This window comes from Lysobacter sp. HA35, assembly GCF_054061195.1.
The window spans coordinates 1,909,677-1,961,105 of the sequence record NZ_JBSSDY010000001.1; the positions used below are offsets into that span (position 1 = coordinate 1,909,677).

General features: G+C 66.2%; 74 protein-coding genes and 1 pseudogene (1 of these 75 cut by a window edge). 18 read left to right on the plus strand and 57 right to left on the minus strand.

Going from position 1 to position 51,429, the window contains the following annotated elements:
- Nucleotides 1-495: 495 nt before the first annotated feature.
- The 5 genes and pseudogenes from ACVWZN_RS09375 to ACVWZN_RS09395 all read right to left on the minus strand — a co-directional run.
- Nucleotides 496-1,401 (minus strand): annotated as a pseudogene (locus ACVWZN_RS09375) (two-partner secretion domain-containing protein); the annotation flags it as partial.
- 11 nt (nucleotides 1,402-1,412) lie between these two features.
- Nucleotides 1,413-3,152, minus strand: a complete 1,740-nt coding sequence (locus ACVWZN_RS09380) for a ShlB/FhaC/HecB family hemolysin secretion/activation protein (protein ID WP_456953574.1) — start codon at nucleotides 3,150-3,152, stop codon at nucleotides 1,413-1,415.
- A 307-nt stretch (nucleotides 3,153-3,459) separates the two neighbouring features.
- Nucleotides 3,460-3,948 carry a GAF domain-containing protein gene (locus ACVWZN_RS09385; protein WP_456953575.1) on the minus strand — a complete coding sequence of 163 codons (489 nt, stop codon included), beginning with the start codon at nucleotides 3,946-3,948 and terminating at the stop codon, nucleotides 3,460-3,462.
- A gap of 331 nt (nucleotides 3,949-4,279) precedes the next feature.
- Entirely contained in the window at nucleotides 4,280-4,528 is a 249-nt protein-coding gene (locus tag ACVWZN_RS09390) for a helix-turn-helix domain-containing protein (RefSeq protein WP_456953576.1), read from the minus strand.
- A complete protein-coding gene (locus ACVWZN_RS09395) occupies nucleotides 4,528-4,983 on the minus strand; it encodes a hypothetical protein (RefSeq protein ID WP_456953577.1) in 456 nt (151 codons plus the stop codon). The genes ACVWZN_RS09390 and ACVWZN_RS09395 overlap by 1 nt, the downstream gene beginning before the upstream one ends.
- Nucleotides 4,984-5,101: 118 nt before the next feature.
- Here ACVWZN_RS09395 and ACVWZN_RS09400 point away from each other — a divergent pair, with 118 nt between their 5' ends.
- Nucleotides 5,102-6,019 (plus strand): ABC transporter ATP-binding protein, encoded by a 918-nt coding sequence (locus tag ACVWZN_RS09400; protein ID WP_456953578.1) that lies wholly within the window; start codon nucleotides 5,102-5,104, stop codon nucleotides 6,017-6,019.
- On the plus strand, nucleotides 6,012-6,755 hold the full coding sequence (locus ACVWZN_RS09405) for an ABC transporter permease (RefSeq protein WP_456953579.1): 744 nt from the start codon (nucleotides 6,012-6,014) through the stop codon (nucleotides 6,753-6,755). The genes ACVWZN_RS09400 and ACVWZN_RS09405 overlap by 8 nt, the downstream gene beginning before the upstream one ends.
- 100 nt (nucleotides 6,756-6,855) lie before the next feature.
- On the opposite strand, the gene ACVWZN_RS09410 is transcribed toward ACVWZN_RS09405, so the two are convergent.
- The 9 genes from ACVWZN_RS09410 to ACVWZN_RS09450 form a co-directional block, all read right to left on the minus strand.
- Nucleotides 6,856-7,260, minus strand: coding sequence for a VOC family protein (locus ACVWZN_RS09410; RefSeq protein ID WP_456953580.1), 405 nt, complete (start codon nucleotides 7,258-7,260; stop codon nucleotides 6,856-6,858).
- Between the two features lie 84 nt (nucleotides 7,261-7,344).
- Nucleotides 7,345-7,677, minus strand: a complete 333-nt coding sequence (locus ACVWZN_RS09415; RefSeq protein ID WP_456953581.1) for a nuclear transport factor 2 family protein — start codon at nucleotides 7,675-7,677, stop codon at nucleotides 7,345-7,347.
- 37 nt (nucleotides 7,678-7,714) lie between these two features.
- The gene (locus ACVWZN_RS09420) at nucleotides 7,715-8,077 is read right to left on the minus strand and encodes a helix-hairpin-helix domain-containing protein (RefSeq protein WP_456953582.1); all 363 of its coding nucleotides are present in this window, start codon (nucleotides 8,075-8,077) and stop codon (nucleotides 7,715-7,717) included.
- Nucleotides 8,078-8,176: 99 nt separating this feature from the next.
- Nucleotides 8,177-8,629, minus strand: coding sequence for a VOC family protein (locus ACVWZN_RS09425; protein WP_456953583.1), 453 nt, complete (start codon nucleotides 8,627-8,629; stop codon nucleotides 8,177-8,179).
- Between the two features lie 69 nt (nucleotides 8,630-8,698).
- Nucleotides 8,699-9,070 (minus strand): DUF6404 family protein, encoded by a 372-nt coding sequence (locus ACVWZN_RS09430; RefSeq protein WP_456953584.1) that lies wholly within the window; start codon nucleotides 9,068-9,070, stop codon nucleotides 8,699-8,701.
- A gap of 55 nt (nucleotides 9,071-9,125) precedes the next feature.
- The gene (locus ACVWZN_RS09435) at nucleotides 9,126-9,473 is read right to left on the minus strand and encodes an MmcQ/YjbR family DNA-binding protein (protein WP_456953585.1); all 348 of its coding nucleotides are present in this window, start codon (nucleotides 9,471-9,473) and stop codon (nucleotides 9,126-9,128) included.
- Between the two features lie 31 nt (nucleotides 9,474-9,504).
- Entirely contained in the window at nucleotides 9,505-9,951 is a 447-nt protein-coding gene (gene fosX, locus ACVWZN_RS09440; protein ID WP_456953586.1) for a FosX/FosE/FosI family fosfomycin resistance hydrolase, read from the minus strand.
- Between the two features lie 17 nt (nucleotides 9,952-9,968).
- Nucleotides 9,969-10,802, minus strand: a complete 834-nt coding sequence (locus tag ACVWZN_RS09445) for a CPBP family intramembrane glutamic endopeptidase (protein WP_456953587.1) — start codon at nucleotides 10,800-10,802, stop codon at nucleotides 9,969-9,971.
- Nucleotides 10,803-11,052: 250 nt separating this feature from the next.
- Nucleotides 11,053-12,774, minus strand: coding sequence for an alpha/beta hydrolase domain-containing protein (locus ACVWZN_RS09450; protein ID WP_456953588.1), 1,722 nt, complete (start codon nucleotides 12,772-12,774; stop codon nucleotides 11,053-11,055).
- Between the two features lie 1,165 nt (nucleotides 12,775-13,939).
- Here ACVWZN_RS09450 and ACVWZN_RS09455 point away from each other — a divergent pair.
- The 3 genes from ACVWZN_RS09455 to ACVWZN_RS09465 are packed head-to-tail and all read left to right on the plus strand — an operon-like array spanning nucleotide 13,940 to nucleotide 16,634.
- Nucleotides 13,940-14,860 carry an alpha/beta fold hydrolase gene (locus tag ACVWZN_RS09455; protein WP_456953589.1) on the plus strand — a complete coding sequence of 307 codons (921 nt, stop codon included), beginning with the start codon at nucleotides 13,940-13,942 and terminating at the stop codon, nucleotides 14,858-14,860.
- Nucleotides 14,861-14,868: 8 nt separating this feature from the next.
- Nucleotides 14,869-15,915, plus strand: coding sequence for a sensor histidine kinase (locus tag ACVWZN_RS09460; RefSeq protein WP_456953590.1), 1,047 nt, complete (start codon nucleotides 14,869-14,871; stop codon nucleotides 15,913-15,915).
- Entirely contained in the window at nucleotides 15,912-16,634 is a 723-nt protein-coding gene (locus ACVWZN_RS09465) for a LytR/AlgR family response regulator transcription factor (protein WP_456953591.1), read from the plus strand. Before ACVWZN_RS09460 ends, ACVWZN_RS09465 begins: the two co-directional genes overlap by 4 nt.
- A 494-nt stretch (nucleotides 16,635-17,128) precedes the next feature.
- Here the strand turns inward: ACVWZN_RS09465 and ACVWZN_RS09470 are convergent, their stop codons facing one another.
- The 43 genes from ACVWZN_RS09470 to ACVWZN_RS09680 form a co-directional block, all read right to left on the minus strand.
- The gene (locus ACVWZN_RS09470) at nucleotides 17,129-17,347 is read right to left on the minus strand and encodes a hypothetical protein (RefSeq protein WP_456953592.1); all 219 of its coding nucleotides are present in this window, start codon (nucleotides 17,345-17,347) and stop codon (nucleotides 17,129-17,131) included.
- Complete coding sequence (locus ACVWZN_RS09475) at nucleotides 17,347-17,625, minus strand: hypothetical protein (RefSeq protein ID WP_456953593.1); 279 nt, start codon at nucleotides 17,623-17,625, stop codon at nucleotides 17,347-17,349. The genes ACVWZN_RS09470 and ACVWZN_RS09475 overlap by 1 nt, the downstream gene beginning before the upstream one ends.
- Before the next feature lie 32 nt (nucleotides 17,626-17,657).
- Nucleotides 17,658-18,191, minus strand: coding sequence for a hypothetical protein (locus ACVWZN_RS09480; RefSeq protein ID WP_456953594.1), 534 nt, complete (start codon nucleotides 18,189-18,191; stop codon nucleotides 17,658-17,660).
- 11 nt (nucleotides 18,192-18,202) lie between these two features.
- Nucleotides 18,203-20,473, minus strand: a complete 2,271-nt coding sequence (locus tag ACVWZN_RS09485) for a hypothetical protein (protein ID WP_456953595.1) — start codon at nucleotides 20,471-20,473, stop codon at nucleotides 18,203-18,205.
- On the minus strand, nucleotides 20,473-23,028 hold the full coding sequence (locus tag ACVWZN_RS09490; protein ID WP_456953596.1) for a host specificity factor TipJ family phage tail protein: 2,556 nt from the start codon (nucleotides 23,026-23,028) through the stop codon (nucleotides 20,473-20,475). The genes ACVWZN_RS09485 and ACVWZN_RS09490 overlap by 1 nt, the downstream gene beginning before the upstream one ends.
- On the minus strand, nucleotides 23,018-23,410 hold the full coding sequence (locus ACVWZN_RS09495) for an NlpC/P60 family protein (RefSeq protein WP_456953597.1): 393 nt from the start codon (nucleotides 23,408-23,410) through the stop codon (nucleotides 23,018-23,020). Before ACVWZN_RS09495 ends, ACVWZN_RS09490 begins: the two co-directional genes overlap by 11 nt.
- Entirely contained in the window at nucleotides 23,407-23,886 is a 480-nt protein-coding gene (locus ACVWZN_RS09500; RefSeq protein WP_456953598.1) for a DUF1833 family protein, read from the minus strand. The genes ACVWZN_RS09495 and ACVWZN_RS09500 overlap by 4 nt, the downstream gene beginning before the upstream one ends.
- On the minus strand, nucleotides 23,883-24,239 hold the full coding sequence (locus ACVWZN_RS09505) for a hypothetical protein (RefSeq protein WP_456953599.1): 357 nt from the start codon (nucleotides 24,237-24,239) through the stop codon (nucleotides 23,883-23,885). The genes ACVWZN_RS09500 and ACVWZN_RS09505 overlap by 4 nt, the downstream gene beginning before the upstream one ends.
- Nucleotides 24,232-26,649: a phage tail length tape measure family protein gene (locus ACVWZN_RS09510; RefSeq protein ID WP_456953600.1), complete on the minus strand. Its 2,418-nt coding sequence runs from the start codon at nucleotides 26,647-26,649 to the stop codon at nucleotides 24,232-24,234. The genes ACVWZN_RS09505 and ACVWZN_RS09510 overlap by 8 nt, the downstream gene beginning before the upstream one ends.
- Before the next feature lie 4 nt (nucleotides 26,650-26,653).
- The gene (locus tag ACVWZN_RS09515) at nucleotides 26,654-26,929 is read right to left on the minus strand and encodes a DUF1799 domain-containing protein (protein ID WP_456953601.1); all 276 of its coding nucleotides are present in this window, start codon (nucleotides 26,927-26,929) and stop codon (nucleotides 26,654-26,656) included.
- A gap of 50 nt (nucleotides 26,930-26,979) precedes the next feature.
- On the minus strand, nucleotides 26,980-27,288 hold the full coding sequence (locus ACVWZN_RS09520; protein WP_456953602.1) for a phage tail assembly chaperone: 309 nt from the start codon (nucleotides 27,286-27,288) through the stop codon (nucleotides 26,980-26,982).
- Between the two features lie 9 nt (nucleotides 27,289-27,297).
- Nucleotides 27,298-27,942 (minus strand): phage tail protein, encoded by a 645-nt coding sequence (locus ACVWZN_RS09525; protein WP_456953603.1) that lies wholly within the window; start codon nucleotides 27,940-27,942, stop codon nucleotides 27,298-27,300.
- 84 nt (nucleotides 27,943-28,026) lie between these two features.
- Nucleotides 28,027-28,437 carry a phage tail terminator-like protein gene (locus ACVWZN_RS09530; protein ID WP_456953604.1) on the minus strand — a complete coding sequence of 137 codons (411 nt, stop codon included), beginning with the start codon at nucleotides 28,435-28,437 and terminating at the stop codon, nucleotides 28,027-28,029.
- Nucleotides 28,434-28,880: a hypothetical protein gene (locus ACVWZN_RS09535; protein ID WP_456953605.1), complete on the minus strand. Its 447-nt coding sequence runs from the start codon at nucleotides 28,878-28,880 to the stop codon at nucleotides 28,434-28,436. The genes ACVWZN_RS09530 and ACVWZN_RS09535 overlap by 4 nt, the downstream gene beginning before the upstream one ends.
- Nucleotides 28,873-29,229, minus strand: a complete 357-nt coding sequence (locus ACVWZN_RS09540; RefSeq protein ID WP_456953606.1) for a hypothetical protein — start codon at nucleotides 29,227-29,229, stop codon at nucleotides 28,873-28,875. Before ACVWZN_RS09540 ends, ACVWZN_RS09535 begins: the two co-directional genes overlap by 8 nt.
- A 22-nt stretch (nucleotides 29,230-29,251) precedes the next feature.
- Nucleotides 29,252-29,728: a DnaT-like ssDNA-binding protein gene (locus ACVWZN_RS09545; RefSeq protein ID WP_456953607.1), complete on the minus strand. Its 477-nt coding sequence runs from the start codon at nucleotides 29,726-29,728 to the stop codon at nucleotides 29,252-29,254.
- A 3-nt stretch (nucleotides 29,729-29,731) separates the two neighbouring features.
- Nucleotides 29,732-29,887 (minus strand): hypothetical protein, encoded by a 156-nt coding sequence (locus ACVWZN_RS09550; RefSeq protein WP_456953608.1) that lies wholly within the window; start codon nucleotides 29,885-29,887, stop codon nucleotides 29,732-29,734.
- Between the two features lie 47 nt (nucleotides 29,888-29,934).
- Entirely contained in the window at nucleotides 29,935-31,083 is a 1,149-nt protein-coding gene (locus ACVWZN_RS09555) for a P22 phage major capsid protein family protein (RefSeq protein ID WP_456953609.1), read from the minus strand.
- A gap of 23 nt (nucleotides 31,084-31,106) precedes the next feature.
- On the minus strand, nucleotides 31,107-31,823 hold the full coding sequence (locus tag ACVWZN_RS09560; protein WP_456953610.1) for a hypothetical protein: 717 nt from the start codon (nucleotides 31,821-31,823) through the stop codon (nucleotides 31,107-31,109).
- 162 nt (nucleotides 31,824-31,985) lie between these two features.
- Complete coding sequence (locus ACVWZN_RS09565) at nucleotides 31,986-32,213, minus strand: hypothetical protein (RefSeq protein ID WP_456953611.1); 228 nt, start codon at nucleotides 32,211-32,213, stop codon at nucleotides 31,986-31,988.
- A gap of 14 nt (nucleotides 32,214-32,227) precedes the next feature.
- On the minus strand, nucleotides 32,228-33,319 hold the full coding sequence (locus tag ACVWZN_RS09570) for a phage minor head protein (protein ID WP_456953612.1): 1,092 nt from the start codon (nucleotides 33,317-33,319) through the stop codon (nucleotides 32,228-32,230).
- Nucleotides 33,316-34,704 (minus strand): DUF4055 domain-containing protein, encoded by a 1,389-nt coding sequence (locus ACVWZN_RS09575; protein ID WP_456953613.1) that lies wholly within the window; start codon nucleotides 34,702-34,704, stop codon nucleotides 33,316-33,318. Before ACVWZN_RS09575 ends, ACVWZN_RS09570 begins: the two co-directional genes overlap by 4 nt.
- 1 nt (nucleotide 34,705) lies before the next feature.
- Entirely contained in the window at nucleotides 34,706-35,950 is a 1,245-nt protein-coding gene (locus tag ACVWZN_RS09580; RefSeq protein WP_456953614.1) for a terminase large subunit domain-containing protein, read from the minus strand.
- Nucleotides 35,947-36,276, minus strand: coding sequence for a hypothetical protein (locus ACVWZN_RS09585; RefSeq protein ID WP_456953615.1), 330 nt, complete (start codon nucleotides 36,274-36,276; stop codon nucleotides 35,947-35,949). Before ACVWZN_RS09585 ends, ACVWZN_RS09580 begins: the two co-directional genes overlap by 4 nt.
- On the minus strand, nucleotides 36,273-36,494 hold the full coding sequence (locus ACVWZN_RS09590; protein WP_456953616.1) for a hypothetical protein: 222 nt from the start codon (nucleotides 36,492-36,494) through the stop codon (nucleotides 36,273-36,275). Before ACVWZN_RS09590 ends, ACVWZN_RS09585 begins: the two co-directional genes overlap by 4 nt.
- Before the next feature lies 1 nt (nucleotide 36,495).
- Nucleotides 36,496-37,122, minus strand: a complete 627-nt coding sequence (locus tag ACVWZN_RS09595) for a lysis system i-spanin subunit Rz (RefSeq protein WP_456953617.1) — start codon at nucleotides 37,120-37,122, stop codon at nucleotides 36,496-36,498.
- Entirely contained in the window at nucleotides 37,119-37,247 is a 129-nt protein-coding gene (locus ACVWZN_RS09600; RefSeq protein ID WP_456953618.1) for a hypothetical protein, read from the minus strand. The genes ACVWZN_RS09595 and ACVWZN_RS09600 overlap by 4 nt, the downstream gene beginning before the upstream one ends.
- Complete coding sequence (locus ACVWZN_RS09605; protein ID WP_456953619.1) at nucleotides 37,244-37,717, minus strand: lysozyme; 474 nt, start codon at nucleotides 37,715-37,717, stop codon at nucleotides 37,244-37,246. The genes ACVWZN_RS09600 and ACVWZN_RS09605 overlap by 4 nt, the downstream gene beginning before the upstream one ends.
- On the minus strand, nucleotides 37,714-37,926 hold the full coding sequence (locus ACVWZN_RS09610; RefSeq protein ID WP_456953620.1) for a hypothetical protein: 213 nt from the start codon (nucleotides 37,924-37,926) through the stop codon (nucleotides 37,714-37,716). The genes ACVWZN_RS09605 and ACVWZN_RS09610 overlap by 4 nt, the downstream gene beginning before the upstream one ends.
- A 10-nt stretch (nucleotides 37,927-37,936) precedes the next feature.
- The gene (locus tag ACVWZN_RS09615; RefSeq protein WP_456953621.1) at nucleotides 37,937-38,158 is read right to left on the minus strand and encodes a hypothetical protein; all 222 of its coding nucleotides are present in this window, start codon (nucleotides 38,156-38,158) and stop codon (nucleotides 37,937-37,939) included.
- A 1-nt stretch (nucleotide 38,159) separates the two neighbouring features.
- Nucleotides 38,160-38,405 (minus strand): hypothetical protein, encoded by a 246-nt coding sequence (locus ACVWZN_RS09620; RefSeq protein WP_456953622.1) that lies wholly within the window; start codon nucleotides 38,403-38,405, stop codon nucleotides 38,160-38,162.
- Nucleotides 38,402-39,541, minus strand: coding sequence for a hypothetical protein (locus ACVWZN_RS09625; RefSeq protein WP_456953623.1), 1,140 nt, complete (start codon nucleotides 39,539-39,541; stop codon nucleotides 38,402-38,404). The genes ACVWZN_RS09620 and ACVWZN_RS09625 overlap by 4 nt, the downstream gene beginning before the upstream one ends.
- On the minus strand, nucleotides 39,538-39,867 hold the full coding sequence (locus ACVWZN_RS09630; RefSeq protein ID WP_456953624.1) for a dATP/dGTP diphosphohydrolase domain-containing protein: 330 nt from the start codon (nucleotides 39,865-39,867) through the stop codon (nucleotides 39,538-39,540). Before ACVWZN_RS09630 ends, ACVWZN_RS09625 begins: the two co-directional genes overlap by 4 nt.
- A 186-nt stretch (nucleotides 39,868-40,053) precedes the next feature.
- Complete coding sequence (locus ACVWZN_RS09635; RefSeq protein WP_456953625.1) at nucleotides 40,054-40,593, minus strand: type II toxin-antitoxin system HicB family antitoxin; 540 nt, start codon at nucleotides 40,591-40,593, stop codon at nucleotides 40,054-40,056.
- Entirely contained in the window at nucleotides 40,590-40,844 is a 255-nt protein-coding gene (locus ACVWZN_RS09640; protein ID WP_456953626.1) for a type II toxin-antitoxin system HicA family toxin, read from the minus strand. Before ACVWZN_RS09640 ends, ACVWZN_RS09635 begins: the two co-directional genes overlap by 4 nt.
- A 57-nt stretch (nucleotides 40,845-40,901) precedes the next feature.
- Complete coding sequence (locus ACVWZN_RS09645; protein ID WP_456953627.1) at nucleotides 40,902-41,405, minus strand: hypothetical protein; 504 nt, start codon at nucleotides 41,403-41,405, stop codon at nucleotides 40,902-40,904.
- 17 nt (nucleotides 41,406-41,422) lie between these two features.
- A complete protein-coding gene (locus tag ACVWZN_RS09650; protein WP_456953628.1) occupies nucleotides 41,423-41,737 on the minus strand; it encodes a hypothetical protein in 315 nt (104 codons plus the stop codon).
- Complete coding sequence (locus ACVWZN_RS09655) at nucleotides 41,734-41,943, minus strand: hypothetical protein (protein ID WP_456953629.1); 210 nt, start codon at nucleotides 41,941-41,943, stop codon at nucleotides 41,734-41,736. The genes ACVWZN_RS09650 and ACVWZN_RS09655 overlap by 4 nt, the downstream gene beginning before the upstream one ends.
- Entirely contained in the window at nucleotides 41,940-42,314 is a 375-nt protein-coding gene (locus ACVWZN_RS09660) for a VRR-NUC domain-containing protein (RefSeq protein ID WP_456953630.1), read from the minus strand. Before ACVWZN_RS09660 ends, ACVWZN_RS09655 begins: the two co-directional genes overlap by 4 nt.
- 190 nt (nucleotides 42,315-42,504) lie before the next feature.
- A complete protein-coding gene (locus tag ACVWZN_RS09665) occupies nucleotides 42,505-44,367 on the minus strand; it encodes an AAA family ATPase (protein ID WP_456953631.1) in 1,863 nt (620 codons plus the stop codon).
- Nucleotides 44,364-44,582, minus strand: coding sequence for a hypothetical protein (locus ACVWZN_RS09670; protein ID WP_456953632.1), 219 nt, complete (start codon nucleotides 44,580-44,582; stop codon nucleotides 44,364-44,366). The genes ACVWZN_RS09665 and ACVWZN_RS09670 overlap by 4 nt, the downstream gene beginning before the upstream one ends.
- Before the next feature lie 88 nt (nucleotides 44,583-44,670).
- Nucleotides 44,671-45,120 carry a phage regulatory CII family protein gene (locus tag ACVWZN_RS09675; RefSeq protein WP_456953633.1) on the minus strand — a complete coding sequence of 150 codons (450 nt, stop codon included), beginning with the start codon at nucleotides 45,118-45,120 and terminating at the stop codon, nucleotides 44,671-44,673.
- Nucleotides 45,121-45,234: 114 nt separating this feature from the next.
- Complete coding sequence (locus ACVWZN_RS09680; RefSeq protein ID WP_456953634.1) at nucleotides 45,235-45,507, minus strand: YdaS family helix-turn-helix protein; 273 nt, start codon at nucleotides 45,505-45,507, stop codon at nucleotides 45,235-45,237.
- Between the two features lie 127 nt (nucleotides 45,508-45,634).
- On the opposite strand from ACVWZN_RS09680, the gene ACVWZN_RS09685 reads away from it, so the two are divergent.
- The 13 genes from ACVWZN_RS09685 to ACVWZN_RS09745 form a co-directional block, all read left to right on the plus strand.
- Nucleotides 45,635-45,886 (plus strand): hypothetical protein, encoded by a 252-nt coding sequence (locus ACVWZN_RS09685; protein WP_456953635.1) that lies wholly within the window; start codon nucleotides 45,635-45,637, stop codon nucleotides 45,884-45,886.
- The gene (locus ACVWZN_RS09690; protein ID WP_456953636.1) at nucleotides 45,873-46,214 is read left to right on the plus strand and encodes a hypothetical protein; all 342 of its coding nucleotides are present in this window, start codon (nucleotides 45,873-45,875) and stop codon (nucleotides 46,212-46,214) included. Before ACVWZN_RS09685 ends, ACVWZN_RS09690 begins: the two co-directional genes overlap by 14 nt.
- Nucleotides 46,183-46,521, plus strand: coding sequence for a hypothetical protein (locus ACVWZN_RS09695; protein ID WP_456953637.1), 339 nt, complete (start codon nucleotides 46,183-46,185; stop codon nucleotides 46,519-46,521). Before ACVWZN_RS09690 ends, ACVWZN_RS09695 begins: the two co-directional genes overlap by 32 nt.
- A gap of 18 nt (nucleotides 46,522-46,539) precedes the next feature.
- Nucleotides 46,540-46,734: a hypothetical protein gene (locus tag ACVWZN_RS09700; protein WP_456953638.1), complete on the plus strand. Its 195-nt coding sequence runs from the start codon at nucleotides 46,540-46,542 to the stop codon at nucleotides 46,732-46,734.
- The gene (locus tag ACVWZN_RS09705; protein ID WP_456953639.1) at nucleotides 46,731-47,129 is read left to right on the plus strand and encodes a hypothetical protein; all 399 of its coding nucleotides are present in this window, start codon (nucleotides 46,731-46,733) and stop codon (nucleotides 47,127-47,129) included. Before ACVWZN_RS09700 ends, ACVWZN_RS09705 begins: the two co-directional genes overlap by 4 nt.
- Before the next feature lie 155 nt (nucleotides 47,130-47,284).
- The gene (locus ACVWZN_RS09710) at nucleotides 47,285-47,605 is read left to right on the plus strand and encodes a hypothetical protein (RefSeq protein ID WP_456953640.1); all 321 of its coding nucleotides are present in this window, start codon (nucleotides 47,285-47,287) and stop codon (nucleotides 47,603-47,605) included.
- On the plus strand, nucleotides 47,602-47,799 hold the full coding sequence (locus ACVWZN_RS09715; RefSeq protein ID WP_456953641.1) for a hypothetical protein: 198 nt from the start codon (nucleotides 47,602-47,604) through the stop codon (nucleotides 47,797-47,799). The genes ACVWZN_RS09710 and ACVWZN_RS09715 overlap by 4 nt, the downstream gene beginning before the upstream one ends.
- A gap of 157 nt (nucleotides 47,800-47,956) precedes the next feature.
- Nucleotides 47,957-48,172, plus strand: coding sequence for a hypothetical protein (locus ACVWZN_RS09720; protein ID WP_456953642.1), 216 nt, complete (start codon nucleotides 47,957-47,959; stop codon nucleotides 48,170-48,172).
- Nucleotides 48,169-48,579: a DUF7173 family protein gene (locus ACVWZN_RS09725; protein ID WP_456953643.1), complete on the plus strand. Its 411-nt coding sequence runs from the start codon at nucleotides 48,169-48,171 to the stop codon at nucleotides 48,577-48,579. The genes ACVWZN_RS09720 and ACVWZN_RS09725 overlap by 4 nt, the downstream gene beginning before the upstream one ends.
- A 23-nt stretch (nucleotides 48,580-48,602) precedes the next feature.
- The gene (locus ACVWZN_RS09730; RefSeq protein WP_456953644.1) at nucleotides 48,603-49,379 is read left to right on the plus strand and encodes an ATP-binding protein; all 777 of its coding nucleotides are present in this window, start codon (nucleotides 48,603-48,605) and stop codon (nucleotides 49,377-49,379) included.
- Between the two features lie 76 nt (nucleotides 49,380-49,455).
- Complete coding sequence (locus ACVWZN_RS09735; RefSeq protein WP_456953645.1) at nucleotides 49,456-49,977, plus strand: DUF669 domain-containing protein; 522 nt, start codon at nucleotides 49,456-49,458, stop codon at nucleotides 49,975-49,977.
- A gap of 136 nt (nucleotides 49,978-50,113) precedes the next feature.
- Complete coding sequence (locus ACVWZN_RS09740; RefSeq protein ID WP_456953646.1) at nucleotides 50,114-51,199, plus strand: hypothetical protein; 1,086 nt, start codon at nucleotides 50,114-50,116, stop codon at nucleotides 51,197-51,199.
- Nucleotides 51,199-51,429, plus strand: partial view of a DEAD/DEAH box helicase gene (locus ACVWZN_RS09745; RefSeq protein ID WP_456953647.1) — the 5' end (the start) only. It continues 1,437 nt past the right edge of the window; 231 of the gene's 1,668 nt are visible here — the first part of the coding sequence; its start codon is at nucleotides 51,199-51,201; its stop codon lies beyond the right edge, outside the window. Before ACVWZN_RS09740 ends, ACVWZN_RS09745 begins: the two co-directional genes overlap by 1 nt.

Here is a 51,429-nt window from a genome sequence, read left to right on the forward strand (position 1 = left end):
CGACGCCGATGTCCAGCTGTTGTTACCGCCCAGCGTGATGCTGTTGTTGCTGGATGCGAACAGGTTGGTTGTCGTGATCACGCCGCCGCTCTGCGTGATCGAATCGCCCGAGTTGAGCTGGACGAAATGACCGGCGGAGGTCGACACATTGCCGCTGAGGTCGATGCCGCCGCTGGCATTCAGGACCACATTGCCGTTGTCGGACGAGAGCGGCACGCCGCCAAAATTCGTCACACTCAACGGGCCACCGTTCGTGGTCGTAATGCTCAGGTCGCCGGGAGCATGTAGAAACGCGCCGGCAACGCTTATCCCGCCTTCGGTGTCAGTGATCGAGAAGCTGTTGGTCGTGCCGACGAAGATCGGCTGGAAAACGCCGCCACTGAAGTCCTTCGCGGTGACCGAGTAATTACCGCCGACTGTCGGCCCACCATTGCCGGAGATCATCTCGCCTGCGCTGATCGTCAGATCGCCTGGCGCGGTGAACACACCTTGTGCAGTGACGTTCGCATTGCGCGACACGAGCTCGACGCTGCCCGCGTTGAAGCGGATGTCGTTCGCGCCGCCCGGATTGGCGAGCAGCACGTTGCCCTGCGCGTTCGTCATGCCGGCCGCAGTGATCAGATTGCGCGCACCGGTGAACGCCGCGCCGTTACCCACCGTCACCGCATTTGCCTGGCTGCTGCCCGCGCCGAGATCCAGTGTGGTGATCGCGCTGAGGTTCGCGTCGAAGGTAACGGTCATGCCGCCCGAACCGATCAATGCATTCGTGCCCGAAGAAACGAAACTGCCGTTCGAGTTGACGATGTTGCCCTGCACGAAGATGCCGCCCGTGTTGGCCTTCAGCTGGGCGCCCTGCGCGATCGAGATTCCCGTGCTGCCACTACCCGAAAGCGCGAACGTCGTGTTCCCGTCGAGGATGTCCGCATCTGTGACGCCCGCCGTCGACAGCAGCAGACTGCCCACGTCGAATCTGCCGGTGCTGCCGACAGCGATGCCGTTCGGGTTTAGCAGCCACACGCTGCCACCCTTTGTCCCGCCGACCGAGCCGACGTAACTCGCGACATTGCCGTCGATCGAACTGAAGGTGCCACCGACCACGCGATTGACCAGGAGATCGCTCGAACCGCCGAAAACCACGTTGACCGTCTGGCCTGTGCCGACGTCGAAGCTGTTCCAGTTGAGGATCGTCCGCGGGCTCCCCATCGTCAGCGTCGTCGTGTTGGCGGACGTGGTAACCGTGGGCCCGGTCCCGGACGGGATCGCACTGCTGCTGATTGTTCCCGCAGGGGTCGCCACCGGCAGCGCGGTCTGCGCAGCGGCCTGCGCCGGCCACAGCACCTGCGCCATGGCAGCGAAAAGGACGGCGACGCGCAGCCCGCTATGCGAATTGGAAGAAGTCATGGTCGTCGTCCTCAGTGGATCGAGAAGGTGTGGTGGAACGTGAACAGCACGCGTGCGTCGGGCTCGGGGCCGCCCGGGAACGCGCCGGTCTGCGGCACCGCCCACATCAGTGCGAACTGCCCGTAACGCGTGTACGCACGTGCGCCGAGCCCGACCGAGCGCAGCGTCGCGGCTTCGGACGCGGTATCGCGGTTCCAAAGGCGCGCCACGTCCGTGAATGCGAAGACGCTCGTCGATGTGGTGGCGCTGCGGAAATCCCAACCCGCTTCGAACTGTCCGCCCACGGCGCTGTCGCCCGACGCCGAACCCGGGTCGAACCCGCGGCCGACGGTGTAGTTGCCGACCTGAAACTCCTCGTACGTCGGCAAGGGGGCATTCGACCACTGGCCTGCGCCATTGAATCCGAGGAACGGTGATGCCGTCGCGCCCGCGTTGACCGACCAGCGCGCCCCGAACCCGACGCGGGCGGATATGAAGTCAGGACGTGCCTCGGCACGCGATAGCAGCGGGTCGCCGGCCTCGGTCGCGCCCCAGATGCCTAGACCCTTGCGCACTTCGAAGCTGGCGGTCGCGCCAAGGCCGCGCACAGGGTTCTGCCAGCGTGCCGCCACATCCAATGCGAGAACGCGGAGTTTCTCGTCCGACAAGGGAATGGCGTCGTAGCCCAGCGCACGGAGGAAACCCAGATCGTTGGTCTGGTTGATCGCTTCCATGCGCACGCCGCTATCGAGCGACAGCGCGCGCGTCTTGATCATGGAATGACGAACACCGAGTCGTGCGACGCGCGAACGGCCTTCGAGTTCGAGCGGCTCGAGTGCCCCGCCGGGTCGCGAACGGCCGTCCGCGTAGTCGCCCACGAGCATCCAACCCGTAGTGCCCAAGCGCACTTCCTCGAGCAACTGCACGACCTTCTGCTCGCCGCCGAGGCTCGAGAACAGCACCAGGCTCGTGCGGTCGCCGAAGCGCGTCAGGCTGTTGGCGTCGAGACGCAACGACAGGCTCTCGCGACCGAGCTCGTCGGACCCCAGATTGTCGGCGCCGACGCCGATGTCGAATGTGCGCCGCGGCATCGCCGTTGCAACGATCTCAAGTCCATCGTTGCTTCCGTCCGCGGCTCGGCGTAGCGCAAAGCGCACGTCCGCGCCGGGAATGTCGCGAACCAGAAGGAACGCACGCTCCACATCGGACCAGTGCGTCGCCGCATTAGTTTTGAGCGCTTCGAGATACGCACGTGCGAGCGCGGCGGACGGACCGAGCGCTTCCTCGTTCTCGAGTACGACGCTGCGAATGCGCCCTTCGATCACCTGCAGTCTGAGCACGCCATCCGTCATGCTCTGTTCCGGGATGTCGACCGCGGCCAGTGCTTCGCCATCTCGTGCATACACCGAAGCGACGCGATCGCGCGCCGCGCACAACACCGCAGTGTCGGCCGGGTGGCCGAGCAGGTCGGCGACCGCACGATCGATCGCCTCGCGCGACACGAGCGTTGCACCGCTCACGTCGATGCGCGTCAGGGTGATCGTGCCCTTGCCGGTGAAGGGGCAAGCACCGGCGACGGCGAACGTACCGGGATCGATGAGCGCAGGCGGCAGGGCGGGCGTGCGCTTGGCCGGGTCCACGTCCTGCGGGGTACGACCGACCGCACCGGGCGGAACAAGCTGCGCCCATGCGGGCGCTGCCAACGCAAGACCCAAGGCCACGGCAATGCCGCGCCCCAGCGGCCCGATGGCCGCTTTCGCCTTCAACTTCATCGATTTCCCCTGTTTTTCGAATCTGGACGACCCGGCCGCTCGCTCATGGAGCGCCGGTCGTGCGGCCGGGCACTGGCCCGCTGAGCGGATTATCGGCCGGGGCCGCCGAATCTGAAACCGGTCACGTGACGGCCGCGGACTTATCCGATTTGCCGCACCAGGAGTTCCGCGGAGGGCGGAACGCATCGCCACTGCGATCGGCGTGGGTTCACCGGCTCGTTAGTACACATCGGTGGGCAGAAGCGGACACGCGCGCGTCGGTTTATATGCGCCGTAACTGCGTCAGCGAGCGGCCACCCGGCAGCGATTACGCGCAACCTGCGGACGCCATCAGCCCGGCCATCGCATCAGGGTTGTCCTGGATGAGACGCGCGAACATCGCGAGTGCGTCGACGGTCTGCGGCGTAATCGGACGGATGTCCGGATCGAAATGGCAGACCGTGCCGATCGCGCGCCCTTCGATGTCGACCAAGGGCGCGCTGCAGTACGAACGCACGACGGGTCGTTTCGGATGCGCCTGCACGCGCTCGTCGACGTACGAATCGTAGATCTCGACGGGCTTGCCCGTGTCGCGAACGAACAGGCAGTACGACGCGAGAATCGGTATATCGGACGGCTCGGTTCCCGCGGGATTGAGCCGGTCGTACAACTCGACCTGTCGGAGCCATTCGCCGTCGAAACGGAACAGCGCCGTGAAGCGGAACTCCGACTGCCAGTTCAGCAACACCAGCGCGTCGCGGCTGTTGCCATTTTCCAGCATGTACGACAGCTGCTGTTCTCTATCCGATGCTTGCACGCGGGTTACCGATTCAATCGTCGTGCATTGTGCGCTCTTGCGGGTAGCGCGAAGTGACGAGGCGTCGCGCTGCGTGCGCGGCGACGGTGAATCGCGCGCTGCATCCGCTCCGAACGAGACGCGTCGCACCTTTGCTGTCCGCGGGACATCGGTGTTTTCGCAACTGGCGTGAAAAAAAAAGGTCGTCGAATCGCTGCGGAGTCGATCGCGCAGCGCAAGCGGCGGTGCAAGATTGCCTGGGTCGGACGCAACACTCGCTTCACCGCGTGCCGCTGCGCGATGCGCGATGCGCGATGCGCAACGGGCGATAGCACTCGAACGGCTTAGGTCACTACGGCTGATCTCCATCATCCGCGGGACCACCAACATCGGACGCATCGAACGTATACGACAGCAACTCGCCGGGCTGGCAGTCGAGAACGGCGCACAGCGCTGCCATGGTCGAAAAACGCATGCCGCGAACCTTTCCGGTCCGCAGCATCGATAACTGCGTCTCGCTCAGCCCGACGCGCCGCGCCAGCTCCTTGGCCGTCATCCGTCGCGCGGCGAGCACGGCATCCAACGTCACACCGACAGGCATCAGACGAACTCCTGCAACTCGTGCTCGAGCGATCGCACGCGTGCTTCGGCTGACGACGCTCGATCCAGGAGACCGCCCAGCAGCACCAGCGCGAGCCCGACGACGCCGATCGCAACGTAGGCCGGGTCGAAGTTCATCAGCGTCCGCGAATGCGTGTCCATCGCTCGCACCAGCATTGGCACGCCGAAGGCGCTCAAGCCCGCGCCGATTGCCAAGGCCCACCCCGCGCGCCGACACGCCACGCCCATTGCCGCACCGACCGCACCGCCGCGGGCGAACACCGCGAAGCCTCGACGGATCGCGAGGATGGCGACCAGATACGGCATCGTCGGCAGCCACTGCATCCAGAGGCCCGGCCCCAGCACTTCATCGAGCGTGAGGTCGTTGCGTTGGACCACCGCCAGGGTCGGCAGGACGACCAGGGCCGCCAGCCCCAGGAACATCAGGCCGGCCACCGCACTGAGCCAGCGGCTGTGTTGTTGGAGCCGCGCGAGGTCTTTGCTGCTCATTGACCTTAAGTCCTACTTAAATATATTTAGCTCTAACTTAAATTCTACGCCCGGTAGGCCTCGCGTGACAGCCGCCATCCACTCCCGAAGCCTCGGCTGCCGTTTTCGCGGCGTCGACGCGGTTCGGGACCTCGATCTCGACGTGCCCGCCGGCGCGGTCTACGGATTCCTCGGCCCCAACGGGGCGGGCAAAACCACGTCCATCCGGATGATCCTCGGGCTGCTTCGCCCCACGGCCGGCACTGTCTCCGTGCTTGGCTACGACGTCCATCGCGAGCGCCTGCAGGCCGCGCGCCTGACGGGCTCGATGGTCGAAACGCCGTGCCATTACGACCACCTGACCGGCCGCGAGAACCTCGCGATCACCGCGCGCTTGCTGGGCGCCCCGCGCAGTGCGATCGACCGCGTGCTCGGCATCGTCTCGCTCTCGGGCGACGCCGGCCGTCGCGTTGGCGCCTACTCCCTCGGGATGCGCCAACGGCTTGGCGTGGCGCGCGCGCTGCTTGGGAGTCCAAGATTGCTCGTTCTGGATGAACCCACCAACGGGCTCGATCCACACGGCGTGCGCGACATGCGCCAGTTGCTTCGCGAGCTGCCCGAGCGCGAAGGCATGACCGTCTTCGTGTCCAGCCATGCGCTCAGCGAGATCGACCAGATCGCGACGCACGTTGGACTGATGGATCGCGGTGCGCTCGTTCTTCAGGGCACCGACGACCTGCGCCGGCGTCATGGCGCGCGCATCGAGATCCAGACCGACCGACCGGACGCCGCCTGTGAACTGCTTCATGACACAGGACTCGATGTACGTGTCGACGGCGGTCGCGTGCTCGTGCGTGGATCCGCTCAGGCGGCCGAACTCGCGACGCTGAATGCGTTGCTGGTCCGTCACGACATTCCCGTGCACGGCCTCAGTGCCAGCACGGCCTGCCTCGAGGACATGTTCCATGAACTCACGCTCGCACCGGTCGCCACCCATGCCTGACCTGTCGCTTCTGAATTGCATCGTCGTCGAGTTCGCCAAACTCCGACGCTCCCTCGCCCTTCTGCTGTGCGCAGCGGCGCCGCTGTTCGTCGCGGTCCTGATGGCCGTCATCTTCAATCGCCAGGGTGGAAAGGACTTGGCGTGGTCGATGTACCTCACCGGCAATGCAGCGACGTGGGGTTTCTTCATGCTGCCCATGTCGGTGACCGCGCTCACCGCGCTGATCGCACAGATGGAGCACGGGCCGCGTTTCTGGAATCACCTGCTCGCCCTGCCCGTGCCGCGGGCGTCGGTGCTGCTCGCCAAGCTCTTCGTCGCGCTGTTGCTGTGTGCGGCGATGACGTTTGCACTGGGTGTGCTTGCACCCATAAGCGGCCTGCTGGCTGACGCGCTCACACCGGGGCGATCACTCGCAGGCTCTCCCGATCTCCGCGCGTTCGCTGGCCTGCTGAGTCGGATGCTTATAAGCGCCTGGTTCCTGATCGCGCTTCAACTCTGGGCGGCGCTGCGCTGGCGCAGTTTCGTGCCGCCCCTGGTGCTCGGCATCGGCGGCACGTTCGTCGCCGTCGCAGCGACGGGTTCGGACCTCGGCCCGTACTTTCCGTGGCTGATCCCGACGAATGCACTGGCGCGATCCGGCGATGCCGCCACCACCGCGCTCACCGTCGGCTTGCTCGGTGGCGCGGTGTGCAGCGTGCTGATGGTGCTGGATACCCAAAGGCGCCTGCTGCGCTGAAGGCGCAGGACAAAGACCACTATCGGTAAATAGCGGGCGTTCCGTGTTCTACCCAAACAGCTGGGTTACACCGCGAAGCGGCGTGCGCTTTGACGTGTCGTTAGGGCTCACCGGCCGGTTGCCGCATATGCACGAGCTCCCAGATATGCCCGTCGGGGTCCTCGAATCCGTGCCCGTACATGAAGCCATGATCTTTTGCCGTGCGGCACGCCCGACCGCCATGCTGCTCGGCAAGCGCTACGAGTTGATCGACGCGCTCGCGGCTCTCGCAGCTCAGGCAGTTCAACACCTCGGTTGTTGCCCGTGCGTCCGCTATCGGTCGATCCGTGAAGCCGGCGAAGAATGGCTTGGCAAGGAGCATTACGAGGATGTTCTCAGCCACCACCACACAAGCGGCCTGGTCATTGCTGAATTGCTCGTTGATTCCAAAGCCGAGCCCAACAAAGAAGTCCCGCGAGCGCGAGGGGTTCTCCACGGGAAGATTGATGAAAATAGATTGAGCCATGCTGATTTCCCTACGAGCTCTAACACCGGAGTTGGGTCGCCATCAATCGGGGCGGACTCGACGAGTTATTAGCTGTGCCTGCCGTCAGGCGAGAACGACAACGTGAACGATCTTGCCGGATTCGACACGGTACGCGACAGCGGCATGCATGGACTCCGGCAGACCCGGCAGGTTCAGCCCCGTAACGCGCTCTTCGTCCACCACGTAGCGGCCGGCCTGGAACCGCACACCCAGCTCGGCCCGGAGATTCGGACTATTCGCAAACAGGGCGGAATACACGGCGCGCATTTGCTCGATACCACTCATCATCGCGACACCATCCGCGCCACCGACCACGACGTCAGTCTCGTAGCACGCCAGGAAACGTTCGAGGTCTCGTGCGTTGTAGGCGTCGAGCTGCTCTTGCACCGGATCCATCAGATCACCTCCGTACATTGGACAGCTCACACCTGAGTCAAACCGCGCCGCGACGCCTCGTCGGCTTGGACGAATTGTTTACTGACAGCGAGGGTTTTCCGCTGACCAACTCCAAATGGCCGTACTGGTGCTTGCGTTGCTCCGTGAAATGCCACCAAGGCTGCGGCTCGCCGCCGCCGAGAAAATGCGTGACGGACATGAAGGTGTCGAGTACGCACGGGTCGTGACGCGACCCGGTTGCGACGCGAAGCGATTCGTACAGTTTGAGAGGATCGACCCCCGCCAGCTGCTGAGGCTGCGTAAACCCGAGCAGCTCGAAGTCCTTGGCCATCGCCGGCCCGATGTTGGGCAGGTCGGTGAAGCGACGGACCTTTTCCCGCACGACCTTTGCTGGATTCATGTCAGCGAATACCTGAGTCAAGCCGCGCCGAGAAGCGGCGTCCACCTGGATAAATTGTCAGACCGCGCGGCCCGCAGCCACGGTAGCTCGCCGAACTTCTTAGACCCGACCCTTCTGTTGGAGCTCTTCGGCGAGGCCGATAAGGATGCCTTCAACGCCTCGGATATAGCAGAGGCGGTAGGCGTTTTCGTAGTTGACGACTTCATCGACGACTGCGGCCCCGAGCTTTGCGAGGCGTTTCAGCGTTTCGTCGACGTTCTCGACAGTAAACATCACCCGCAGATACCCAAGTGCGTTGACGGGTGCTGCGCGGTGATCTGACGCAATGGACGGGTGATCGAAACGGGACAGTTCGATGCGGCTGTGCCCGTCGGGCGTGCACATCATGGCGATCTCGACCCGCTGGCCTCGCAGCCCGGTGACGCGGCCGGACCATTCGCCCTCGATGGGCATGCGGCCTTCGAGCGTGAGGCCGAGCGCCTTGAAGAATTCGATCGCATTGTCGAGGTTCTCGACCACGATTCCAACATTGTCCATACGCTTCACTGCCATGATCTCTCCCTGGCGCCTAACACTCGAGTTAAGTCGCGCCCGGGAAGCGGCGTCGGCTTGGACGAATTGTCAGGGGCGCTGTCGCACACCTACGAACGTTGACCAACGCCCCAGCCCGTATTGCTTGGCCATGCGATGAAAGTAGATGGGCGTGCCGATGACGCCGAACACGCCGATGCCAACGGCGACACACGCGGCATAGGCAAACGGAACACGGTGGTTGGGATAGACAAAGGTGAGCAGCCACAAAAAAAACGCAAGCGCCGGATAGGCGATCGCGGCAAACGCGGCCAAGGCGAGGACGCTCATGAAAGGTGGAGGTGGAATCTCCCAGCCGCGCGCCCATGCCAACTGCCAGAGGTACGGAGCCGCGGCGTCTGGATCGGCGCCGGACGCCACCATGTACCGCTTGTATAGATCCACACGCTGCTGATGGTTCATGAGCGCACCTAACACCCGAGTTGAGCGCCGCAAAGCGGCGGCCGCGAACGAATTGTCAGACCACTGGACCGGACAACGTGGCCGTCGCAGCGAGACGCTTGGGCGCCTTGTTGCGCCAGGCCGACCGTACGAGATGCTCGACGGCTTCGGGCGTGGCACGCGAGAGATTTATCCGGACCCCGAGAACCTTCTGGCCCCAGTGCAATGCCTCCACTGCAGCGGGGTACATCGCAATGGCCAACAGGCGTTCTTGCTCGTCCACGAACACGTGGATGTGTTCCCCGTCCGGCGGCACGGTAACGAAGATCTTTCCTTTGACCCGGAACGAGCCGTAATCGAAGTGCGGTGCCTCGGTGACTTCCGGCAAGGCCAAGGCGATTGCACGAACGGACTGCACGTTCATTGCTGCTCCCAACAGTGGCCCAACACCTGAGTTAACCCGCGCCGCGAAGCGGCGTCAATTGGCACGCATCGCTAGCGCCCAAGCTCATGTAGCGCGCGAGTCGCTGTGCCAGGGTGCCGGTGTGCAGCTCGAACAAGTGGTTGTCGAAATCGTAGAAGTACAACGACTCACCCTCGCCTTCGACTCGTGGGCGCGACGGCCGGATTTCGACACCAACTGCCTCAAGCTGGGCCCTGTACTGCGGCAGGTCTGATGCCGAGACGGCGAATGCGACGTGCTGGTACGAACGGCTCAGCGGCGGCTCGCCTTCCATCGCGGCCAGCCACACGCCACCGAGCAGGAAGAACTTCTCGCGAGACAGCGAGAACTGCTCCGACTGGCTGTCGTAGACCTCACGTGCCCCGAGACCTTCGACTAGAACTCGCGCCATCTGCTCCAGATCACGACAGATAAAAGTGAGGTGGCTGATTCCTTCCATGGGCGCTAGCACCTGAGTTAGGCCGGGTCGCGAAGCGGTGTCGGCTCGGACGAATTGTCAGCTGTTGCATGCAGCACGACGGCTCTTGGCTGTCTGACAAAGAAGAAGCGCCGGTTGAAGAGCGCAAACGCGCAGGCGACCGCAAGGTAGTAAAGCCAGCCCTTGGAGCCGCCCGGCAGTGCACCGCCATCAACGGACGGCATGAGCACGCGAAGGACATCCGGATGAGTGTTGGCTGCCCAATGCAGCATCACGGAAGGCCACACGGAACCGCGCGTCCGCTGCACAAGAAACATGGCGAAGATGGACCACGTTTCCAGGTAAGCGAGGAAGTGAAACGCGGACGCCGGTGCTGCGAACAGCGAGTCACGGTAAAGCGCGAAGTGCCAGATCCACCAGATGAAGCCCACCACCAGCGCCGCCCAGAATGGCGCCAGGCCGCGGAGCAAGGCGGGCTGGACATATCCGCGCCAACCGAACTCTTCCGCTAGCGGACCGGTGACTAACGCGGCGCCCAAGGACAGGCCAAGCACGGCCGCAGGCGAAAGGACGACACTCGAGAACGGCGTGCCGGTGACGAACAGATAGCTAAAGCCAAGCGCTACGGGGATCAGCGCTGCGGCCAACACATACCGGAGCGCGCCGATCGCCCCTAGTACGCGACGCGTAAAGGCTGTAAGTCCCGCAGGTCCGCCTTCGGCAAACGCCGCAGCGAACCCGCCGATGCTTGCAAAGCAAGGGAAGAGCCAAAGGCTAAGCGCCTCGTTGCGCACGAATAGCCAGCCGATCCACGGAATGCCAAATGCAACCAAGGCGAACGTGAGTGCTCCCAGCAGTGCGTTACGAGTCATGAGCTTCCCAGCAGTAAGCAACGGCCAATGCCTGAGTTAAGCCGCGTCGCGAGACGACGTCGGTTGGTACGAACGATTGCAGCGACGCTGTGCGACAGCCGGAACAAGGCCGGTGGTGCTCAGGGCAGACCTGATACGTGCACCGATATACGTATCCAGCCATCTATTGTCCCGCCGCAGCTTGCATGAGACCGAACGGTGCAAAAAACGGCGGCTATCGCGAGCACGCCGTACGAACGATTGGCTGGCTCTACGGTGCGCCCGAAGCATTTCCGCGTGTGCCCAGATACCAATCGAACTTCACGGCGTCGTCCCAAGTGGTACCCATTTTCGCGATGATGGCTTCGCGTTGCATCGGGAGCAGGAACCGCTTGCTGATCGCATTGTCGATTGACGCCGTCGCAGCCTTCATGAAGCCTTGGCGATCTCCATAACGCTCTTCGATCGACAGCCGCGGGTCGTCTGCCGCCAGCCGCTCGGCACGCGTGCGCGCGAACGGGATAAACGCTCCATTGAGTCCCGAGATGAATCCGAACTTTTCGAGCTGTGGGGACTTCCAGTCCCAGGCGGTGAACGTGCCCAGAGGGACCGAGGACATCGCACCGCGCCAGCCGCCGAGCTCGTTGCCGTCGCTGTCGACCGCAGGCACAAGGAGCGGATATCGCCTACCCGCGCGCACCGGCTCGGTAATCACGCCCCGGCTGGCGTACGCGTCGCCCATATCCAGTTGCCACAAGGGCGGCGGTGCCGTGGGAACGCGGATGCCGGGGATCGCTGGAAAGTGCAGATCACTTGCCGCGACCAACGTGCTGCCGACGGTCGGCGCCGTGGTGGGCGGCGGCAGCGTTCCGTCGACAACCCACGCCCGCAAGTTCTCGAGCTGTGCATCCATCCCGTCCGCGAGGTCGACATTCGCGTTGTACGGATACGCGGCTTCCTTGCCGGGCTCGGTAAATCGGCCCGGCGCCCGAAGCGCATGCGGCACGCCTGCAAAGAAATAGAGGCGACTGTCGGGTCCAAGGGCGACCGGATGCTTTCCATCCGCGGTCGTCTGCAATAGCGATGCGTTGCGCGCCCAGTACTCCGAGCTTCCGATGACGTACATGATTTTCGGAACGGTCTTATCGCGAACCGCTCGGTCCAGAAGACCTGCACGACCCTTGCCGTCGATGTCCGGTGTCGACACATCCGCGAATGGGTACAGGTCGACCGCCCTCAAACTGCTCATGACCGAATTGCCGGCTTCTCCGGGCAACGCATACCGGTGATTGAACGAGCCACGTCCGGCGCCCGCCGTGGTGACGAGCATGCCGTCAAAGACGCGTCGACCGCCGGGCCCTGTATTGAAGCCGCGGTAGAGGAAATCCCGAAGAAATCGCCCGCCTTGCGAGTAGCCGTAGGCGAGCACCGCTTTTCCGTCCGCCGCTCGATCGTTGATCGCAGACGGAACCGTTTTGAACTTCAGGTGATCGGCGAAGTCGCGAAAAGCCGCCTCGCCCAGCCCCATGACCGGCGCATCCTCGCCCTCATACACGAGGCTGAAGTACGCGTCCGCCGCAGCTCGCTCGTTCAGCACGATGCCGCAACGCGCGTCGGCATTCTTGTCGGCAGACGCCGGCGCGAACGCCCAAGCGTTTCGCGGCACGACCTTACCCGGATCATCGAAACTCACGTGCAATCGAAGTACTGCGTCGCGCTGCTGCGCATCTCGCGCGCAGTAGAAGCCGTTCTCTGCCAGATCGAATGCCTTGGCATCCGTCATGTCGTCGGCCGCAAAGGTCGCACGCGCGCCACTGTGCGTGTGCGCAACGGGAACCCGCAGGCCGAACTGATCCGCGTCCAGTCGGCCCTGCCAGCCGACCCATGCCAGTGAGTAGCCCAGATGGAAGAAGGTCGGATCGGTGAGCGCCTTGACGCTATCGGGCGCCGAAAGATCGAGCCCACCGTCGGTCTCGAAGAACAGGCCATCCATTTCGGTGCGGCCGCGATTGGCAGCTTCAACCAGCGTCGTGTGATTGCCGCGCGCCGCGTCGACCGGACGAATGATGACGAACGGGCCTGAGTACTCGACCTGGCCACGTGCATTGGTTGGCGCGTAGCGGATGTCCGCTATGTCCTTCGCCGCAGATGCACGCGGATCGATCGCGTAGTGCACCGTCCCACGCAGCACCTCGTACGCACCGACGTTGCCGAAGGTCTTCCCGCCGACCCATGGCTGCCGACTGGCAATGTCCACGGACACCACCTCACTGCGAACGACCGGAGCAACCGCCATACAGGCAAGCAGCGTGAGGTACTTCAGGTTGCTAGACACATGTCGTCCTTGGCGCGCGATTGATTGCGGCACGCTATCCGCACGCAGTCGGTGCGCCCAGTGCAATTGGTAACCGCCGCGCGATGTAGCCGCACGTCGTCCCGGCTGGTGCGGACGCGCGCGTCCATGCCACCCGCTCGTCGAACATCAACACCGACCGACATGGGCGGAGTGCCGAAAGTCAGGATGGCGTATGTGCCTAGTCGCCGCGTCTGCGCCGCGACAATCTCGTCGCGTCGCCTCCCATTCCTATTGCAATGGATGAAGATCTCTTCCGCGGTGTCTCGAATCCGGCAAGGCGACGTCGCCTCCTGTTGCAACACGCGGCGCGTGTCGCCCAGGAAGTCGCCGATGCGGCGACACATCAATCCAACGCAGCTCGCGCGGCAGGATGGGACCTTGATCCCGTCGTACTCAATCGCGCTCGGCAGCTCCGCAAAGTGATTCAGGCGGCTGCAGACATCGAAGACGCTCCGGTCAAACCGCGTGGCGGCGGCCCCCGTCCGACGTCCCGCATTCCGGACTAGTTTTTGAGCCGCGCGTTGCCGGCCTTAAGCGTAGGACGTGGCGATTGAGGCGCCTACAGCGTGCCGCGACCGCGCCTCGCCTCGGCAGTTTCACTGGCGGGCGCCGGCCGCTCCTCGGAACGTCCCTACGTCCGCTTTCGGCCATTAGCGGACATGGCTGAGGGCCGTGAGCGCCTGGCACCTGGTCCGATGCACCCCCTTCCGCCGCTCGCGGACCGCATCGACCGCTTGTCATTTTTTCCGACAGGGGCGTGACCGCAGCCGGGACGATGGCTCCACTTTCCAAGGAGCCCGCCATGAACGTTTCGATCCCGCGCACTCGCACCGCGATGTCCCTGCTCGCCGTCGCCCTTCTGTCCGCCGCCGGCAACGCGTTCGCCGCCACCGAAAACTTCCAGGGCTTGACGGTGGACGTCGTTGGCAAAGGCCGACCGGTGCTGATGATCCCGGGCCTCAACAGCGGCGCCGACACCTGGCGCGACACCTGCGCCGCGCTGCAGAAGGACCACGTGCAATGCCACATGGTGAACCTGCCGGGCTTCGCCGGCGTGGCGCCGGTCAGCGGCGTCGACCAGGCCTTCGTCGATTCGATGCGCGACCGCCTGCTGGCCTACGCGAAGGCGCGCCACCTCAAGCAGCCCGTCGTGGTCGGCCACAGTCTCGGCGGCATGCTCGCGCTCGAGATGGCGATCGCTGCGCCGGACGCCGTCGGCCCGCTGGTGATCGTCGACTCGCTGCCCTTCTTCCCCGCCGCCATGAACCCGGCCGCGACCGTCGACACCGCGCGGCCGATGGCCGACGGCATGCGCACGCAGATGCGTGCGTCCGACGAAGCGACCTACTTCAAGGGCGTGGAGGCGTCGGTCGCGACGATGGCGCATGACCCGGAACGCGTCGAAACACTGAAGACCTGGGGCCACCAGAGCGATCGCACCACCACCACCGAAGCGATGTACGAACTGATGACCACCGACCTTCGCCCGCAACTCTCGAAGATCAAGTCGCCGACGCTCGTGCTGGGCAGTTGGGCCGCGTACAAGCCCTACGGCTCGACGAAGGAATCCACCGCGAACATCTTCCGCACGCAGTACGCGACACTCGGTGGCGTGCGCATCGACATGAGCGAGGCCGGCTACCATTTCCTGATGTGGGACGACCCGACGTGGGTGCAGTCGAACATCCGCGACGTGCTCGCGGCCCATCCGCAGGCCAAGTGAGTCGTCCGATGCCCGATGCATCCTCCCGGTGGTTCTGGTCGCTCAATGCCGTGATCTGGGCGTTGTATGCGGCGATCTCCACCGGGTTGGGTGGCGTGTTTGCCGGGGGCATGTCCTCCGGCATCGTGCTGATCAGCGTGGCGCTCGCCTTCTTCCTGTGGATCGGCAGCGGCGTACTGCGCGCTCAGGCGATACGTCGCAACTGGTTCGCACTCGATGGCGGCGCGCTCGCGCTGCGCCTGCTGATGGCGATCGCGGTTATTGCCGCGGTCGCACAAGCCGGGATCGCTGCCGTGCTGGTGCCGGCCGTAAGACTGCACTGGGTGCGGCTGCCGGGCGGTGACATGACGCCGTACGGCTGGGGCCCGCTGCTCGGCTACTGGATCAACACCTGCATCCTGCTCGGGTTGTGGACGGCCGTGTGGGCGGTGCGTCGCGCCATCCGCCGCGCACGCGAAAGTGAGATCGCGACGCTGCGTGCCGATGCGGATCGTCGCTCGCTCGAACTTGACGCACTGCGCGCACGCCTCAACCCGCATTTCGTCTTCAACGCGCTCAACAACGTACGTGCCCTGATTCTCGAAGACCCGGAACGCGCACGCGAACTGGTGACGCGGCTATCGGCCAGCCTTCGCCACGCGCTGGACCACAGCCAGCGCGAGTGGACGACGCTCAGGGAGGAACTCGCCGTCGTGGACGACTATCTCGCAGTCGAATCGGTGCATTACGAACAACGGCTCCGCGTCGCGATGGACGTCGATCCCGCAGCCCTGGATGCGCGCCTGCCGCCGATGTCACTGCAACTGCTCGTCGAGAACGCGATCAAGCACGGCATCGCACGCACCGCGGGTGGCGGCACGTTGTCGTTGCGAGCAGCGCGGCGGGATGGCGCCCTCGTCATCGACGTGTTCAATCCCGGCCGGCTGGGCGACGCGTCCGACGGTACCGGCGTCGGTCTCGCATTCATGACGCAACGCCTCGAGCGCTGCGCCGGCACGTTCGCACTCGACGACAACAACGGCTGCGTGCAGGCGCACCTGGAGATCCCGCAATGAGCCCGCTACGCATCCTGATCGTCGACGACACGCGGCTGGCGCGACAGGAACTCCGCACGCTGCTCGCGGCCATCGGCGACGTCGAGTGTGTTGGGGAGGCCGACGACGTGCCGGCCGCGCGCGAAGCGATCGCCCGGCTCGCGCCCGACGTGCTGCTACTCGACATCCAGATGCCGTCCGGCACGGGCTTCGACGTGCTCGACGGCCTCGATCCCGCGCCACAAGTCATCTTCACCACCGCGTACGACCACTATGCGGTGCGCGGCTTCGAAGCCAACGCACTCGACTACCTGCTCAAGCCGGTCCAGGCCGATCGCCTTGCGGCCGCCATTACGAAAGCTCGTGCCGCGCAACCGAACGTCGTTCGCGATGCGGGCAAGACGCTACACGCAGAGGACCAAGTGTTCCTGCGCGACGGTGACCGCTGCTGGTTCGTGCAACTCGGACAGATCAGTCGCATCGAGGTCGACGGCAACTACGCCACCGTGTTCTTCCGCAACGAGCACGCGATGCTCGGACGCAGCCTTGCCACGCTCGAATCGCGGCTCGATCCGGCCGTGTTCTTCCGTGCAAACCGCAATACGCTGGTGAACCTGCGGATGGTGCAGGCGATCGACTTGTCGGTCGGCGACGGCTACACGCTCACGATGAAGGATGGCGCTGAAGTCGATGTGTCGCGCCGGCAGGCCCGCGAACTTCGCGAGCGGCTGGCCCTCTGACGCGCGTTGATCAAGTCGTCGCAGGAGCGTCGGCTGACATCGCGCACGGACGCGACGTTAAGAAGCGGGACGCAGAGTACGCTCGCGTGCCTCGTCTGCCGCGGAAACGCGCGGCTACTGGCTCTGCGGCGTCACGGCCGGGCACGTGAGAAGACTGAATGGTGGGTCGTGATGGATTCGAACCATCGACCAGCGGATTAAAAGTCGGTCGCACCTAGCCGGGTACTCAGCGACTTAGGTCGAAACGAATTACGGAGGGGCGTCCGCTAACCCGTTGATCGGCTTGGGGCCGAACGGACGTTTTACGGAGAACCCCGCGCAGTTATCGGGCATCCGAAGCGCCCTGAACCCCGCGCGGGGCAGGCATAGGGTCGCGACGACGCCGATGGGCGGAAATCGGACACCGCCGCCTGCGCGTGTAGGATTTCTCCCATGCGCTTCGTCCACCGACTCGTCTGGTTCGGCTGCCTCTCGATCGCCGCGGTGACGCTCGCCTACTCCGGCCAGTAGCCCGGCGGCCAGGCCCCCAGCGCCTCGCGGTAGGCGGCCGGATCCACGAACCGCACGCGCTCCGCGCGCCAGGCGATCGGCCGGCCATCGCGCTCGAGATCCCGCACGAAGCGGTTCGCGCCGATGGCCGCGCAGAATCGGTCCCAGTTCTCCGGCGTGACCAGCACCAGCCCATCGGGCGGCCGACGCGAGCGCAGCGCCATCAGGACGCCTCCGGCTTCCGGCGGAAGGCGCGGAACACGCCCTCCTCCATCATCCGGTCGTGCTCGGCCGCGAAGTGCTCGAGGTGCTTCTGCGCCCAGGCTTCGCAACCCGCCATGCCGGCCTTGAGGCTGGAGCACTCGCGCGTCTTGTCCAGCCCGTTGAGCCGCAGCGTCGCGCGCCACTGCCCGTCGACGAGCTGCACCCGCGCGACCTCTCCGGCGTGCACGTAGAGCGAGTGCATGTTCGGGACGTTCTGGACGGTCGGATACCAGCGCATGCCGGCAGTATCGCCGGACCGGTCTCAGCGGTTCAGAGCAGCTCGGCCGTCTCGCCGTTGCCCAGCACGTCCTCGAGGCCCGCCTCGAGCTCGCGCGCCGCGGTGATCACGAAGCGTATCGAGCGGTCCGAGGTGTCGCCCAGCTCGATCGCATCGCGCTGCGTCGGGCCGTCGACCGCCGGCGGCACGATCGGCACCTGCGGCTGCGGCTCCCCGAGCGCGACCATCATCAGCGCCTTGCGCGCCGTCGACACGCCCAGGCTGGCCAGCACGTCCGGGAACAGGCCGTGCCAGAAGACGATGGCGACGTACTGCCCGTTGGGCTTCTGCCAGGGTGCGCCGTCGCGCAGCGCGATCGCCACCGTGACGAGGTCAATCTGCAGGGTGTCGGGCTTGTCGTGGACGATGCACGAGACCCATACCTCGTCCGTGGTCTCCAGGCGCAGGCGGGAGCCGGCCGCGACGAGCTCGGCGGCGACCGGCGAGTCGACGCCGAACTGGGCGAGTACTGCCGCGAGCGCCGCCTGCAGGCCCGGCACGGTGCCGGCGATCTTCGTATAGGACATGGGCGTGCCTCCTAGGGCTTCTGCTGCAGGTTGTGGGAGTAGATGCGGCGCGCCGGGTCGCGCCCGGCGGCGAAGCTGAGGCCGCCGAAAGAGAGGTAGACGACGGGCTGCAGGCCGATGTCGCGAACCGCGAGCACCGTGCGCCAGCCACCGTCCGTCCAAACCTCGCGACCGAGCATGTCGGGCGCGAACGCACTGCCGCCATCGCGTAGATCGAACGGCGCGGTCGTAGAGCAGTCGAGCTCGAAGCCGTCGCCGGTATCCAGCAGCACGCAAGGCTTGATGCCTCGCCCCAGCACGCGCACCGCCGCGCGGCGCGGTTCGGTGCCGGTGTTCGGCAGGTCGATGACGTCGAACTCCATGCCGTCGAGTGCCGCGCCGGCACTCGTGGCGGCATCGAGCCACATGGCCTCGGTGACACAGCGATCGTCTCGTCCGCCGGGGCCGCCAGCCGAGCCGGACGTCGGGAACGTAACCGCGCAGTCGCCGATGTAGATCCGACCGGACGAGCCGTAGATGTCGTTGCCGTTCGTCGTGGCCACCAGCGTGCGGGCACCGCCGACGTGGTTCGGATCGTCCATGTAGAGGTAGTACTGGACCGTGCTGCCGCCGGTGCCCGACACGCCGACGCTGCTCGCCGAATAGCTCAGCGTGTAGTCGCCGCCGAGCACGGTGAATGCACCGACGTTGATCGTGCCGACGGCCGGTGTGCCGGCGCTCGCGGCGTAGGTGATGGTCGTCGGCACCTTCGCGCGGCCGTTGCCGACCATGATCTGCGGCAGGCGGCGGTTGTCGAGCAGATGGCCGCTGACTTCCGAAGCCAGATCCGTGGCGAACACGAGGCCGACGTTCGACCAGCGGATGTCCGCCGGGAGGCCGCTCGCGGCGGCAGTTGCTGCGCTTGCCGTGCCGTTGGCCACCACCGCCTGGAGCACGACGCGGTAGGACGCCGCGTTCGCGGGCACCGTCCCGGCCGCAAGCGTCGTGGTGGCCGCGTACGACGTTCCCGAAATGTCGGTGACCGACTGCACGGCCACGCTGCCGCCTGCCGCGTCCATGAACTGAATGTAGAAGCGCGCAACAACGGCGAACCCAGCCGAAAGCGCGACGTTGTTTGCAGCGACCCGCGTCACTGTGAGCGTGTAAGGCGTTCCCGCTGGCGGCGCGCTGACCTGCGGTGCACTCGTCAGATATAGACTTTGACTCGTGCTCGCCGCGATCGAGACCCCAGCGGCTAGCCGCACGAGGACGTCAGCATTCGCTCCGGCCGGCTGTTCGTACACTGCCGCCCAGGCCGGATCAGCACCTAGAATCGCCCACCCGTCGCTAACGCTGGCGCCTGTGGCCGTAACGGTTGTACCAACCGGCGTGCCACCCATATTCGACGCGAAATTGCCGTTCGGAAGCGCGAATTTGCCGCCGCCTGCCCGACCAGATGCCGTGTCGGCCAACTGCTTGGCCTTCGCTGCAATGGCGTTCAACAGCGCCTGGCGCGCGGCATACACGTCCGTGAACTTGGTGCGGAACGTCGTGCCGACGATCGTTGTGTTGCCGCCGGTGTTATTCCACGCGACCGGCGCGGTAAGCGTTGCGAGGTATGCAGCGAGCGCCGTTATGGACGCGTCGTAGGTGGCTTTCGCCGCGGTCAGCCCATACGTCGTCGCCTGCGCATCGATGCCCGATTGCTCAGCGGTAAGCGCCGTGTAATCAGCGATCACCGTCGACTTCTCGACCGGTGTCAGGACGTTGTCGCTTGCGATGTCCGTCAGCGCCTGCAGGATCGCCGAGCTTGCGACGCCGCCTGCGGACGCGACGTTCGAATACGCCGACGGCGTGCCGGCGAACGTCAGTGCACGCACGCGATACCAGAAGACCGTGGCGCTCGCCGTGGGGTCCGTCCACTGGGTCAACCGCGCGCGCGCGATCTCCGCATAGGCGCCGCCACTCGACGTCGCCCGCTCGACCGAATACTCGACGTCAGAGCGCTGGTCGGCGTCGACCGACCACGCGAGCGCAACGCCATCCGCGACGGACGTCGCGGTCAGCCCGGTGGGAGCACGCGGCGCAAGAGTCGCGCCGGCGACGGTGAACGAAACGCCGACCCAGCCCGAGGCAAGTGAGCCTGGGCCGAGCGAGCGCGCCTCGCCTTCGTAGCTGACGGTGCGCGACAACCCGGGGATCGAGATCGTCGTCGAATCCGCAGGGAATTGCCGCGTCGTCCACTGGGCGCCGCTTCCGGCGATGCGATAACGGATCTCGTACGCAAGGATCGGAGCAGCCATCAGAGAGCCCGTGTTCGGAAGTTGAGGTGATCCGGCGGCATGACGTACCCAGACGATCCCTGCACGCCGATGTGAACGGTCGGCTCCGTTGTGCCGCCGTCGCTCGGCTCGCTGTTCGATTGGTTCGAGAGAACGACAACAATGTTTGGCTCAGGCGGAGGATCCATGTACGCCGTGCCAGAAACCTCGCTGGTGATCGTCGTCGGCGGGCTGGCCCAGTAGGGTCCGACGCGACTGTCGTACGGTACGGTGCTGATTCGCGCACTCAAGTCCTGCGCCGGATAGATACCGGTGACGAGCACAGGCGACGTTTCCTTTGTTGTCTCGCCGATCACGACAACGTCGCCGAGGTTGACGCCGCTCGGCGAGCTCGCCAGCGTGAAGCTGTTGGTCTCGCCTGCGACGACGCCAGTGAGCGCGATCACCACGCTGGAGCCGTCCTGCTTACGAATGCGCGCGCTGTAGCTGGTCGCGGCGGCGAGTTCGATGCGCTCGTCGAGCGTCAATGCCGTGCCTGCCAAGGTCGCCACGCGCCCCCAGCCCGTGCCCCACTCCGTCACGTCATGCGCCACGTGGATGAGGTCCCCTCGCGTACACGCGAGGTTCGCGACGTCGGATTCGAAGGTGGCCGTGAACGGCCGAAATTTCGCCTGTGCGAAGTGGTGACGCGCGACCCGCCACGCCTGATGTGCGTCCGCTGCCATGCGCAGCTCGATCGTCTCAAACTCCGTGGGCTCCGGCGCCGCGGACGCAACGCCTCGCGCGTCGACGCCACGGTAGCTGTAACCGTCGTCGACCACGACGATCTCGTCCTGCTGCCAGTCGGCTGCCGGATTGCGGAAGCGGACGCGCAGCGCATGCGGCAGCTTCGTGAAGATGCGCGAAACCGTGAAGTTCTTCGAGTCGAGCGGCGTGAACACCATGACCGGCGTCGTCGTGCCGCTGTCGAAAAGGACACCGTACTTGCCGTCGCGCGTCGTCAGCGCGCCCAGAGAGCAAGCGAGGATGTCGTCGATCAGCGCGCGAGCCGTTACCTTCGCATCGAGGACGCCACGCGTCTCAAAGTTGTTGGTTGTGCAGAAGTCCGCGAAGTCGGCGAACGCCGTGAGGTCGACGCGGCTGGTCGGGACGTGCGTCGAAAAGGCCGGACACGACGTCATGAGCCAATAGAGCACCCATGCCGTGTTGAGGTTGCCGGTCGGGGCCGACCACGTAGCCGTACCGCGGTTGTAGACGGGAATCTTCTGCCGGACGATGCAGGACAGCGTCTGCAGCGGGCCGTTGAGTTGTTCGCTCGCCTTGATGCGCATGCACAGCTTGACGGTGCCCGTCTTGCTCGGCGACGACTTGCGGATCGAGCGTAGGACGGACCAGGTTGCGTCGCCAATACGGCTGTTGACCTCCGACGCGCCCCAGCTCGTCCCGGTGCGCGTAACCCGCACCTCGTACTGTCCGGCCGCGACACCCCATGCATAGCTGGCGACGAAGGGCTTTCGATCGGGCGTCGGCACTTGGAAATTGAGTGCGACCGACGACCAACTGAGGCGCACGGTCCGCGTTCCTGTGCCACCCGCGACGGCGCCAGGCTGCGGCGCCGTGATCCACGTACCGCTGCCGACGAGGCGGTACTCGATATTGATGTTCGCGGTCACGCGAACGAGATTGCCCTTCTTGTCCATCCCGAAGAGGCCTTGCGGGAACACGATGTCGAGGCTGATCTCGTCGACGTTCGGCGCCGTCGTCCGCGTGACGCTGGCGCCGTCGTTCATGGCTGCCGACACGCTTACTTCGTTGACGTCACTCTTGTAGAGCGTCGGCGTCTTGGTGATCTCGTACTCGACGCCCTCATACGACGCGATCGGCGTGTCGCCGATGCGTAGGTCGCTGACGTCTAGGTAGACCGTCGGGTCGAGCGGGCCACCGTAGTCATGGCCCAGATCGAACATCAGGCGCTGGTAGCTCGTCTGGCCGAGCGACTCGCTGTACGGCATGGCGGCGTGCGGCGGGAAAATCCGGCACTCGCCGATGACGAGGGGAATCGGCCCGTACGGCGCCACAGCGTTTTGACTGCCCGTGAGCTGGTTGAGTCGATCGGCGTTGCCGAACCCGCCTCCGCCCATCTTGGGCTGCGGCGGCGGCACGAGCGCATTCACGATCAGTGAGCCGACCATGAAGATGGCCGCTGACGCGACCGCGGTGCTGACACCGAATGCAGCCGCGACGTACGGCGCCGCGTACCACGCGACGATCATGACGACGATCATCAGGATCGTGCGGATCCACTTCGCGCCGTTGCCGCTGCCCGCGGGCATGCGCGTGACGTGGATCGCGGTGCCCGCCTTCGGCCGCACGCGCGACCACAGCGCGCGGGGCACTTCCGTGCCACCGATCTCGACGCGCACGGTCAGCGCGACGGGCTCGCCTTCGGTCGCCTCAAGCAGCATCGCCTCAAGCGTCTGTCCGCCCGAAACGCGGCGCACACCGTGGTCGACGCTGAAGGGATGCGGTCGCAGGACCAGGGCGTTCGTGTCGCGCTCGATCGACTCAGCCTGCATGGCGATAGAACCCCTCGATGCGCTTGTGCCACATGCGGTTGTCGGTCCGTTCGATGCGGCTGGTGCCGTCTTCCGGCCAGTGCAGGAACGACGTCGGGCCGACCATGACGCCGACGTGCCGCGGCTGGCCGGCGATGTTGAAGATGACGAGGTCAAACGCGCGCGGATCCGTCACGCGCACGAAGTCGGCGGCGAGTCCATCTCGGATCGCGCACGCAATGCCACTGTGGTCTGCGCAGTCGCTATAGCCGTCGCCGTAGTCGGGCAACTTCAGGCCGAGGCAGGCGGACAGGACCGCGCGCACCCCGCCCCAGCAGTCGAACCCGTCGGCGCGTCCGTGGTCCGCGAACGGCAGGCCCACGAAGTCCGCGAGCTGCGTCATACGAACAAGCCTGCGCTGGTCGACGGAATGTAGCTCTGCGCCGGCACGGCCTGGTTGAGGAAATCCTCCTCGTACCCGATCTGCGCGGAGATCACCATTGCGTCGTAGTCGACGTTGAGGATCGAGAAGTCGTACGGGCCGACCTCATCGGTGTTCGGACTGCTCGCCAGCACGACGCGCAGCTTGCACTTCGGCACGCCTGCGAGATTGCGCAGCGCACGCGTCACGTCGCGGTCGATGTTGTCGATACGCAGCGCAACCTGCGGCGTGCTCGCGTCGCTGTCTTCCGGGAGCACCGCTTCGAACGGATATGGCAGGTACGTGCCATCCGAGCGCACAACCGACTCGGTGTTGTTCGCGATCCGGATGGTCGTGATGTCGGGGTGCGTGATTTCGAGCAGGCAGAGAAAGACCTCTTCCGTCTCGCGCGCCAGCACGGCCTTCGCGGCCGCGGTGGAGAGGATGCGGCCCGTCACGGCAGGCGTTCCAGCTCGAGCTCCGCGCGCCAGAGCGTCCCGCCGGCCGGCGTGAACTGCGGGGGCGACTTGAAGCGGTAGTCGCACGTGGGATATCCGGCCTTGCGAAAGTGCTTCCACGTGAACGGCAAGACCGTCTTGAGCGTCACTTGGTAGAACGTGTCGAGCGTGTCGCACTGCGTGCGGTCGATGAGGATCGCGAGCCGCACGTCATCACCCACGGCGGTGAAGCGGCGGCGCGTCTTCGGTACGCCGGCGTCCATGTCGGTGCGCACGGCGTTCCGCCATGGCACGTAGCTGACGCCGTCCATGAGCGGCGTCTGCGGCAGCGTCGAGGGCCAGGCACTAGCCACGGCTGGCTCCCGCCGGGCTGACGCCGAACCGCGACTGGATCGCGCGGCCGGTGCTGCCCATCGTGCCGATGCGGCGGTCGACTTCGCTCACAGCCGCGTCGACGATGACCTTGATCATTCGACCTCCATCCGGTCCGGTGCTTTCTTCCGTGCGCGTCTGACCATTGCCGTGGTTCTCGACGACGACCGTCACGCCTGGCGCGTCGCGACCGACCGCGGCGGTCGTGGTTGGCGCCATGTTCGGCGTCACGACGCCACCGTCGGCATAGCCGCGGCGGCCCATGCGCATCGCTTCCACGACGCCGACGCCGCCTGCTCGCGCGATGTCGCGCTGGCTCCAGACGACCTCACCCTTGTGCACGACGCCGGCCGGCTGGTGGACGCCGCCCGAGCCCGTGTAGCCGCCGGATGAGTAGCCGCCAGTGTTGAACGGGTTGTCCGCGGCGGTGAGCGCCCCGCCTGCGCCCGCGCCGGTGAACAGACCGAACACCCACTGCACGGCCTTCTCGGCAAGCAGTTGCGCGGCCATGCGCTGCAGGTCCTTCGCGAACCCTTCGAACGCTTCGCCGGCGGACTTCGAGCCGTCGATGAAGCTTGCGAACATGTCCTGCGCGGACAGGCGCACGTCATCCATCAGCGCCTGCTGCTCGGCCAACTCCTGCTGGTGCTTGACGAGTTCTGCGATGCTTTCGCCGTAGGCGCTGTTCGCCTCGACGCCGGCTTGGCGTAGCGCGATCATCTGCGCCTGCTCGAGGCGCGACTTGCCGATCAGCGCGATCTCGAACTGCAGGTCGTCGATGACCTGCCCCGCCGCCTCAGCTTGCTTCTTCTTGGCCTCGGCTTCGCGCTCGCGCGCTTCACGTGCCTTGTCGGTCTCGATCGCCGCCTTCTCAGCGGCGTCGGCTTCGCGCAACGCGGTTTCAACGCGATCGCGATCGCTGTGGCTGACCTTGCTGCCGAGCTGGTCGAGCTGCTGCATGATCGAGACGCGCAGGCGCTGAATCGCCGTGAGCTTGTCCTCGGCACCGGCCTGCGCCTGCAGCATCGCGGTCTGCTCGCCGATGCGCGCGATGATCGGGCCGATCTCGTCGACGGCCTTCTTTGCCTTTGGCCCCTTCGGGGCGCGCGCCGCGTAGCTCGATTGGATCGCGGCGATGCGCTGCTGGATTTCGAGATCGGACTTGCCCGCCGCGGCACCCTGCTTGCGCGCCTCCGCGATGTCCAATTCCATGCGCTGACGCTGCGACGCGAACCGCACGCCGCTACGCTCGAATTCGTCACGCGCACGCGCGACGCCGGAGTCGACCGGCAGGTCGCTGGCCGACGGCGCAGGTCGATTGAGGAACGCGTACGGATCTGCAGCGGGCTTCGCGGGCGCCGACTTGCCGCTGCCGCTGCCGAGACCCGCGAGCGGCGCGAGCGCCGTGCCGCTGAAGGCGAGGCCGTTACGTAGTCCCGTGAGCAGGCCCGCTTGTGCGTTAGCGGAGTTGCGGAAGCCATCGACAACCGCGTCGAACGCTTCCTGCGCATCGCTTTTGACGTTGCGCCAGTACTGCGCCCACAGCGAAAGATTGCTCGTGATCTCGCCGTGGCGCTCACTGATCGAGTCGGCGTACGCACGCACGGCGACCGCCGAGGCATCGGCCGACTTGCCCTGGTCGTCGAGGGCCTTAATCGTTTCGAGCGTGCCTTCGGTGAGGAAGTGCTGCGTCTCGTTGAGCTTGAGGATGGCCGCGACCGGTTCGTCCTGCAGCGCGACGAACTGCTTGATCGTCGCTTCGATCGACTGACCGGTGCTGTCCTCGAGCTCGATCGCGGCTTGCGCGACGATCTTGAGCTGGTCGGCGGCGAACTTGCCGCTGCCGACAACCGACGTGAGAACGTCGCTCGCCTTGCCGCCGGTGGCGTTCGTCGTGCGATCCAGCTCGGCGGCGATCGCGCGCAGATCCTGCACGGTCGTCGAGGCGGCGGCACCGGTGCTGATCAGCGCCTGGTTGAACGCGTCCGCTTCATCGCTCGCCGACTTCCACGCGACCGCCAAGCCTGCGACCGCTGCCGCGGTGAGCGTGATCGGATTGATCAGCCCGACGAGTTCGCCCGCGACCGCACGCATCGCCGGCGCGACGCCGCCAAACATGTCCTTGAGCTGGCCGCCCTGCTGGAACAGCACCTGCAGCGGACGCTGGCCGGATGCGAGCCCGGTGACGATGTCGGTGATCTGCGCAGGCAGGTTGCGCGTCGCGTTCGCGAGTTCCTTCGCCGACTTCGACGCCTGCTGCATCGCAGGCGCGACTTTCGCGACCTGCTGCTCAGCCTTCGCACCGCTCTTGGCAAGCTGGTCGAGGCTTGTGGCCGCCTGCGGAATACCGTCGCTCGTGACCTTGATGCCAAGGCTGGCGATATCGGTCATGCAACTACTCCCGCGGTTTACGCATGACGGCAAGCGCTTCGGCTTCCATCACACGCAGGCATTCGAACGTGTCGGGCCAGTCGGCCCGAGGGACCGCCTGCAGACGCAGGACGGTGGGGATGGCGCCGTAATCGAGGCCGGTGGGACCGGCCATACCGATGCGCCATTGCGTCGACAGCGAAAGGAACGCGTCGACGGCGGTCAGGTTGTCGGGCTGGATGCCGACTTCCTCATCACCAAGGTCGTCGAGGGTGAGACCCAATGCCGCGGCGGCACGCATGTCGTCCGCAGCGTCGGTCTGCTTTTCGTAGATCGCCCTCGCGACCTGCCTCAGTTTCCCTGGCGGATTCCAGCGAGTTCGCGCACGTAGCGCGTGAGCACTTCACGCGCCGCGCCCGGGTAGGCCTGCACCAGCCGCGCGACGTTGTCCTGGTCGAACGGGTCGTCCAGGTCCCAGCCTTCCGCAACGCTTCGGATCGCCGAGGCGTCGTCCATGTCGCGGCTTTCGTCGGCCCACTGCGTGACTGCGACTCGGTCGCGATAGCGGAAGGTAAAACGCACATCGGCCGTGCCGCCCGGGATCGGGACGGACACGGTCGCGGCGAAGGTCGGATCAGGGATCAGCTTGAGCTTCGCCATGCGTCAGCCTCAGGTCGCGTAGCGGACGGGTTCGTTGAGCATCGACAGCGTCGCCTTGACGGCCATGATCTGGTTGGCGGTCAGGCTCGGCGTCTTGTCGACGGACACGTACGCGTTGTAGAGGATGTTCGAACCGTTCGGCAGCAGGACGCGGATCGCGCGCTGCAGGCGGTCGTCGTTCGCCGCAGCGAGCGCGATGTAACCCGCGAGCGTCGGGTCGTCGGCGATCGTCAGCTCGAGGCCGTACGGCGCCTTCGTCGTCGGGATGCGCTTCTTCGCGTCCGCTTCCAGAAGCTGATACTCGAGGAACTCCTGGTCACCGCCGTTCGAGCCGGTGTCGAGGATCTGCACGATCTGCGTCCAGCCGCTGATCTTGCGGAAGCTGCCGACGCCGGTGCCGGCCGGATACGTCGTCGTCGAGGACGTGTCGTAGCCTTCGAGCGTGAACACGGTGCCCGACGGGGACTTCGCGCGGACGATCTTGTCGGTGAGGCGCGACCAGCCCGACGTCATCTCGACGTAATCGCCGGCGACGAGCGTGTTGGTTGCGGTCGCGACGCCTTCGGTGGCGTTGGTGAGTGCGGTGACGTTGGCGGATGCCGCGTAACCGGACGCGATGAAGATCTGCGCGCCGTTGGGGAGCTTGATGGCCATGGTGGTCTCAGGTGGAAGCGCCCGGCGCGCGGGCATGAAAAAAGCCACCCTTCGGCGGCTTCGGTCGTTGCGCTTGCGCGCGGGTCAGGGTGTGTCGGTGCGATAGGGAATCGACACCGGCACCGTGTAGTCGGATTCGTGTTGCAGCGCGGGCGCAACGCTCGCGGGGCCGATCGTTCGAACGGTCAGGCCGCTCGCGGTCATGGCTTGATTCACGGGGAACAGCGCCGCGATCTCGTCGGCGATGCCTTCGGCGACACCGGGGCCAGCGTCAATGGGCGCCACGATGGACACCTGCAGCAAGCCGCGATACGCGCGGTGCGCGCCGTCGAGCGTGGCGCTCGTCGTCGTGGCGCGCAGCAGGTTCACGCGCAGGTACGGCAGCGCGGGGCCGGCCTTGGCGTTCTCAAATGCAACGGGCAGCGCGGGTGTACGTGCGGCCGCCCACGTCGCGAGTCGGGTTTCGAGCGCGGCGCGGACCAGGGCGTTGCTCACGTCAGGCTCCGGGCTGCGGCGTCGACCATCGTCTGGAACTCCGTGACGGTGATGCGGACCATGCCCGCCGGCGCTTGCCGGCTGTGGCTTTCGTATTCGATCTCGCGCGCGTAGGGCAGCGAGTTCATGAGATAGATCGGTTGCAAGCCGTCGGCCGCGGCGATCGTTCCGGTGCCGCGAGCGATCGTGCTGGAGCCGCCGGCGTCGCGTGCGGTCGTCGTGTCGATGCTGGGCACGCCGATGCTGGCGACCCAGTTGGCGCGCAGACGGCCGCCGACATAGCCCGCAGGCGGCTTGCCCTTCCACAGCGACGGATTGCCGACGGGCGTGCGCATCACGACGCGCGTCAGCGCATCGATCGCAACCTTGCGCACCACTTGCCGCGCCTGTCCCGGCGCCTTCGCGGCGAACGCGGCGAGCGACAGCGCGAACGTGTCAGCCACGAAGTTGTGCCTCGTAAAGCACGGCAACGCCAGCGGGCGCGAGGATGCGCACAGCGATGACCGTTAGATCAGCTCCCTGCCAAGTGAGCGCGTCGTCCTGCCGCGGTGCAACGGCCGCGATGAGGTAGCCGCGGCGGTCGCCCTGGCGAATGAGCGTGCCGTCGATGCTCTTGGCGTCGTAGTCGATCACGACGGCTGTCGTCGCGAGCGGCGTGACCGTCGCGGCGGTCGTGCCTGTCGTCGGGTCGTAGGTGGCATCAGCGCGTCGCTTGAGCGTTGCCGCCGCGCCGAAGCGTTGCAGCAGGCGCGTCGCGGTTGCCGCGGTGCGCGCGTAGTCGAAGGCGGTCATCAGATGTCGCCCGTCGCCTGCCTCACGCCCGCGCGACCTTCAACGCGCCGCCACCGGACATCCAACGTTGCACGAGAGAATCGACGAATGCATAGCGCGTCGACTGGCGCGCACCAGGTGCGTACGTCACCGACACCGGGCCGACCGTCTCGCTCGTGACCTGCGCGCCTTGATCGGCGAGTAGTGAGCCCGTCGCCGCGCGCAGTGCGAGCTCGGCGTTGGCACGTGAGATCTCGGCGGGGATCGGCGCCGGATACAGCACCGACGTACGCGGCCAGTCGAGCGCCTGCGTGAGCTTCAGCTTGCAGCCGACCCACGCACCGCCATAGACGGCCTGCATGTAATCAGCGCCCGCACGCAGCGCCTGCTCTTTCGCTGTCGACGTGAGCGCAGCCCACGCCGTGTTGCCACGGTCCGCGAAGTACGCGTCGGCCGCAGCAACGGAGATGTAAGCCTCGGCCGTCGTGAGGCCGCTGCCATCTTCGACGACCAGGGCCATTGGTTATTCCTTGGTGCGACGCGCGCGAGACGGCTTGTCAGCCGGCGCTTCGTCGAACAACACGTCGTCGGCAGTCATGTCATCGCGATTGATGACCTTGTAGCCGCTTTCGTTCTCGGGGCTCGCGTCGACGACGCGGACCGTTTCGGGGTTCTGCATGAAGCCTCCAAATGAAAGAGGGCGCCCGAAGGCGCCCTCTCAGTTCATCAGCCGAGCAGCGTGGCGATGTGCGCCGCCTTGACGGCACCGGTGCCCCAGGCCGCCGCGATCTCGTAGCGGATCTGGCGGTACTGCTTGTACAGGCGGACTTCGAACGACAGGCCCGACTTCGGGTCCGTGATGATCATGGCGTCTTCGGCCATGTCACCCTCTTCCGGAATCGCCGGCGCGCGCGTGGCGAGCCAGATCGCGTTGCGATCGAACGCCATGTTCGCCGCGTAGCTGTTGCCGACGGTGAGCGCCGTCGCGGACGCCGGGATCGCCTGCAGCAGCCCAGGAGCCGCGAGGGTGATCGCACCCGGTGCAGCCGTGCCCGATGCGACGACGTACTTGTTGGTGTCGCCCGCGAAGGTCACGACGTCACCCGCATTCACGGTGCCCGTGCCGGTGATCAGGGTGATCACGGTGGCGCCGACGGCATAGCCAGCGGTGTTCGTGGTGTACGACGCGCCGGTGCCCTTTGTCACGTTCGCGGCCTGAGCCGACTCACGCACCGAGAAGCCGTGGATGTCGAGCAGCACGCCCTGGCGCAGGATCGCGTCGGTGCCTTCGAGGTTGGCACCGCGGCCGCCCTGCTTACCGCGCACGTTTGCGCCGGCCGCGGTGTTCAGCACGAGCTGCATGTCGCCGGTCGGCGCGCCGTTGTCGACGAGGATTTTCCGGGCGAACGATGCATCGGTGTAGTCACCCGGCGTGGCGAACGGCGTGGTGCCGGCCGTGCCGTACGCACGCGAAGCCGCCTTGTAGGCCACCTGCGCGACGTCGACTTCGATCTCGTTCACCAGCGTACGCATGCCCTGCGCGAACTGGTTGACGCGGATGCTGTTGTAGCCGGCGCCGCTGTTGACGCCCTTCTGCTCTTCGCCGTTCCAGCGGATCGGCACATAGCGCGCCTTGGTGATCGACAGCGCGACGTTGCCGACGGTCTGGTCGCCGTCATTCGGCGCGGTGACGCCCGGCGTGACGTTCGACGCGGTCGACGGCGGAGCGACGTGGCTGTAAACCGTCTGGCCGACAGCGGCACGATCGGCGCCCGAATCGCGGTTGACGGCCGGGATGAAGCCGACCAGCTCGCGCGACACGACGTCGAGCGCTTCGTACAGGGTCGGGATGAGATTGGTGAGCGTGTTCGCCATGATGATTTCTCAGGTGTTGGCGGTCAGTCGGTGACCGTGCCGCCGGCTTTGGAGTGCGCCATCTGGTCCGCGGGGCTCATGCCTTCGAAGGCAGTCCGCGAAACCGACTTGGCTGTGGAGTTCGCGCGGCTCGATCCCTGGGATCCGCCGCCGCTGGTGTGGGTTGCCGCGACGAAGTGCTTCCCCTCGTCGCCGCCGGCCCATTCCGTGATGTAGTCGGCCAGTGCCTTGTCGCCCGCCTTGACCACGCGCGCGCCGTTCTCGTCGACCACGGCCACGCTGCTTGCGAGCAGCGCCTTGGCGGCCTTGAGGTGCACGGGGTTGGTCACGCCAGCCTTCGCGAGGCTCTCGGTGAGAGCCGCGTCGCGCAGGCTGTTGCTGTAGGCGCCGTCGATCTCGGTCGCGCGCTTGGTAGCGGCTTCCGCGTCGGTGATCGCCTTCTTGGCGGCCTTCTCGGCAACCTGCAGCTTGCCCTTCAGGTCATCGCGTTCGGCCTCGAGAGCGGCATGCTCTTCGGGGTCGATCGCGCTGTCCTTCTGCGCCTTCTTCAGCTTGCCGAGCAGTTCGGTGTTCTTCGCGCGGAGACCCTCGGTCTCTTCGGCGACGGCAGCACGAACGGCGTCCTTGAACTCTTGCGAGTTCGGGTCGAATTCACTCACGGATGTGCCCCTTGGGCTGGTGGTGCGCTTTGCGCGAGAGGCGTCCGCATCGCGGAGGCCGGAAACGAAAAAGCCCCGCACTTGGCGGGGCTTAGGAAATGGTCGGAGCCGCGGAGTTACCCCGCTCCGTACTACCCGGTGTTGGCCCGGCAGCAGGCGACGCTCGGATGGAGGGGTCGCCCTTGATCAATGCCGGATTACCCGCCGGCCTCCACCACTTCGGGGTTCGATCGCGCTCGCGCGCTAATCCATGACGCGCCGGTGCCCTTGCGTGAGGCACCCGACGCACAACTTGTTCGATACGTTGCCGATCTTCGCGGTGATGTACTCGCGACCTGCGCAGTGACTGCACTGCGGCATGTTCGGCTGACGGCGCTTGCGCTGCTTGGCGCGCACGCGTTCCGCCGGGCTATCCGGCTTCTTGCTGCCTTCGATAACCCGAAGATTCGCCATCGTGGGAAAGCGTGACACGCCACCGCGCCGAGTCAAGGCCCGATCCTTTCGCGGAGCTGCGCCAGCGACAACCAGCGGCCGCGATCGTCGTGGAAGCGGTCGACCGACACCTTGCCGGCGCGCAACAGCTTCCCGCGCTCCGGCCCGAGAATCTCATCCTGGCGTGCCGCGGACTGGCGTGCGAGCCATTGCCCGTAGCTCAGCTCCGCAGGCACCTGCCCGTCCATGCTGGCGCGCGTGCCTGCTGGTAGGTCGTCGACTTCGAAGCCGAGCTCGCGCCAGCTCTTGAGCACCGGCACCGATACGGAGCGGCAATTGAAGTGCAGCCGGCCGGGGCCGCCGAGCCACGGGATCTTGTGGCCGATCGGCTTGTGGTCATCGGGTGTGTACTGCAAGCCGTCGCGCACACGACACATCGGGCTCGTCCGCGAGTCGAGCGTGGCGGTCCACTTGACTGCCTTCACCAGGTCAGCGTTCGCGTCGACCATCGCCTGCCGCGCGGTTTGCGCGGTGTGGCCGAGTGCGGTTTGCACGACGGTCGCGACGTCACGGCGGCTGCGCTCCAGCACACCGTCGGCAAACCGCAGCGCCTTCGTGCCGCGGATGCGCTGCACGATCTGGCTGGTGGTCTGCCCCTCGACGTAGCCCGCACGCACGGCGTTACGCACCGCGTCGAGACGCCCCGCCTCCAACCCCTTCGTCCAGTCACGCAGCAGGCGGCCTTGGAACGGGCGACTCAGCGCGGCCGCGTAGACCTGTTCGGCGGACACGCCGGCGACCGGAAATCGAAGCTGGATGGCAGACGGGATCGCACGCCGCAGCGCGATGCGCTGGTAGTCGGCCTCGTAGCCGGCGTAGCTGCGCAGCTCGTCCTGCAGCGCCGCCTCCAGCGCGTCGTATGCCTGCAGGTTCAGTGCACGCACGCTGTCGAGCAACGCATCGAGGCGCTCGACGGTGAAGCTCTCGCGGTCGAGCCGCAGGAGTGCTTCGGAGAGTTGCACGACGAGCGCGGCGTCGGTGCGGTTGAGCACCGCCACCATGCGCTGCACGACGTGCGTGCTGTAGCGGTGCAAGTCGACGGCGTGGTCGACCGTTTCGTCGAGCAGCGCCGCGTTCACGCTCATGCCGCGTTGGCCATCGGGTCAGGCACGGTCGCGAGCGCAGGGCCATCGGCCGCGGCGGCTTCGAGCTCGTCGGCCGGATCGATGTCGGCCGACAGCACACCGCGCCGCTGGAGTTCCTTGATCGCCGTCTCCTTCGAGATCAGGCCTGCCATCTGCAGATCCTTGACGAGCTGTGCGCTCGCGTCCGACAGCGTGGCGGCGCCGTAGTCGTCGAAGAGCTGGACGTTGCCGGCCTTGTCGCCGAGGCGCGCGTACTGCGCGGTGAGCCACAGCGCCTGGTCGAGCGCGTCGGCGAAGTTCTCGGCCAGCCGCTGCAGGTCGCTCTTGTTCGCCTCGGCGTCGTTCGACGACTCGGTCGCCGTGCGCGCGCCGGGCTTCTTGACCATCAGCTCGGCGCCGGTCTGGATCATCTGCTGTTCGAGCGCTTCAAGGCTCGACTGGCCGGCGGCGATCGCGGCGCCGGAGTGCTCGACGAACTTCATATCGCCTTGCGGCGGCAGCTTGACGGCCGTCGATGCACCGACGGTGAGCTGCCACGTCTCGTCCTCGACGCCGATCACCGCGAGGATCGGCACGCGCGCGACGTGCAGGATCGTGTCCTGGTCGCTCTGCGACTGCCAATGCTTCACGTTGAGGTATGCGAGATCCGCGAGCGGCGGCTCGCCCACCATGAAGCCGCGACGGAAGCCGTACACCGGTACGAACGGCACGACGTCGAGCGTCGTGATTCCGCTCTCGTTCTCGACCCAGTTGCCGTCCTTGTCCTTGCGGAACGTGCGCCACATGCGCGGCTCGAGCACGCGCACCTGGTCGACGGGCTTGGTGCCCCAGTCGCCGTCCGGTTCGTCGACCGTTTCCTTCAGGCGGAGCTGCGTCAGCCGCAGGCCGACCGCTGTCATCGTCGCGCGCCAGCCGAGGATCTGGCCGTGCTTCACGCGCACCCAGTACGGGCGAAGCCCCGCGGCCTCTGCGTCTGCGACGGTCGCCGGTGCGTTCTCGCCGACGCGCGGGTACTCGACGAGGATACCGGCCAGGCCGTGGAAGCTCTCCTCGAACATCTCGGCCGCAAACGTGTGCAGGCTGACGCCCTGCCGGTCGATGTCCTCGGCCCACGCTTCGATCTGCGGAGGCGCATCCTTGAGCGTGAGCGTCTTGCTGAAGGGCTTGCCCGCCATCACGCCCACGGTGCGGCGATACGCCGGGAACAGCGTGGCCGTCGCGAGCCGCGCGTTGTAGGCCGCCTGCTCTTCGTTCGGCCACTTCGGCAGGAGGTGGCAACCGCCCTCGCGCATGGCGGGCGTGCCGCCCAGGAGCGCGTCGAGCACGGACCACTGCTTGCGCAGCGCCTTGATCTCGTCGTTCGGTTCGTTGACGGCAATCGGCATTTCAGAGTCTCAGCGATTGGACCACCGCGACGCGGTGCTTGATGGGGTAGCGGTAGGCGACGAAGTAGCCCGCGGCGTCGACGACGTGGTCGAGGCCACCGGCTTTGTCCGGTTCGCCATGCTTGTCGTAGGCCTGCTTTTCCAGGCTCTCGACGAGTTCGGGGCACCCCTCAGGCGACACCCGGTAGCGACGCGCGCCGTCCTTATGGATCAGCGCGTTCATGGAGAGCACGCGATCCTTGACCCGCGGGTTCGCAGGATTCACGCGCACGCTGAAACCCGCCTTGCGCAGGACCGCGAGGTCCGATTCGCTGGCGTTGTTGCTCTTTCTCGATGCGCCAGAGGCGTCCGGATACACGTAGATCGGGCTGTCGGGGAAATCGCGCCGCAGCAGCGCTGCCATCGCGGGCGTATCGAGCACGCCTGTGCGCTCCTCCACGGCGTGCGGATCGTCGCCGCGCAGCACGTGGATGACCGCCGACATGCGGCCGACGTTGAAGTCCATGCCGACGTGCAGCGCCTCGACGCCTTGCACGCGCTCGCCCGACGCATTCGCGCGTCGATCGAACTCGGGATACACCGAGCCCGCGACCAGGTTCACGAACTCGCCGTCGAGATACGCCGCCAGCAGGTTCGACGGGTAGCTGTCGCGCAGCGACTGGATATAGCCGTCGGGCAGGTTTGCCGCGTTGCTCAGCGTGCTCGCCTTGATGATTCGGTAGCCGGGCGCGGGGTTGCGCCGCCAGCGGTCGTACACAAAGCGGAACCCTTCCGGCGTCGTCGCCACGCCCACTGTGTTCAAACTGCCGTCCGGCTTCTTCTGCCTGTTACGGCTGATGATCTTGGTCCACGCCGCGCGCGCGTCCTCCTCCTTCAGCGTGTCGAGCTCGTCGGCGATCGAGTCCGCCACCTCGTAGCCGATGATCCGCTCCGGCGTGTCGAGCGTGCGGAAGATCACCGACCCCGCGTCGGCAACCTCGATGACGTTGTCGGCCTTGTTCGTCTTGAACCGTAGGCGCATCTCCTCGAGCTGCTCGGAGAAGCGCGGGAAGCCGATGCGACGCACCAGGTCGTACGTCGGCAGGTAGTACGCGACGTCCTGTCGCGGATAGCTCAACTTCATCGCCAGCGTGCGCGCGATCGCCGCGTGCGTCTTGCCAGAACCGAAGCCGGCCACGAACGCCGGGAACTGATCGGGCGCCGTGACGAAGTCGTACTGCGGCCCCGTCAGGCTGAGCTGGATCACGACTGGTCGGGGTCGGGCTGCCGTACGAACTGGATGATCGGGATCGCGGCGCCTTCCACGCGCGCGTCGAGGTCGACGCTCTCCTTGGGCTTGCCCCAGCCGCGGTCGAGCAGGCCGAAGATCGCGGTCAATGCGTCCTTGTGCTCGGCCATGGGATCGAGCGCGATCGCGGCCGCACGTTCGATTAGCGCGTTCGTCTTGGCACGGCACAGCTGCACGATCGTCTCGCCATTCGGCCCCACGCGCGGCGAGCGGCCGCCCGGGTTGCCCGACTTGCCGGGCTTGAAGCGTGAGCTTCCGGGGTTTTGTTTCTTCGGGGTGGTCATGGGTCGGGCCTTACCCGGGTGGTCGCCACGCCTTGCGCGGCGGGATCTTCCTGGTCAACGGTGGCGTCGGCCACCTGGTACAGCAGCGTTGCGGCTTGCTCGGCAGTGACACCGACCCATCGGACGGCCCAATTGCCGTCACGCGTGGGGTAGATGACGACAGCGCGCTCGGTGCCACGCGGCATGTCCGCCAGCATGTCGAGCACGTTGTTGTTCACTTCATTTCACGGCGCGGTCGGCGCGGGCGACGCCTTGCCAGTACCGGATGTCGGCGTCGGCGGAGTCGAGGAGTCGAACAAGATCTGCCGCCCCTTGGCGCCGTAGCTCGGCGGCGTCCACCGCTCCGCTGGAATCTCCTGCAGGCGCGGTGGCGGTGTTGGCCGCACAGCTCCACTCGGGGCGCAGGCGCAGAGCACCGCGGCGCAGGTCAGCGATAGTGCGATCGCGCGAAGTCGTGGCATCTCGGATTTCCTTCTCGTGCTGGGCGTCGAGCTGCGCCAGTTCGGCGGCGTGCTTGCGTTCTTCGTCGCGTGCGGCCGCGGTGAGTGCGAGCTCGCGTTGCGCCGACTTCAGGGCGGCGTCTTGGGCTCGCGTGGCTTGCGCGGTGCGCTCAACGGCACGGCCATCGGCAAAGGCAGAAGCGGCGCGAAACTGGCACACCACAATGGCCGCGGTGATCAGCAGCACAGCGCGGCCGAGCTCCGTTGAGCACGCCAGACGCACGAAGCGCCCCACAGCAGCCAACGCAGTCGGAAACACTGCGACCACCGCGACCGCAGCGACGACACCCAGCTTGATCCACACCGGCCACGCCAGAAGCGTCTGCCACAGGTGCAGCCAGTTCATGGCGCGACGCCGGCGATGAGGTGCGCAACGAACGTCGACCATTGGTCAAACGTCGCGTAGCCGGTGAACAAGGCAACGGACGCGATGACGATCACGCCGACAGCCACTTTGGTTCGGCTGGTCATCGAGCACCTCGTTCGCACACCGCGCGCTCATGGCCGCGGCGCAACGTGAGGCCGCGGTACTCGCGTCCACCGGCCTTGTTGTAGAGATCGATCGCGGCGCACGCGCCCGGCCAATCGTTGGCGAGTGCCTTGCGGCGGATCGTCGACTGCTCACCGCACACCGCGACGGGACCGACGTTGAACGTCAGCGAGTCCAATGCCGCCTCGACCTGCACCAGCTTCGGCATCGGCAGGCAGCGATTCACCGCAGCGCGTGCAATCGCCATGTCCGCCTGCAGCAGCGCGTCGCACTGCTCAGGCGTGTACGTCGTGCCCTCTCGCACGTCCGGGCCCGTGTGCCCGTAGCAGACAGTGAGCACGCCAACGCTGTCGCGATAGGGCGCGTACTTCACGCCTTCCCACTGCGCGACGATGGCGCCCGCGAGTGCGAGGACGCTCAGCGCCGCGCCGGCGTAGACGGGCCGGCTCATTCCGGCGCCTTCTGCCGCATGTCGCGGCGCCACTTCCACACCAGGTACGCAGCCTGCAGGCCGATCAGCAATGCGGTGAGCGCGTACACGAGCAGTTGCGCGGGTCCAAGAAAGTCGGTCAGCCCGACAGCCGATGCCGCGGACATGGTGACGGCCGGCGCAGCGCGGAGACTCTCCGCACCGAGGTCGGCAACAATCTGATCTTTCACGGATGCAGTCCTAATGGCGTGAGTCATCGGGACGCTCCACGCGGCCACGGATGTAGATGGTTTCGGTGCCGATCTGCACGAGCAGGTCGTCGAGGTCGAACGTCCAGAATGCCGAGCCGTACTCGCCGGTCTTCTCGCGGTACACGACGAACACGTCGGTTACCGTTCCGCGCTCAGCCGCATCGAGCAGGTCGCGCAGGATCGCGACGACTTCCTCGACCGGACGCGGCATGTCACTTCTTCCCGAGGCGGACGCTGGTGTACGTGCCGAGCCAACCACCGAGGATCGCGGCGACCAACAGGCGTTTGTCGTCCAGGTAACTGATCGTCGCGAATGCGCCGCAGAGCATGATCAGCGCGGACCACGTAGCCGCTGGCAGCGCTTTGCCCTCGCCGACCTTGGCGATGTACCGCGCCCAGCAGACATCGACGAGGAACATCGCGCACGTCACGAGCAGGAACTGCAGCGCGAAGCTCATGCGGCTTTCAACATCGCCGGGTTAACGGTGTGCCGCGCGACTTCACCGTGCTCTTCGTGCAGCACGATGCACTTCATGTTTCGCGCCGCACGCCAGCCGCCCGCGGTTGCGTAGGCGTCCTTCGCGGCGAGCGTGCCGAACGTCTCAACCGAGACGCCCGGGTATTCCTTGACCGACTGGTGATGCACGTGGCCGAGCCACCAGTAACGGTGCTCGGTCGCGCCCCAGTCCTGCGGACGATCCGCCGCCATGACGCCCGGCAGCTTGTCGGCCTTGCAGCTATGACCGTGATGGCACCCGACCAGCGTGCGACCGTGGCGGAAGTAGGTGAACGGCGCCGGGCTCTGCTCGACAGTGACGCGCGGCTCGCGCTCGTAGATGTGCGCGAGCGCCGCAGCCAGCCAGAGCGCGCCGGTGTCGTCGTGGTTGCCAACGACGTTGATTACGTGCACCTCGCGGTGCTTCATCAGCGCCGACTCGATGCACTGGCGGATGACCTTGATGCCGACGCCGATCATCTTGGCGTAGCGCCCATCGGAGTCGAGCACGTGGCCGCTGCGCGACGTGACCGGCTCCATGCTGTCGTAGTGGAACCAATCGCCGAGGTTGATGATCACGGCCTTCGCCGTCGGCGGCGCACCTTCGACCAGCGCGCGCATGGCGCCGCACTGGATGCGCTCTGCAATCGCGAGATCCCAGTCCTCACCCGTCTCGGCCGCCCAGCTCAGCATGCCGATGTGCGCGTCGCCGATTGGGTACGCCGCGAGGAGATGCTTGAGCCAGCGGTCGCCCTCAGGCTTGCGCGGCTCGGCTTGCGGAAGGTCGGTGCAGAACGCTTCTCGTGCGGCCTGCAGGATCGCTTCCTGCTGGTCGGGATCGATCGCCGACTTCACCCACTGCGCGCGGACGTTGCCGTCGCCGTCGTACATGGTCGAAACACCCTTGACCAGGTAGCCGGCAGGCACCGTGTGGTGCATGTCGTGGTCAGGCGCGTGGCCCTGCTTTGCGAGTGCGGCCTCCTCGAGCAATGCATTGCGACGTTCGCTGTCGACGTAGAAGCTGCGCCGGCACTCAAGGCAACGTGCGCGACCGGCGCCGTTCTTCTTGGCGCGGCCCTCGCAGTGCGGGCAGTTCATGCGGGCAGCCTCGCGCCGCGCGCTAGCGGTGCGCCTGCGGCTTCGAGTTCCTTCTGCAGCAGCGCGAGCGCACGCCACGCGACCTTTGCCGAGTGGCGGATGCCGTCGGTGTCGACCGTGCCGTGCTCGAGCAGGTGACGCACCAGCGCATCTGCCTCGTCGCCTGACTTGCTGCGCGCCCAGTACAACGGTTCGCCTGGGTTGTGCTGATCGTTGCCCTTCGCCGACAGCTCCGCGACAGCGGCGAGCGCATCAGGGAAGTAGGCGAGCACGCCGGAGAACAGCGGGAGCGCCTTGCGCTCGGCCGCGTCGGTCGGAAGGGTCATGCGCACCTCAGAGGTGCCGGCGTGCCCAGGGGCAGCTTCAGCGGGGTTCAAGGCCGCGGCCGGCGTAGTCGTTGCCGGCGCGATGCGCTCGGCCTCAAACGAAAAACGCCCCGCACAAAGGCGGGGCGTAGTGATCCAGTCTGGGGTCACGCTACACGGCGTAATGGCCGAGTCAAGGACTGGCGCTCAAGCCATGTGAACCTTTCTCGCAGGCGGCGCGCGCTTCTCGTCTTCCAGGCGTCCCTTCACCTTCGTCTTGCGAAACGAAGCCACCTTCTTGGTGCGGGGGGCGACTTTCTTCGTCGCGGTCTTCTTGACCTTCGCTGTCCTACCCGAGCCGACAACAATCGTTGCGCCACCCGCAGCCGATCGCATCATCTCGGCTAAGCCGGAAAGCTCGTGACCTAGCGCAACCTCAACGAACTTGTTGAAACTGATATTGCGAGCGCGCGCCGCAATGTCCGCGGCCGCCTTGATGGATTCCGGTAGGCGGAGCGGATAGCTCGACGCGGCCTTCTTCATGGGCTCAATGCCGCGCTCGCGGCAGACGTCGAGAAATGTTCGAAGCGACGTCTCGCCCTCTGCGCGCAGCTCATCGATTGAAGCGCCGTAGAAGTCAGCGCCACCGTTTAGACCGGTGAACTCGCCGCGGAACATCTCAATCTCAGGATCAAACGCAACCACGGCGACGTAATCGCCGATCTGCATCGTATTCAGTTCACTCATGGCTTCACCTTGTGCTCTTCGAGCCACTTCTTCACGCTGACCACCGCTCCCTTGTCCGTATCCGGGCTCGGGTGCGGACGATGGAAGACTTTGACTTGATCGTTCCAAACGATCGCAACGCGCGAGCCTTCGCGCTCCTCAACCTCTGCACCTAGCGCCGCTAGCAGGGATTCGATGTCGCGCCACTTGATGCCACCCGGGACCGGACGGGAAAAGATCAGTTCCAGCGTCCGTTGGTGGCTCTTCTTCATGAGTTGATGATATCAGAAAAAGATATCACCTGCATGTGAAGCCATGGCGCCGATCGCCTACGCCACCTCGCGCCGCCAGCCCTGCGCGCGCTCCGCGTTCGACACCGCCTCGTCCGCCGCCCGCAGCAGGATCCGCTCGGCGGCCGCGACCAGCAGCGCGTAGTCGTCCGGGTCCAGGTCTTCCGGGCACGGCAGGCACTGCAGGCCCATCGCGACCCTGTACCCGCTGTCGGCGATCACCTGCAGCCACGGCGCAGCGCGGCGCACGATGCGCGAACGGTCGCGGCCCATCGCGATGCGCAGCTCGCGCGTGATGCGTACAGCGTGCCCGATGCGATCGGTCGCGAGGTCGCACGCCATGTCCGGCCCGATGTCGGTCGGCCCGCGTCGCCCGAACGCGAGTGCCGCGGCGACGAGGTGCACGGTCGGAATGCGCCGCGTGTCGGTGCCCCGCCCCTCGACGGGCTCGCGCCATGTCGACGAACCGGCGAGCGCCATGACGCGCTCGCGAAACGCCGGGCGCTCGTAGGTGTGCGTGTCGCTTTGCGTCTTGGTGCCCATGGTCCCTCCCCAGGTTGTCAGGCGGCGCGCTTCGGGCGCATCGATTGCAGGACGCGACGTTGCGTACGCTCGCGCGGCGGGCGTTGCTTCACCGCGTGGCGCACTTCGTCGAGCACGAGCCGCGACGTGCCGAGCAGCCCGGCCGTGCCGTTGAACACGCCGAGCAGGTCGTCCGGATGCGCGTGCTGCGGGCGCTCGAGCATGACCAGCCCTTCCGGGTCCATCGTTAGCGCCCACGGGCGCTTGAACTCGAGCAGCAATGTCGCGGCCTTGTGCGCGATCTCGTCGAGGGTGTGGACGCCGACGCGCCCGCAGGTGTGTTCCGTCCTCACGGTTGATCCTCCAGTTCGTTTGCGGTTGCGCCGATGACGTCGGCCTGCGTTGCGCCCATGCGCTCGAGCTGGTCCTGCAGGCAGCGCAGCGCGCCGACCGTGCGATCGGTGCCGGCTTGGCAGCCAGCGCGATATGCGGCGCGCATAGCCGCGGTGGTGATCAGTGCGCCGCCAGCGACGAGCGCGAGTGCGATGAGGTAGGTCATGCAGCGAGCGCCTCCAGCGCGAGGTAGTCGAGGACCAGGTCGCGGGCTTGCTCCCAGCCGCGGGCGACTTCCGCACGCCAGCCTTGCGCCCGCAGGTGGGCCAGCCAGGCGCGCTGCTCAGGGCTCGCGCGTCCGGTGTCGGTCTTGAGTTCGATGGCGAGGCCGCAGTAGCCGCCGCGGGTGCACGGCCACAGGTAGTCGGGCACGCCACGGCGCACGCCCTCCGCCTTCAGGTCGCGCCCGGTCTTGATGCCGCGCTTGCCGCCGTTCGGCACGGCCGCGAAGAACGCGAGCTCCGGGTAGTCGCCCTCCATGCCCCGGACCCAGCGCATGAGCAGGACGGCTTCAACGTGCTCGAGCTGGCGGGTCATTGCCCGACCCTCACAGCAGGACCGAATCCACCGCTTCCAACGACCGGCCTTCCAATTTCCAAATTCCAGCCTCCCTTAAGGGAGGCTTGGAAATGTTGGAAACGTTGGAAATAGGCTTCCAGCATTTCCAAAAAGCCCCAATTGGAAACGTTGGAAATGCTGGAAATGCTTACGGAACAATGGTTTACGCTCACAACCCTGACTCCTTCTTCCAATTTCCAAGGGTCGATTTCCGGCGCGCCAGCTTTGGAAATCCGAGGCGCTCCGCGAGGTCGAAAATCTCGCGTTCGAGCACCTCCAAAGAGGCCCCTTCGGCGAGCCGTTCGAGGGCGTACGCCTTGATCCGATCGGCCGCTTCGTCTTCCTCGCGCCGCGCCGACTGGACCTTCGCTGTCGTCTCTTCGGTGACCTTCGTGCGCGCCTTGTGCGCGGCCAGGACGTCGCCGGCCGGGTTCGACAGGACGAGCGATGTCTCGTGCTCGCCGTCCTCGCCCACGATCGGGAGCTGGTGCACGTTTGCCTGCAGCAGCAGCGACGGATGCTCGGCGCCGTCCTTCTGCTTCGGGTTCGTGATCTCGACCGACAGCGGCACCGGCCCCGGCTTGGCGTAGAGCATCACGTCCATGCCGGACGGCAGCGAGCTGTGCCCACGCGCCGTGTCGCCCTGCTTGCCGGTGTGGTGCACAGCGAACACCGCGGCCTTGAACTCGACGCGCAGCCGCTTCATCGCGGCGATCATCTGGCCCATGTCCTTGCCGCTGTTCTCGTCGCCGCCGTCGAGTGCGGTGAACAGCGTGTCGATCACGATCAGGCCCGCTTGTCCGCGCTCCTCCTCGATGCTGCGGATCACGTCGATCAGGCGGTCGAGGTCGCTGATGTCCTGCAGTCGCGGGATCTGGCGAAAGGCGAACGTCGTCGGCGGCGGGAGCCCGCGCGTGGCACACCACGCCGCGAGCCGCTTGGCGAAGCCCTGCTCGCCCTCGCCCGCCAGATAGAAGACCGTGCGCTGTTTGGTCGGCTTGCCCTGCCACGGCGTACCGGTAGCGATGGCGAGCGCCATGTCGATCATGACGAAGCTCTTGAGCGAGCCGGACGGGCCGTACAGCACGCCCGTGCAGTCCTCGGGGATCAGCTTCTGCACCAGCCACTTTGTAGGGCCGAGGTGCGCGAGCATTTCGTCGGCAAAGACGAAGCCCCACCGCGGGTCGGCGGTGGGCGTCACTTGGGGAGCGGGCTGAGCGTGCGACAGGCGCAGCGCGCCGTCGAGCGCGCGGGTGATCTCGTCGTCCGGTACGTCGCGTGTGTACCGCCCGATCGCGACGCGGTTGCGCATGATCTGCAGCGCTTCGTCGCGCGTCATGTGGCCGCTGGCGACGTCGTGCGCGAGGAAGCGCGTCTCCTTGAGGATCGACGCGTGCCGATTGATCTCGACGACGGTGCCGAGCGGCGCAGCGTGCGCGACGGCTGGTGCCGTCGGCACGTCGGCAGGGAAGCGCGCGAGGACCGTCTCTGCGGTGTAAGGCAACGCGCCGGACTCGTGGATGATGCGCGCGAGGTACGGCTCACCCTTGCAGTGCGCAAAGCCCGGCACGCGCATGACGCGCGGCAGGTCGACGACTACGGGGTCCGCGCTGAACTCCGCGGCGATGCGACGCTGCACGGCTGCGAATTGATCGAGTGGCAAGCCGTCGACGAGCCAGTAGACGTGCCACTTGCCCGGGCTGCTCTCGACCACGATGTGCGGATCGAGTCCGCACGCGAGGGTCGGCTCAAGCGGCGCGCCGTCGAGGTCTGCGAACACCGCGCGCACGCGGCTGATCGATGTGGCGTCCTGCCCGCCCTCGTTGACGACGACGAACACACCGCAGCGGTCCTCGTTCGCGCGCGAGAGAATGCCTCCGAGTCGGTCGATCTCGCCCGTGAACTTGCGCGCGCGGTGAGGATCCTTGCGCGCCTCGTCGTCATCGAAGACGCGAAAGCAAAAGCCGTCGGCGCCCTCGTCCAGGAGGGCGAGAAAGCGCGCGGCCTCCTGGAGGTTGGGCGCAGCCGTCACGCCGTTTGCCCTTCGCGCACGAGGCGCAGATGGTCGTCAGCGCACTCCGCGCAGAAGCGCCAGTGCGTGCCGTTCGTCGTGACATGCACCGGATTTTCTCCACAGCTTTCGCACAGCGACCTCGGCCGGTCGGCGCGCTGCAGATGGCGTCGAATGGCGGTCTCGCGCTCGTGCTCGGCGCGATCCGCTGCGATATCCAGAGGGTCTGCACTCATTACGGCCGCCTCCACGTGACGCAAACGACACGCGTGATGTGATTACGTTGGGGCGCTGTATGCGCGTTGGTTGTGCGGCTCGAAGAAGTCATGCGCCGCCCTGCCCCATTGAAAATTCACGGAGACGCGCGAGCAGGCACAGCAGGGCTTCGCGTTGCGACACGCTGGCGTGCTCGATCGCCTTCATCTCGTTCTGCGTGATGACGTTGTCGGCCAACGCTTCCTGCAGCACGCGATCGAACTCGCCTTGCGACGCATTAGCGACGAGCAGCGTCTGCAGCACGTTCCCGCCGTCGGCCGGACATTCGAGCTTGTGCAGTCCGTATCCGTGGTGATCGGCGAGCGCATGCAGGATCCGCACGTCACCCGTCACCGCCATCAGCTCGTCGGCTTCGATGAGCGATAGGTGGTGTGTCGTGTTGTTCGGATTGACCTTGTTGCGCAGCACGGCCGGCGACATGTCGATCCGAGGTGCAAGGGACTCCGAGCCGCCCGGATAGGCGTGCACGGTTCGGTGGGCGGCGTCGACGATGTTCACGGGGCCTCGATACGAACGTTGTTGATCTCGGCGCCTGAGACGAGGATGCGCGCCATGAACAACGGGACAGGGAACGTGTTGAGCTTCGAAACCGCACAGGCGCGCGCCGTCATGTCACGCGACCTCGTCGAGCGTTGCGTGCGGCGGCTCACCGAAGACGTCGGGGCGCAGTTCGAATCGGGTAACCAGGCCGTCGAGTGCTTGCTCGACTGGCAGGCAGCGGCCGGGCGGAATGACGCCGCGGGCGAACCAGTTGTGCACGCCTTGCGGCGTCAACGGCACCTTTGAGATGGAGGTGACGCGCTCTGCGAGCTCGACCTGCGTCAGGCCGGCCGCGCTCAACGCTGCCTCGAGGGCCGCGATTCCGCTGCTGGCGGGTTCTGTCATGGAGATGGCCGGGCTGCTGGACTCCACGCCAGTACACACCACGTGTATTGACTCGTCAATAGCCGAGGCCGCCCAGTCCACGCGCTGGAGATTGCCAGCCGACGAGTGGCGAGGTGAAAGTCAACGGATGGTTGATTTGCCTCACTACTGGGACACGTTCGAGAAGCGGCTGGACTACATCCTTCGCGCGCGCGGCATGTCCAACAAGGAATTTTCGGACCTGGTCGACCCCGAGGGCGGCCAGCAGATCGTCCATAACTGGCGCAAGCGAGGCCGCATCGGCTGGCCGAGCCAGCAGAAGGTTCGCGAGATCCTCGGCGGGCCCCGACATCGCGTGGCTCAACACCGGCAAGGGCGAGCAGCCGATGACGCCCGATGAGCTGGCGCGTTATCAGGCCGGCGGCGGGATGCAAGTTAAAGAGGTTTCTCACGAGTACCGCCTGCAACCCGCACTGGATAAGGCGTCTCACTCCGAGCAACTGGACCCCGACAGGCTTGAGCGAGCAGTTCGCTTCCTGGAACGTCAGTTCGCCTTGTGGGATCGCGAGTTCGTCGCGTCCAAACACATCGACTTGATCACCGGCGTGTACGCACGCATGGGACAACCCCGGGAATCGAATCTTGTCCAGTTGAGCCAATGGCTCCTTGAACAACTCGATGGGGAGGAACAGTCAGATGTCGGACAGCGGGGAATTGGAGGATCTTGAGTCGCAGATCGCGCGGCGCATTCTTGGCGCGCCACCGCGGCCAAAGCTACGGCTGATCACGACGGCGGACCTGCCGCCGAAGCCTGGTCGCACGATGTCCGACGACGAGCGCGTCTGGGCGTGCGACGAGATCCGAATGTGGTTCGGCGTCTATCCGATCGAGCCCTACGCGCGCCGCAGAATGAAGGGATACGCGCTGCTCGAGGAGATGCCGGACGACGAGTTGCGCACAGTGCTTCAGTACGTGACCGACTGCGTCAAAGCAATCCGCGACGAAGTGCCGTTCGACGAAGCCGGTCTGCTCTAACAACCAGGGGAGGAAACGATGCGAGCGTTCATTGTGATTTGCTGGGTGGTGACGTTGCTAGGCGCGTTGATCGGCGGAATCTCGATCATTGATGCGCTCAACGCGGATAGCGCGCCGAAGCAAGGCGCCGGTGCTGCGCTCGCGTGCGCATTCGCGATCGTGCCGTACGTGTTCACGCGTGCGATCGAAGGCATGCGAGGGCCGCAAGCATGAAGCGCCTTTTGCTGATCGCCCTGCCCTGCCTTCTCGCGGCGTGCGTGCCGGACAACTTGGCGTCGCTCGAAACCGTTGCGCCGTCGACGCTCACCAGCGCGGCGCCGTGGCAAGACGCGTATCGCACGATCAACGTGCAGATGCATGCGTGCGCGGATGTCGGCGGCTTCGTTGCGAGCTCGATTGACGGGCAGCTCTACAACGACCGCGGCGAGATCATCCTGACGTACCAGCAGAACCCGGTGAGCTCGACGACCGGCCCGATCCTGCAGCTGCTCGTAAAGCCTGCGACGACAGGCTCGCTCGTCGAAGTGCGACAAGCGAAGAACCCGCTCGCCTCGCAGGTTGCGGCCATGATCCCGCGCTGGCTGCAGGGCGAGACCGCCTGCCGCTAACGCACACCGCGTTGCCGTGAAGCCCGCCCACCGGCGGGCTTTTTGTTGACCGCTCGTCGGAAACTACACGCCGTGAGTACACGGCTTGTTGACCGCAGTCGCCATCGTGTTTACTGTGGATCCGTGCCCACTCAACAGGCACGGAGCCCGACACGATGAGCCTGCATCCGCACCGGAACTATTGCACCTGCGCTGGCGGCGACCTGCCGACCTGCCGCACCTGTGAAGCCTTCGAAGCGTGGGAACACGCACTGAGCGCCGCCGAGCGTGGTGCGCTCGCGATGGACTTCATCAACGCGACCACGACCGCCCACGGCGTCCTGCGTAGCGAGATCACAACCCGCGCGCCGTGGCTCAGCAAGTCCGCCACGGTCGAGTTCAACGCCGTCGCCGCGTTCCAGGCCTTCCTCTTCGATCACTTCTGCAGCCTCGCGATGGCGTCGATGGCGTCGATGCCGTGGGCGGTGGCGGCATGAATCCGCTCATGCACCTCGAGGACAACTTCCTCGCGATCTTCGGCCGCGCGCCGGCTGAGCCGGGCGAGTTCAACGCGCCGACGAAGGAAGAAGTCGCGACCGCGCGCAAGGGCCTCGCCGCACACCGTCAGCGCCTCGCCGACGCGACGCCTGCACCGGCGCTCGGTACAGGCCGCGAAGGAGCCGAGCTGTGAGCCGCGGCGACGTGGGTCAGCCCTATGCCAGCACCGAGCGCGCGCCGCTCCCTGCGCGCCTCGTGTGGGTGTGCATCGGCGTCACGGTCTTCGTTGCGACCGCCGTGTTCGTCCTCCGCGTCATTCGAACGGTCGCCGCCTTCCACGGAGCTTCCGCATGAGCCTGCTGCGTCTCTCCCTTGAGCGCGTGCCGCTTGGTCGCGCGCCGCGTGCCTGCCGTCCTGCAACGAACGAAGAGCGCGTGCACGCATTCCGGGCGTACCAGCCCGTCGTGTTCGCGAACCAACGCTTCGCGCGCTCCACGCACGAGCGCTACGCCGCCGAGGCGTGCGCCGACTCCGAACGCTCCACCGATGACTTGAGGTCCGCATGAACACCCGCTTGGACACGTTGTGCCTCGCGCTGATGCGCGCCAAGGAAGACGAGGACCGCGCGAAGGAAACGCGCATCGCCATCGAAACCGCAATCGTCGAGCTCGTCGAAGCGAAGGACGAAGGCAGCGTTAAAGCAGAAGGCGAGAGCTTCAAGGCGTTCGTGACATTCAGCGTGAATCGCACGCTGGATCGGGAAGCGCTCGAAGCCATTCGCGACAAGGTGCCGTCGGGCCTGTACTTCCGCGCCATCGACTACAAGCCGTCGATCGATCTGACGGGCTTGCGCTACCTGCGCAACAACGAACCCGACACGTACGCCGTGCTCGCCCAAGCGATCACCGCGCGGCCGGCGAAGCCGAGCGTGCGCATCGAAACGATCGCCGATGAGCGTCGCCGCGCCGCCTGAATCCACGAACCGAGAACCTGCACATGGCCATTTCCCTCAAGAGCATCAGCCGCACCACTCGCAACAGCGCACCGCCCCGCGTCGTCATCCACGGCGCGCAGAAGGTCGGCAAGACCACGTTTGCCGCGGGCGCGTTCAACCCGATCTTCATCGCGCTCGAAGATGGCCTGTCCGGCATCGATGGTGTCGCGGCGTTCAATGGCGGCGCGCCGCTGCGCACCTATGACGACGTGCTGCAGGCGCTCGACGTGCTCGCCAACGACGACCACGACTTCGGCACCGTCGTCGTCGACTCGACCGACTGGCTGGAACCGCTGATCTGGCAGCACGTCTGCCATAAGAACAACTGGGCGTCGATCGAGGCGCCGGGCTTCGGCAAGGGTTACATCGAAGCGAACGCCGTGTGGCGCGACTTCCTCGACCGCCTCAACGGCCTGCGCAACGACCGCGGCATGGTCGTCATCCTGATCGCACACAGCGCGGTCAAGCGCTTCGAGGCCCCGGACTCCGAGGCGTTCGATCGCTACGAACTGAAGATGCAGAAGGGCGCGCTCGGCCTGATCGTCGAGTGGGCCGACGCCATCTTGTTCGCCCAGGAAGAGACGGCGATCCGCAAAGAGGCAAACGGCCAGAACGTCCGCGCTCGCGGCGTGTCGACCGGTCGCCGCGTGGTCCAGACGAACGCCAAGCCGAGCTTCATCGCCGGCAATCGCTACGACCTCCCCGACGTGCTTCCGCTCGAGTGGGACGCGTTCGCCGCTGCCCTCAATCCGCCCACTGCCGCTGCGCAGGCGGCCTGACGAAAAAGGCGAGATTCCGCGCACGCCGCGGCGTCAGCCTCCCCTGCACCAACCACCGCAAACCGAGAACACGCACATGGCCAACTTGAACGGCATCTACAACCCCGAAGCCGAAGCATCCGCCGACATGGGCTGCATCCCCACCGGCGAGTACGACGTCGTGATCGTCGACAGCGACATGAAGCCCACCAGCAACAACACCGGCGAGTTCCTCGAACTCACGCACGAAGTGATCGACGGTCCGTACAAGGGCCGCAAGGTGTGGGCGCGCCTGAACCTGATCAACGCAAACGAGAAGGCGGTCGAGATCGCGAACCGCGACTTCGCCGCAATCCGCCAGGCAACCGGCGTGCTCAACCCGCGCGACTCGGCGGACCTGCACCGCAAGCCGATGGTCATCCGCGTCGAGATGATTCCGGCCGGCACGAAGATCACGAAGGGCTCGCGCGCGGGCACGGTCACGGACCGCGATCGCAACGAGATCCGCGCGTGGAAGGCTTCGGAAGGTGGCGCGGGAAACGCGTCCGGGGCGTCAGGATCACAGACGACGACGCCCCCTTCTAAGGCTGCCCCTTGGCAGCGCCGCAACGCCGCGTAACCGCTTGAGCTGAGCACCGCAGCGGGGCGCTCCCCTCGCCCTCTCCTCGAGGCCGTGCCGGCGGCCTGACGGTGTACCGGCGACTTCTTTCTCTCTTGGCGGTCGTTCGCGACCGCCCTCTTCTCAGAGCATCCGCATGGCCAGCCTGCCGCAATCGGTGACTGTCAGTCCGCTCGTCAGCGCGATCTACGCCTGGTGGGAGAACAAGACAGAGCGCCCGCGTACGTACCTCGGCGGGAGCGTCATCGGCCGTGAGTGCGAGCGCCAGCTTTGGTATTCGTTCCGTTGGTGCGGCACCGGTACACGCGAATTCGACGGCCGCATGCTGCGCCTGTTCGACCGCGGTCACCGCGAAGAGCCGCGCTTCATCGAAGAGCTGCGCGGCATCGGCTGCGAAGTGTGGGACGTCGACCCGCAGAGCGGCCAGCAGTTCCGTTTCAAGGCCGTCGCCGGCCACGCCGCGGGCGGCATCGATGGCGTCGCCGTCGGCCTGCCGGAAGCGCCGAAGACCTATCACCTCCTCGAATTCAAGACGCACGGTGCGAAGTCGTTCGCGACGCTCGCCCGCGACGGGGTCGCAAAGGCGAAGCCCGAGCACTGGGCGCAGATGCAGATCTACATGCGCTGGGCGCAGCTCGAGCGCGCGCAGTACATCGCCGTCAACAAGGACACCGACGAGCTGTACGCCGAGCGCATCCACGCGGACAAGGACGCTGGCGAACGCCTGGAGGCGAAGGCGGAGCGCATCATCCGCGCCGCCGAGCCGCTTCCGCGCATCGCCAATGACGCGGCCGACTACCGGTGCAAGTTCTGCCCCGCGGCCACCGTGTGCCACTCCACCAAGCTGCCGCAGCCGAACTGCCGCAACTGCCTGCACTCGACGCCCGAGATGGACGGCGACGGGCGCTGGTCCTGCGCGCGCCACGGCTTCGACGACATCCCGACGGACGTCCAGGCCGAAGGCTGCCAGCAGCACCGCTACGTCCCCGCGCTTCTCGCGCGCTGGGGCGAAGCGGTCGACGCCTCCGAAGCTGAGGAATGGGTCGAGTACCGCATGGCGTCGGGCGAGACGTTCCGCAATGGACCGTGGGGCCCGGAGAGCTTTCTGTCGACCGAGCTGTTCGCGGCAAACCCGACGGTCCTCGTGCACCCAGACTTCAAGCGCCTGCGCCGCGAGTGCAACGCGAAATTCACCAGCGGCGCGTTCGGGGAGGCCGCGTGATGCAGCTTCGCCCGTACCAGGAGTCCGCCGTCGACGCGCTGTGGGCCTACCTGCGCGCCGCGGACGGCAATCCCGCGCTCGTGCTGCCTACCGGCGCCGGCAAGTCGCCGCTGATGGGCGCGATCGCACGCGAAGCGGTTGAACGCTGGCAGGGCCGCGTTGGCATCTTGGCGCACGTGCAAGAGCTTGTGCAGCAGAACGAAGGGAAGCTCAAAGCCATCTGGCCGGAG

Excerpts from the sequence above, each read along its gene's own strand:
- ACVWZN_RS09645 (WP_456953627.1), bottom strand. The coding sequence starts at position 41,405 with ATGGGCACCAAGACGCAAAGCGACACGCACACCTACGAGCGCCCGGCG.
- ACVWZN_RS09730 (WP_456953644.1), top strand. The coding sequence starts at position 48,603 with ATGGCCATTTCCCTCAAGAGCATCAGCCGCACCACTCGCAACAGCGCA.
- ACVWZN_RS09430 (WP_456953584.1), bottom strand. The coding sequence starts at position 9,070 with ATGAACCATCAGCAGCGTGTGGATCTATACAAGCGGTACATGGTGGCG.
- ACVWZN_RS09705 (WP_456953639.1), top strand. The coding sequence starts at position 46,731 with ATGAAGCGCCTTTTGCTGATCGCCCTGCCCTGCCTTCTCGCGGCGTGC.
- ACVWZN_RS09735 (WP_456953645.1), top strand. The coding sequence starts at position 49,456 with ATGGCCAACTTGAACGGCATCTACAACCCCGAAGCCGAAGCATCCGCC.
- ACVWZN_RS09740 (WP_456953646.1), top strand. The coding sequence starts at position 50,114 with ATGGCCAGCCTGCCGCAATCGGTGACTGTCAGTCCGCTCGTCAGCGCG.
- ACVWZN_RS09575 (WP_456953613.1), bottom strand. The coding sequence starts at position 34,704 with ATGCCGATTGCCGTCAACGAACCGAACGACGAGATCAAGGCGCTGCGC.
- ACVWZN_RS09585 (WP_456953615.1), bottom strand. The coding sequence starts at position 36,276 with ATGACCACCCCGAAGAAACAAAACCCCGGAAGCTCACGCTTCAAGCCC.
- ACVWZN_RS09715 (WP_456953641.1), top strand. The coding sequence starts at position 47,602 with ATGAATCCGCTCATGCACCTCGAGGACAACTTCCTCGCGATCTTCGGC.
- ACVWZN_RS09660 (WP_456953630.1), bottom strand. The coding sequence starts at position 42,314 with ATGACCCGCCAGCTCGAGCACGTTGAAGCCGTCCTGCTCATGCGCTGG.
- ACVWZN_RS09640 (WP_456953626.1), bottom strand. The coding sequence starts at position 40,844 with ATGAAGAAGAGCCACCAACGGACGCTGGAACTGATCTTTTCCCGTCCG.
- fosX (WP_456953586.1), bottom strand. The coding sequence starts at position 9,951 with ATGGAAGGAATCAGCCACCTCACTTTTATCTGTCGTGATCTGGAGCAG.
- ACVWZN_RS09445 (WP_456953587.1), bottom strand. The coding sequence starts at position 10,802 with ATGACTCGTAACGCACTGCTGGGAGCACTCACGTTCGCCTTGGTTGCA.
- ACVWZN_RS09550 (WP_456953608.1), bottom strand. The coding sequence starts at position 29,887 with ATGCAGAACCCCGAAACGGTCCGCGTCGTCGACGCGAGCCCCGAGAAC.
- ACVWZN_RS09515 (WP_456953601.1), bottom strand. The coding sequence starts at position 26,929 with ATGCGTGCCGCCGCGGCATTGGGTCTCACCCTCGACGACCTTGGTGAT.
- ACVWZN_RS09380 (WP_456953574.1), bottom strand. The coding sequence starts at position 3,152 with ATGAAGTTGAAGGCGAAAGCGGCCATCGGGCCGCTGGGGCGCGGCATT.
- ACVWZN_RS09555 (WP_456953609.1), bottom strand. The coding sequence starts at position 31,083 with ATGGCGAACACGCTCACCAATCTCATCCCGACCCTGTACGAAGCGCTC.
- ACVWZN_RS09570 (WP_456953612.1), bottom strand. The coding sequence starts at position 33,319 with ATGAGCGTGAACGCGGCGCTGCTCGACGAAACGGTCGACCACGCCGTC.
- ACVWZN_RS09465 (WP_456953591.1), top strand. The coding sequence starts at position 15,912 with ATGAGCCCGCTACGCATCCTGATCGTCGACGACACGCGGCTGGCGCGA.
- ACVWZN_RS09655 (WP_456953629.1), bottom strand. The coding sequence starts at position 41,943 with ATGACCTACCTCATCGCACTCGCGCTCGTCGCTGGCGGCGCACTGATC.
- ACVWZN_RS09475 (WP_456953593.1), bottom strand. The coding sequence starts at position 17,625 with ATGCGCTGGTATCCGACCGTCCAGAACGTCCCGAACATGCACTCGCTC.
- ACVWZN_RS09685 (WP_456953635.1), top strand. The coding sequence starts at position 45,635 with ATGGTTGATTTGCCTCACTACTGGGACACGTTCGAGAAGCGGCTGGAC.
- ACVWZN_RS09455 (WP_456953589.1), top strand. The coding sequence starts at position 13,940 with ATGAACGTTTCGATCCCGCGCACTCGCACCGCGATGTCCCTGCTCGCC.
- ACVWZN_RS09725 (WP_456953643.1), top strand. The coding sequence starts at position 48,169 with ATGAACACCCGCTTGGACACGTTGTGCCTCGCGCTGATGCGCGCCAAG.
- ACVWZN_RS09510 (WP_456953600.1), bottom strand. The coding sequence starts at position 26,649 with ATGACCGATATCGCCAGCCTTGGCATCAAGGTCACGAGCGACGGTATT.
- ACVWZN_RS09540 (WP_456953606.1), bottom strand. The coding sequence starts at position 29,229 with ATGACCGCCTTCGACTACGCGCGCACCGCGGCAACCGCGACGCGCCTG.
- ACVWZN_RS09625 (WP_456953623.1), bottom strand. The coding sequence starts at position 39,541 with ATGAACTGCCCGCACTGCGAGGGCCGCGCCAAGAAGAACGGCGCCGGT.
- ACVWZN_RS09470 (WP_456953592.1), bottom strand. The coding sequence starts at position 17,347 with ATGGCGCTGCGCTCGCGTCGGCCGCCCGATGGGCTGGTGCTGGTCACG.
- ACVWZN_RS09595 (WP_456953617.1), bottom strand. The coding sequence starts at position 37,122 with ATGAACTGGCTGCACCTGTGGCAGACGCTTCTGGCGTGGCCGGTGTGG.
- ACVWZN_RS09410 (WP_456953580.1), bottom strand. The coding sequence starts at position 7,260 with ATGGCTCAATCTATTTTCATCAATCTTCCCGTGGAGAACCCCTCGCGC.
- ACVWZN_RS09670 (WP_456953632.1), bottom strand. The coding sequence starts at position 44,582 with ATGAGTGCAGACCCTCTGGATATCGCAGCGGATCGCGCCGAGCACGAG.
- ACVWZN_RS09710 (WP_456953640.1), top strand. The coding sequence starts at position 47,285 with ATGAGCCTGCATCCGCACCGGAACTATTGCACCTGCGCTGGCGGCGAC.
- ACVWZN_RS09425 (WP_456953583.1), bottom strand. The coding sequence starts at position 8,629 with ATGGCAGTGAAGCGTATGGACAATGTTGGAATCGTGGTCGAGAACCTC.
- ACVWZN_RS09390 (WP_456953576.1), bottom strand. The coding sequence starts at position 4,528 with ATGCCTGTCGGTGTGACGTTGGATGCCGTGCTCGCCGCGCGACGGATG.
- ACVWZN_RS09545 (WP_456953607.1), bottom strand. The coding sequence starts at position 29,728 with ATGGCCCTGGTCGTCGAAGATGGCAGCGGCCTCACGACGGCCGAGGCT.
- ACVWZN_RS09420 (WP_456953582.1), bottom strand. The coding sequence starts at position 8,077 with ATGAATCCAGCAAAGGTCGTGCGGGAAAAGGTCCGTCGCTTCACCGAC.
- ACVWZN_RS09700 (WP_456953638.1), top strand. The coding sequence starts at position 46,540 with ATGCGAGCGTTCATTGTGATTTGCTGGGTGGTGACGTTGCTAGGCGCG.
- ACVWZN_RS09415 (WP_456953581.1), bottom strand. The coding sequence starts at position 7,677 with ATGGATCCGGTGCAAGAGCAGCTCGACGCCTACAACGCACGAGACCTC.
- ACVWZN_RS09615 (WP_456953621.1), bottom strand. The coding sequence starts at position 38,158 with ATGCCGCGTCCGGTCGAGGAAGTCGTCGCGATCCTGCGCGACCTGCTC.
- ACVWZN_RS09520 (WP_456953602.1), bottom strand. The coding sequence starts at position 27,288 with ATGGCGAAGCTCAAGCTGATCCCTGATCCGACCTTCGCCGCGACCGTG.
- ACVWZN_RS09495 (WP_456953597.1), bottom strand. The coding sequence starts at position 23,410 with ATGACGCAGCTCGCGGACTTCGTGGGCCTGCCGTTCGCGGACCACGGA.
- ACVWZN_RS09635 (WP_456953625.1), bottom strand. The coding sequence starts at position 40,593 with ATGAGTGAACTGAATACGATGCAGATCGGCGATTACGTCGCCGTGGTT.
- ACVWZN_RS09450 (WP_456953588.1), bottom strand. The coding sequence starts at position 12,774 with ATGGATGGCCTGTTCTTCGAGACCGACGGTGGGCTCGATCTTTCGGCG.
- ACVWZN_RS09480 (WP_456953594.1), bottom strand. The coding sequence starts at position 18,191 with ATGTCCTATACGAAGATCGCCGGCACCGTGCCGGGCCTGCAGGCGGCG.
- ACVWZN_RS09485 (WP_456953595.1), bottom strand. The coding sequence starts at position 20,473 with ATGGCTGCTCCGATCCTTGCGTACGAGATCCGTTATCGCATCGCCGGA.
- ACVWZN_RS09695 (WP_456953637.1), top strand. The coding sequence starts at position 46,183 with ATGTCGGACAGCGGGGAATTGGAGGATCTTGAGTCGCAGATCGCGCGG.
- ACVWZN_RS09600 (WP_456953618.1), bottom strand. The coding sequence starts at position 37,247 with ATGACCAGCCGAACCAAAGTGGCTGTCGGCGTGATCGTCATCGCGTCC.
- ACVWZN_RS09490 (WP_456953596.1), bottom strand. The coding sequence starts at position 23,028 with ATGCAGGCTGAGTCGATCGAGCGCGACACGAACGCCCTGGTCCTGCGA.
- ACVWZN_RS09405 (WP_456953579.1), top strand. The coding sequence starts at position 6,012 with ATGCCTGACCTGTCGCTTCTGAATTGCATCGTCGTCGAGTTCGCCAAA.
- ACVWZN_RS09525 (WP_456953603.1), bottom strand. The coding sequence starts at position 27,942 with ATGGCCATCAAGCTCCCCAACGGCGCGCAGATCTTCATCGCGTCCGGT.
- ACVWZN_RS09620 (WP_456953622.1), bottom strand. The coding sequence starts at position 38,405 with ATGAGCTTCGCGCTGCAGTTCCTGCTCGTGACGTGCGCGATGTTCCTC.
- ACVWZN_RS09435 (WP_456953585.1), bottom strand. The coding sequence starts at position 9,473 with ATGAACGTGCAGTCCGTTCGTGCAATCGCCTTGGCCTTGCCGGAAGTC.
- ACVWZN_RS09720 (WP_456953642.1), top strand. The coding sequence starts at position 47,957 with ATGAGCCTGCTGCGTCTCTCCCTTGAGCGCGTGCCGCTTGGTCGCGCG.
- ACVWZN_RS09605 (WP_456953619.1), bottom strand. The coding sequence starts at position 37,717 with ATGAGCCGGCCCGTCTACGCCGGCGCGGCGCTGAGCGTCCTCGCACTC.
- ACVWZN_RS09460 (WP_456953590.1), top strand. The coding sequence starts at position 14,869 with ATGCCCGATGCATCCTCCCGGTGGTTCTGGTCGCTCAATGCCGTGATC.
- ACVWZN_RS09630 (WP_456953624.1), bottom strand. The coding sequence starts at position 39,867 with ATGACCCTTCCGACCGACGCGGCCGAGCGCAAGGCGCTCCCGCTGTTC.
- ACVWZN_RS09680 (WP_456953634.1), bottom strand. The coding sequence starts at position 45,507 with ATGACAGAACCCGCCAGCAGCGGAATCGCGGCCCTCGAGGCAGCGTTG.
- ACVWZN_RS09690 (WP_456953636.1), top strand. The coding sequence starts at position 45,873 with ATGACGCCCGATGAGCTGGCGCGTTATCAGGCCGGCGGCGGGATGCAA.